Source organism: Lysinibacillus sp. KCTC 33748, from assembly GCF_002237755.1.
Lineage (GTDB): Bacteria > Bacillota > Bacilli > Bacillales_A > Planococcaceae > Lysinibacillus.
The window spans coordinates 173,015-230,685 of the sequence record NZ_MWSJ01000005.1 but is presented as its reverse complement, the minus strand read 5'-3'; the positions used below and the strand labels follow the sequence as shown (position 1 = coordinate 230,685).

At 35.8% G+C, this 57,671-nt stretch carries 56 protein-coding genes, 4 pseudogenes and 1 riboswitch (1 of these 61 cut by a window edge); of the genes and pseudogenes, 17 read left to right on the top strand and 43 right to left on the bottom strand.

Going from position 1 to position 57,671, the window contains the following annotated elements:
• Positions 1-143: 143 nt before the first annotated feature.
• The 3 genes from B1B04_RS10225 to B1B04_RS10215 all read left to right on the top strand — a co-directional run bounded on the left by B1B04_RS10225 (position 144) and on the right by B1B04_RS10215 (position 2,225).
• On the top strand, positions 144-767 hold the full coding sequence (locus tag B1B04_RS10225) for a DUF421 domain-containing protein (RefSeq protein ID WP_079561359.1): 624 nt from the start codon (positions 144-146) through the stop codon (positions 765-767).
• Between the two features lie 147 nt (positions 768-914).
• Positions 915-1,829, top strand: coding sequence for a class I SAM-dependent methyltransferase (locus B1B04_RS10220; protein WP_079561358.1), 915 nt, complete (start codon positions 915-917; stop codon positions 1,827-1,829).
• 24 nt (positions 1,830-1,853) lie between these two features.
• Positions 1,854-2,225, top strand: coding sequence for a cupin domain-containing protein (locus B1B04_RS10215; RefSeq protein ID WP_079561357.1), 372 nt, complete (start codon positions 1,854-1,856; stop codon positions 2,223-2,225).
• A 161-nt stretch (positions 2,226-2,386) separates the two neighbouring features.
• Here the strand turns inward: B1B04_RS10215 and B1B04_RS10210 are convergent, their stop codons facing one another.
• On the bottom strand, positions 2,387-2,764 hold the full coding sequence (locus tag B1B04_RS10210) for a VOC family protein (RefSeq protein WP_079561356.1): 378 nt from the start codon (positions 2,762-2,764) through the stop codon (positions 2,387-2,389).
• Positions 2,757-3,270 (bottom strand): annotated as a pseudogene (locus tag B1B04_RS26700) (VOC family protein). Before B1B04_RS26700 ends, B1B04_RS10210 begins: the two are co-directional and overlap by 8 nt.
• Before the next feature lie 412 nt (positions 3,271-3,682).
• Between B1B04_RS26700 and B1B04_RS10200 the strand changes: the two are divergent.
• Positions 3,683-4,882: an alpha/beta hydrolase fold domain-containing protein gene (locus B1B04_RS10200; protein WP_079561354.1), complete on the top strand. Its 1,200-nt coding sequence runs from the start codon at positions 3,683-3,685 to the stop codon at positions 4,880-4,882.
• Positions 4,883-5,088: 206 nt separating this feature from the next.
• Here the strand turns inward: B1B04_RS10200 and B1B04_RS10195 are convergent, their stop codons facing one another.
• From B1B04_RS10195 to B1B04_RS10180, 4 genes are all read right to left on the bottom strand, one after another.
• Positions 5,089-5,799, bottom strand: coding sequence for an ABC transporter permease (locus B1B04_RS10195; protein WP_079561353.1), 711 nt, complete (start codon positions 5,797-5,799; stop codon positions 5,089-5,091).
• Between the two features lie 11 nt (positions 5,800-5,810).
• Positions 5,811-6,506: an ABC transporter ATP-binding protein gene (locus B1B04_RS10190; protein WP_240518266.1), complete on the bottom strand. Its 696-nt coding sequence runs from the start codon at positions 6,504-6,506 to the stop codon at positions 5,811-5,813.
• 64 nt (positions 6,507-6,570) lie between these two features.
• Positions 6,571-7,119, bottom strand: a complete 549-nt coding sequence (locus B1B04_RS10185; RefSeq protein ID WP_079561352.1) for a PadR family transcriptional regulator — start codon at positions 7,117-7,119, stop codon at positions 6,571-6,573.
• Positions 7,120-7,373: 254 nt separating this feature from the next.
• Positions 7,374-8,273 carry a LysR family transcriptional regulator gene (locus B1B04_RS10180; protein ID WP_079561351.1) on the bottom strand — a complete coding sequence of 300 codons (900 nt, stop codon included), beginning with the start codon at positions 8,271-8,273 and terminating at the stop codon, positions 7,374-7,376.
• Positions 8,274-8,552: 279 nt separating this feature from the next.
• Here B1B04_RS10180 and B1B04_RS10175 point away from each other — a divergent pair, with 279 nt between their 5' ends.
• From B1B04_RS10175 to B1B04_RS10170, 3 genes are read left to right on the top strand one after another with little or no spacing between them, the layout of a single operon-like run.
• On the top strand, positions 8,553-9,869 hold the full coding sequence (locus B1B04_RS10175) for an aspartate aminotransferase family protein (protein WP_079561350.1): 1,317 nt from the start codon (positions 8,553-8,555) through the stop codon (positions 9,867-9,869).
• Positions 9,869-10,261 carry a sodium:solute symporter family transporter gene (locus B1B04_RS26565; RefSeq protein WP_346426989.1) on the top strand — a complete coding sequence of 131 codons (393 nt, stop codon included), beginning with the start codon at positions 9,869-9,871 and terminating at the stop codon, positions 10,259-10,261. Before B1B04_RS10175 ends, B1B04_RS26565 begins: the two co-directional genes overlap by 1 nt.
• Positions 10,243-11,145: a sodium:solute symporter family transporter gene (locus B1B04_RS10170; protein ID WP_346426988.1), complete on the top strand. Its 903-nt coding sequence runs from the start codon at positions 10,243-10,245 to the stop codon at positions 11,143-11,145. Before B1B04_RS26565 ends, B1B04_RS10170 begins: the two co-directional genes overlap by 19 nt.
• A gap of 183 nt (positions 11,146-11,328) precedes the next feature.
• Here B1B04_RS10170 and B1B04_RS10165 read toward each other — a convergent pair whose 3' ends face one another.
• Positions 11,329-12,174: an MBL fold metallo-hydrolase gene (locus B1B04_RS10165; protein WP_079561349.1), complete on the bottom strand. Its 846-nt coding sequence runs from the start codon at positions 12,172-12,174 to the stop codon at positions 11,329-11,331.
• 403 nt (positions 12,175-12,577) lie between these two features.
• On the opposite strand from B1B04_RS10165, the gene B1B04_RS10160 reads away from it, so the two are divergent.
• The gene (locus tag B1B04_RS10160; RefSeq protein WP_240518265.1) at positions 12,578-13,333 is read left to right on the top strand and encodes a DUF1266 domain-containing protein; all 756 of its coding nucleotides are present in this window, start codon (positions 12,578-12,580) and stop codon (positions 13,331-13,333) included.
• Positions 13,334-13,456: 123 nt separating this feature from the next.
• On the opposite strand, the gene B1B04_RS10155 is transcribed toward B1B04_RS10160, so the two are convergent.
• Complete coding sequence (locus tag B1B04_RS10155) at positions 13,457-14,215, bottom strand: class I SAM-dependent methyltransferase (RefSeq protein ID WP_079561348.1); 759 nt, start codon at positions 14,213-14,215, stop codon at positions 13,457-13,459.
• A 245-nt stretch (positions 14,216-14,460) separates the two neighbouring features.
• On the opposite strand from B1B04_RS10155, the gene B1B04_RS10150 reads away from it, so the two are divergent.
• Positions 14,461-15,033 (top strand): GNAT family N-acetyltransferase, encoded by a 573-nt coding sequence (locus B1B04_RS10150; protein WP_079561347.1) that lies wholly within the window; start codon positions 14,461-14,463, stop codon positions 15,031-15,033.
• A 102-nt stretch (positions 15,034-15,135) separates the two neighbouring features.
• Positions 15,136-15,576, top strand: coding sequence for a ribosomal maturation YjgA family protein (locus tag B1B04_RS10145; protein ID WP_079561346.1), 441 nt, complete (start codon positions 15,136-15,138; stop codon positions 15,574-15,576).
• A gap of 106 nt (positions 15,577-15,682) precedes the next feature.
• Here B1B04_RS10145 and B1B04_RS10140 read toward each other — a convergent pair whose 3' ends face one another.
• Complete coding sequence (locus B1B04_RS10140; RefSeq protein WP_079561345.1) at positions 15,683-16,528, bottom strand: alpha/beta fold hydrolase; 846 nt, start codon at positions 16,526-16,528, stop codon at positions 15,683-15,685.
• A gap of 317 nt (positions 16,529-16,845) precedes the next feature.
• Between B1B04_RS10140 and B1B04_RS10135 the strand changes: the two genes are divergently transcribed.
• Entirely contained in the window at positions 16,846-17,331 is a 486-nt protein-coding gene (locus tag B1B04_RS10135; protein ID WP_079561344.1) for a tetratricopeptide repeat protein, read from the top strand.
• Between the two features lie 54 nt (positions 17,332-17,385).
• Here B1B04_RS10135 and B1B04_RS10130 read toward each other — a convergent pair whose 3' ends face one another.
• From B1B04_RS10130 to B1B04_RS10100, 7 genes and pseudogenes are all read right to left on the bottom strand, one after another.
• Positions 17,386-17,607 (bottom strand): DUF3955 domain-containing protein, encoded by a 222-nt coding sequence (locus B1B04_RS10130; RefSeq protein ID WP_079561343.1) that lies wholly within the window; start codon positions 17,605-17,607, stop codon positions 17,386-17,388.
• Between the two features lie 55 nt (positions 17,608-17,662).
• A pseudogene (locus tag B1B04_RS10125) lies at positions 17,663-17,837 on the bottom strand (helix-turn-helix domain-containing protein).
• Positions 17,825-18,198, bottom strand: a pseudogene (locus B1B04_RS26695) (DUF2975 domain-containing protein). Before B1B04_RS26695 ends, B1B04_RS10125 begins: the two co-directional pseudogenes overlap by 13 nt.
• A gap of 365 nt (positions 18,199-18,563) precedes the next feature.
• Entirely contained in the window at positions 18,564-19,607 is a 1,044-nt protein-coding gene (locus B1B04_RS10115) for a phosphotransferase family protein (RefSeq protein ID WP_079561342.1), read from the bottom strand.
• A gap of 12 nt (positions 19,608-19,619) precedes the next feature.
• A complete protein-coding gene (locus B1B04_RS10110; protein WP_079561341.1) occupies positions 19,620-20,396 on the bottom strand; it encodes an SDR family oxidoreductase in 777 nt (258 codons plus the stop codon).
• Complete coding sequence (locus tag B1B04_RS10105) at positions 20,393-21,628, bottom strand: acyl-CoA dehydrogenase family protein (RefSeq protein WP_079561340.1); 1,236 nt, start codon at positions 21,626-21,628, stop codon at positions 20,393-20,395. Before B1B04_RS10105 ends, B1B04_RS10110 begins: the two co-directional genes overlap by 4 nt.
• Positions 21,629-21,954: 326 nt before the next feature.
• A complete protein-coding gene (locus B1B04_RS10100) occupies positions 21,955-22,842 on the bottom strand; it encodes a LysR family transcriptional regulator (protein ID WP_079561339.1) in 888 nt (295 codons plus the stop codon).
• Positions 22,843-22,982: 140 nt separating this feature from the next.
• On the opposite strand from B1B04_RS10100, the gene hutG reads away from it, so the two are divergent.
• The gene (hutG, locus tag B1B04_RS10095) at positions 22,983-23,945 is read left to right on the top strand and encodes a formimidoylglutamase (RefSeq protein ID WP_079561338.1); all 963 of its coding nucleotides are present in this window, start codon (positions 22,983-22,985) and stop codon (positions 23,943-23,945) included.
• On the top strand, positions 23,945-25,129 hold the full coding sequence (gene gltS, locus B1B04_RS10090) for a sodium/glutamate symporter (protein WP_079561337.1): 1,185 nt from the start codon (positions 23,945-23,947) through the stop codon (positions 25,127-25,129). Before hutG ends, gltS begins: the two co-directional genes overlap by 1 nt.
• Before the next feature lie 63 nt (positions 25,130-25,192).
• Here gltS and B1B04_RS10085 read toward each other — a convergent pair whose 3' ends face one another.
• From B1B04_RS10085 to B1B04_RS10055, 7 genes are all read right to left on the bottom strand, one after another.
• Positions 25,193-26,458: a polysaccharide deacetylase family protein gene (locus tag B1B04_RS10085; RefSeq protein WP_079561336.1), complete on the bottom strand. Its 1,266-nt coding sequence runs from the start codon at positions 26,456-26,458 to the stop codon at positions 25,193-25,195.
• 430 nt (positions 26,459-26,888) lie between these two features.
• Positions 26,889-27,725, bottom strand: a complete 837-nt coding sequence (locus B1B04_RS10080; protein ID WP_079561335.1) for a D-alanyl-D-alanine carboxypeptidase family protein — start codon at positions 27,723-27,725, stop codon at positions 26,889-26,891.
• A gap of 194 nt (positions 27,726-27,919) precedes the next feature.
• Positions 27,920-28,588, bottom strand: coding sequence for a histidine phosphatase family protein (locus B1B04_RS10075; RefSeq protein WP_240518264.1), 669 nt, complete (start codon positions 28,586-28,588; stop codon positions 27,920-27,922).
• On the bottom strand, positions 28,585-30,843 hold the full coding sequence (locus tag B1B04_RS10070; RefSeq protein WP_240518263.1) for a poly(ethylene terephthalate) hydrolase family protein: 2,259 nt from the start codon (positions 30,841-30,843) through the stop codon (positions 28,585-28,587). Before B1B04_RS10070 ends, B1B04_RS10075 begins: the two co-directional genes overlap by 4 nt.
• A 227-nt stretch (positions 30,844-31,070) precedes the next feature.
• Positions 31,071-31,490, bottom strand: a complete 420-nt coding sequence (locus B1B04_RS10065) for a DUF3995 domain-containing protein (protein WP_079561334.1) — start codon at positions 31,488-31,490, stop codon at positions 31,071-31,073.
• A gap of 178 nt (positions 31,491-31,668) precedes the next feature.
• A complete protein-coding gene (locus tag B1B04_RS10060; protein WP_079561333.1) occupies positions 31,669-32,202 on the bottom strand; it encodes a TetR/AcrR family transcriptional regulator in 534 nt (177 codons plus the stop codon).
• A gap of 301 nt (positions 32,203-32,503) precedes the next feature.
• Complete coding sequence (locus tag B1B04_RS10055; RefSeq protein ID WP_079561332.1) at positions 32,504-34,192, bottom strand: AAA family ATPase; 1,689 nt, start codon at positions 34,190-34,192, stop codon at positions 32,504-32,506.
• A 93-nt stretch (positions 34,193-34,285) separates the two neighbouring features.
• Between B1B04_RS10055 and B1B04_RS10050 the strand changes: the two genes are divergently transcribed.
• Positions 34,286-34,714, top strand: coding sequence for a DUF5301 domain-containing protein (locus tag B1B04_RS10050; protein WP_079561331.1), 429 nt, complete (start codon positions 34,286-34,288; stop codon positions 34,712-34,714).
• 86 nt (positions 34,715-34,800) lie between these two features.
• On the opposite strand, the gene B1B04_RS10045 is transcribed toward B1B04_RS10050, so the two are convergent.
• The 4 genes from B1B04_RS10045 to B1B04_RS10030 form a co-directional block, all read right to left on the bottom strand.
• Complete coding sequence (locus tag B1B04_RS10045; RefSeq protein ID WP_240518262.1) at positions 34,801-35,775, bottom strand: helix-turn-helix transcriptional regulator; 975 nt, start codon at positions 35,773-35,775, stop codon at positions 34,801-34,803.
• 245 nt (positions 35,776-36,020) lie between these two features.
• The gene (locus B1B04_RS10040; RefSeq protein ID WP_079561330.1) at positions 36,021-36,338 is read right to left on the bottom strand and encodes a YbjQ family protein; all 318 of its coding nucleotides are present in this window, start codon (positions 36,336-36,338) and stop codon (positions 36,021-36,023) included.
• A 12-nt stretch (positions 36,339-36,350) separates the two neighbouring features.
• Positions 36,351-36,830, bottom strand: coding sequence for a nucleoside 2-deoxyribosyltransferase (locus tag B1B04_RS10035; protein WP_079561329.1), 480 nt, complete (start codon positions 36,828-36,830; stop codon positions 36,351-36,353).
• 10 nt (positions 36,831-36,840) lie between these two features.
• Positions 36,841-37,275, bottom strand: a complete 435-nt coding sequence (locus B1B04_RS10030; RefSeq protein ID WP_079561328.1) for a GNAT family N-acetyltransferase — start codon at positions 37,273-37,275, stop codon at positions 36,841-36,843.
• A gap of 286 nt (positions 37,276-37,561) precedes the next feature.
• On the opposite strand from B1B04_RS10030, the gene B1B04_RS10025 reads away from it, so the two are divergent.
• Positions 37,562-38,713, top strand: a complete 1,152-nt coding sequence (locus tag B1B04_RS10025) for an immunity 26/phosphotriesterase HocA family protein (protein WP_079561327.1) — start codon at positions 37,562-37,564, stop codon at positions 38,711-38,713.
• Between the two features lie 50 nt (positions 38,714-38,763).
• On the opposite strand, the gene B1B04_RS10020 is transcribed toward B1B04_RS10025, so the two are convergent.
• From B1B04_RS10020 to B1B04_RS09990, 7 genes are all read right to left on the bottom strand, one after another.
• Positions 38,764-39,237, bottom strand: coding sequence for a hypothetical protein (locus B1B04_RS10020; RefSeq protein WP_079561326.1), 474 nt, complete (start codon positions 39,235-39,237; stop codon positions 38,764-38,766).
• A gap of 232 nt (positions 39,238-39,469) precedes the next feature.
• Positions 39,470-39,940 (bottom strand): DUF4259 domain-containing protein, encoded by a 471-nt coding sequence (locus B1B04_RS10015; RefSeq protein ID WP_079561325.1) that lies wholly within the window; start codon positions 39,938-39,940, stop codon positions 39,470-39,472.
• Between the two features lie 167 nt (positions 39,941-40,107).
• The gene (locus B1B04_RS10010) at positions 40,108-41,169 is read right to left on the bottom strand and encodes a suppressor of fused domain protein (RefSeq protein WP_079561324.1); all 1,062 of its coding nucleotides are present in this window, start codon (positions 41,167-41,169) and stop codon (positions 40,108-40,110) included.
• A 419-nt stretch (positions 41,170-41,588) separates the two neighbouring features.
• Positions 41,589-42,137: a hypothetical protein gene (locus B1B04_RS10005; RefSeq protein ID WP_079561373.1), complete on the bottom strand. Its 549-nt coding sequence runs from the start codon at positions 42,135-42,137 to the stop codon at positions 41,589-41,591.
• Positions 42,138-42,567: 430 nt separating this feature from the next.
• Positions 42,568-43,332 carry a MerR family transcriptional regulator gene (locus B1B04_RS10000; RefSeq protein ID WP_079561323.1) on the bottom strand — a complete coding sequence of 255 codons (765 nt, stop codon included), beginning with the start codon at positions 43,330-43,332 and terminating at the stop codon, positions 42,568-42,570.
• Between the two features lie 14 nt (positions 43,333-43,346).
• Positions 43,347-43,685 (bottom strand): magnetosome magnetite crystal formation protein family, encoded by a 339-nt coding sequence (locus B1B04_RS09995; RefSeq protein WP_079561322.1) that lies wholly within the window; start codon positions 43,683-43,685, stop codon positions 43,347-43,349.
• A 271-nt stretch (positions 43,686-43,956) separates the two neighbouring features.
• A complete protein-coding gene (locus tag B1B04_RS09990; RefSeq protein ID WP_079561321.1) occupies positions 43,957-44,385 on the bottom strand; it encodes a GNAT family N-acetyltransferase in 429 nt (142 codons plus the stop codon).
• Positions 44,386-44,534: 149 nt separating this feature from the next.
• Between B1B04_RS09990 and B1B04_RS09985 the strand changes: the two genes are divergently transcribed.
• The gene (locus B1B04_RS09985) at positions 44,535-45,011 is read left to right on the top strand and encodes a GNAT family N-acetyltransferase (RefSeq protein ID WP_079561320.1); all 477 of its coding nucleotides are present in this window, start codon (positions 44,535-44,537) and stop codon (positions 45,009-45,011) included.
• An 836-nt stretch (positions 45,012-45,847) separates the two neighbouring features.
• Here B1B04_RS09985 and B1B04_RS09980 read toward each other — a convergent pair.
• From B1B04_RS09980 to B1B04_RS09970, 3 genes are all read right to left on the bottom strand, one after another.
• Positions 45,848-47,191 (bottom strand): APC family permease, encoded by a 1,344-nt coding sequence (locus B1B04_RS09980; RefSeq protein ID WP_079561319.1) that lies wholly within the window; start codon positions 47,189-47,191, stop codon positions 45,848-45,850.
• Between the two features lie 13 nt (positions 47,192-47,204).
• Complete coding sequence (locus B1B04_RS09975) at positions 47,205-47,921, bottom strand: cysteine hydrolase family protein (protein ID WP_079561318.1); 717 nt, start codon at positions 47,919-47,921, stop codon at positions 47,205-47,207.
• Positions 47,922-48,074: 153 nt separating this feature from the next.
• Positions 48,075-48,259: riboswitch (Lysine riboswitch) on the bottom strand.
• A gap of 775 nt (positions 48,260-49,034) precedes the next feature.
• Positions 49,035-49,331, bottom strand: a complete 297-nt coding sequence (locus tag B1B04_RS09970; protein ID WP_079561317.1) for a hypothetical protein — start codon at positions 49,329-49,331, stop codon at positions 49,035-49,037.
• 473 nt (positions 49,332-49,804) lie between these two features.
• On the opposite strand from B1B04_RS09970, the gene B1B04_RS25645 reads away from it, so the two are divergent.
• Positions 49,805-49,960 carry a hypothetical protein gene (locus B1B04_RS25645; protein ID WP_170938954.1) on the top strand — a complete coding sequence of 52 codons (156 nt, stop codon included), beginning with the start codon at positions 49,805-49,807 and terminating at the stop codon, positions 49,958-49,960.
• A 225-nt stretch (positions 49,961-50,185) separates the two neighbouring features.
• On the opposite strand, the gene B1B04_RS09960 is transcribed toward B1B04_RS25645, so the two are convergent.
• The 6 genes and pseudogenes from B1B04_RS09960 to B1B04_RS09935 all read right to left on the bottom strand — a co-directional run.
• Positions 50,186-50,449, bottom strand: coding sequence for a hypothetical protein (locus B1B04_RS09960; protein ID WP_079561316.1), 264 nt, complete (start codon positions 50,447-50,449; stop codon positions 50,186-50,188).
• Positions 50,450-51,144: 695 nt separating this feature from the next.
• Complete coding sequence (locus tag B1B04_RS09955) at positions 51,145-54,840, bottom strand: S8 family serine peptidase (protein WP_079561315.1); 3,696 nt, start codon at positions 54,838-54,840, stop codon at positions 51,145-51,147.
• A 534-nt stretch (positions 54,841-55,374) separates the two neighbouring features.
• Positions 55,375-55,755, bottom strand: a pseudogene (locus tag B1B04_RS26560) (VOC family protein); the annotation flags it as partial.
• A gap of 165 nt (positions 55,756-55,920) precedes the next feature.
• Entirely contained in the window at positions 55,921-56,271 is a 351-nt protein-coding gene (locus tag B1B04_RS09945; RefSeq protein ID WP_079561314.1) for a YhjD family protein, read from the bottom strand.
• Positions 56,264-56,596, bottom strand: coding sequence for a YolD-like family protein (locus tag B1B04_RS09940; RefSeq protein ID WP_079561313.1), 333 nt, complete (start codon positions 56,594-56,596; stop codon positions 56,264-56,266). Before B1B04_RS09940 ends, B1B04_RS09945 begins: the two co-directional genes overlap by 8 nt.
• A 13-nt stretch (positions 56,597-56,609) precedes the next feature.
• Positions 56,610-57,671, bottom strand: partial view of a Y-family DNA polymerase gene (locus B1B04_RS09935; protein WP_079561312.1) — the 3' portion only. It continues 198 nt past the right edge of the window; only the last 1,062 of its 1,260 coding nucleotides appear in the window; its start codon lies off the right edge, out of view; its stop codon occupies positions 56,610-56,612.

The following is a 57,671-nucleotide window of genomic DNA, read 5'->3' as shown; positions in this document are numbered from 1 at the left end:
TTGATTTTCGATAAGACTGGACGCCCTTAGAAAAGCATGCTGTCGGACCGGAAATCAACCCTACATTATGATGAAGAGCTAATATAGTGTATCTTATAAAAATTCATTGGGTATTCTAGGAATTAGATAAGGAGTGGGGGAATTTGTACACAGGGTATTTACAAGTAGTTGTTCAAACGGTTATTACCTTTTTTGTTCTTCTGACACTTACGAGGTTTTTAGGTAAAAAACAATTAAGTCACTTAACCTTCTTTAACTACGTAACTGGTATTACAATCGGTTCCATTGCAGCCAATATGGTACTATTAAAAACAATTGTATTCATAAAATTTTTAATTAGCTTAATTGTTTGGTGTGCGCTTACAACTTTAATTAGTTACATCGCTCTAAAATCAGGTAAAGCAAGAACATTACTTGACGGTCAACCGACAATTGTTATTAAAAAAGGAAAAATAGATAGAAAAGCTTTAGCTAACACTAAAATTAATCTTGTTTTAGAACCAAATGGCATGCTTAGTATTCTGAGAAAGCCTGAATTTCAAAGCACTCAAAAGACTGATTTAAGTATCTATCCTTCAGCTCCGTCTTTTATCCCAATTGAAATCATCACAGATGGGAAGCTATTGCCACGAAATTTACTGGAAGTTGGAAAAAGTAGAGAATGGCTAGATAACGAATTAAAAAAGGCAAATGTTAAAACAATCCAAGAAGTTTTATATGCAGAAATTCAACCAGACGGCAACATATTTATCCAAAAAATTGAATAAGATGATTTTCTTATTCAGTTGCTTCCAAGCACCTAAAACTTGACAAAAAAATTTTTTTATGCAATAATTTACTTTTATTATATTTATTTGTACAATAGGATTCTCCTGGCCAGGGGAATCCTATTTTTTTTGAAGGAGTGTATTTGCATGAACAAAGGTGAATCCAGTTTAACTTCATTAATCTCAGCTTTTAGTAGAGCTTATCATAGTCAATTCGATACCCCTAAAATTTTTGATGACTATCTAGCAAAAGAGTTAATCACACAAAAAGAGTTCCTTGACATTCAAACAAATATGATTCAAGGCATCCAGTTTTTTAACAAAGAAATCGCAGAAAAACTAAATGGACAAACTGAAGAGTTATTAAAATGGATAGTGCAAACTCACCTCTCCCCTACGCCCTTGGCACGTGCAGCATATTGCGAAAAAGTTGTGCACAATGAAGTCATGTTAGGTTTACAGCAATATGTCATACTCGGAGCAGGATTAGACACATTTAGCTTAAGACACCCTGAATTTGAAAACATTTTAGAAATCTTTGAAATTGATCATCCTGCAACACAGGAGTTTAAAAAGAAAAGATTGACTGAAGTTGAAATAACGCTGCCAAGTAATGTACATTACATTTCCATGGATTTCACCAAAAAGTTTTCCTATCAACATCTAACGGATAACGGCTTCGACAATAAAAAAACGTTCTTTAGTCTACTAGGTGTTTCCTATTATTTAACGAAAGAGGAAACGTCAAGCTTACTTAAACATTTGTTTGCCAATGTACCGTCTGGAAGTTCCATCGTATTAGATTATGCAGATGAAAAATTATTTACTGAAAAAGGAATTTCAAATCGAGTAGATAATATGGTGAAAATGGCTGCAGCTAGTGGTGAACCAATGAAATCATGTTTTACTTATAAAGAAATGGAAAAAATGTTAGAAAACTTAGGCTTGCTAATTTATGAGCATTTATCTCCAAATACAATTAATGAACTTTATTTTGACAATCGAGAAGATTATTTAACAGCCTTTGAAACAATTCACTACATTCATGCTGTGAAAAGGTAAATTGAAGTTTGGAGGAGTCATCAAATGAAAATTTATCAATTGTCTAAAGAAAACGGCAAAAATATAACACAATTTAAGTCAAATTTTATTATGTCTCGAATTATCAACACTGAAGCATCAGCTAGTATCGGATGTATGTATTTAGAAGAAAACGGTGTAATTGGCTATCATCAAGCAGTAGTTCCCCAGCTTCTTTTAATTATAGAGGGAGAAGGATTTGTAAAAAATGAACAAGAGCAATATTTTCAAGTCCAGCCTGGTGACGCAATTTTTTGGGAGAAGGACGAATGGCATGAAACAAAATCGGATAAAGGATTAACTGGCATCGTGATAGAATCTGAACACTTAAATCCCGCAGCTTTCATGCCTCTAAAGTTGGTTGTCGATATTTTCTGAATATTTCTCAGGCAATTAACTATGCAAGAATAACATCTTATCATATTTTAGTAATGTAAGATGGTTTAGTCTTACACCTCCCAAGCTTTGTTACTAAGGGTCACTTATTATAGGTGACCCTCTTTAAATTTACTATTCAATTAATAGTGTTTCTCTATAGTTTATTGACAAACTCCCAGTGGATTTCCGTCTGGATCATAAAAGGTAAAAAATTTCGTCTCACCTTCTCCATCTATTTCATTAACTTTAACATTCTTTTCAATTAATGATTGGTATGTTTCTTCAATGTCTTGTGTAATAAAATTAAAGAACTTCCCTACCCCAAAATAATTTTCTGGGAAATTTAGTGGTAAATGATTTTTTACTTTTACTAAACAAACAACAGTTTGAGATTCTGCATCAATTTTCATTACTGCAGCACCTTCCTCTAAGTATAAAAGAGAAAATCCTAGTTTCTCCTCGTACCATTTTGCAGATAGTTCGGGGTTCTTAATTGGAATAAATATTGCTTCTACTCCTTTTAATATAGGTTTACTCATACTTTCCCCCCTTATAATTTTCTTTAAAAATACGGCTCAGCTCACTCCACACATCAAACTTATTTCCGTCTACATCATAAAAAACAAAATTTCTTCCCGCATGGCCCCTATTTTCAATTCCTTCAACTTTAATTCCTTTATCGATCAATTCTGTCTCGGCATAATTGCGTCCGGAATCGGCTTTGTGCTTGCACAAAAAACTCCTTTCCAATTCCGTGATATCCGCCGGAGGTTTTAACTTCTTTCAGCAGGTGTTTGAACACCTGCTGAAAGAAGTTAAAACGTTTACGAATAGTCTCTAATGCACTTAATCGTCAATAAAATTTGAGCTTTGATTGTTCATGGATTTCACAAGAAAAAAACGTTGATTGGCAAAATTATCAATTGCCTTATCACTATTCTGGTAACAGCGTTCTGCCCCCAGTTACTTACATACCATTCACATCACCGTTCTACATTGCTACTGGAATATATGAAGTTCCTATTCTAATTAACTTTTCACCCATCTACTCGCCCTCTTGAATCTATCCGGTAAATTATCCCACATTCTACCTTTATATCCTTTTACGCCTGTGCTACAATTTCATCCTTACAAAATGCTAAGTTTGATTTGAAGTTGTGTTTGTCTACAGTCTAAAACGACCAGACCCAATTTCGAGTTCTGGTCATTATGAAATGCTAAGTGTCAAAGTTAGGCAACCCAATAAAAACAGTAAAGATTCTCCCCATACACTAACTCGAATGAGTATTCCCTCTTCTGTAGATTAACTCTTTACAAATATAAAATTGATTCTCTATATATATTATATAGAAAGAGGATTGTATAAGGCACTTTAATATCCAAGTGTATTTGATTCATAGAAAGATGTGTGCTGTCGAAGATAAAATTTATTCTTTAGTATGGAGGAATTTTGAAATATGGAACAAAAACAATTAACCTTATGGCGCCCTAAAGGTTTTTTGCAGTGGCTATTAACAGGCATTTCAGTAGTACTAACACTTCTTACTGCCATGATTACGTATGCCATTTTTCATACAACTAATATTCTTAGTGTAATTGGTTTCCTTGGAACGCTTGCATTGTACTCTCCATGGTTTTTATTAATCTTAACCTTTTTTATCATAGTGCTATTAATACTTGCTTTATGGAAGAAAGCTAAAATCGCTCAATTCATGTTGATTCCGCTATTGATAATAAATGTATTTCTAAATGTGGAGCCAATTATGGAAATGAAGAACTATGCTAAAAAAGAAAATGTTCAAGTTTCACTTTACTCTCACTTTTTTTACAAAACAGAAATATCATCAAAGTTTACAAAAGATATCGTATACGGAAAAACTACAGATGGCGTTGAGTTAAAGCTTGATATGTGGCCAGCTAATGAAAAATTGAAAAACACACGTACTCCAGCTGTTATAAAGGTACATGGAGGCGGATGGGTTGAGGGTAGTAAAGCGAGTGCCCCTTATTTGAATCAATGGTTAAGTGAATTAGGATTTACTGTTTTTGATATAGACTATCGCATGCCACCCCAAGCAGGATGGAAAGATGAGGTAGCTGATGTGAAATCAGCAATAGGATGGGTAGTAGAATATGCGGATACTTACAAAATTGATCCTAAAAAAATAAACTTAATGGGTGATTCAGCAGGTGGAAATCTAGCTATGCTCGCTGCTTATAGTATAGGAGACACAACTTTACTACCGTCCACCAATGTACCATCAGTACCTATTAATACTGTGATAAATTTTTATGGACCGTCAGATATGACAAAATTTTATGAGAATAACCCGAGTCCGGGCTATGTGCAAAATGTTATGAAAGAGTATATAAGGGGCACACCTTCACAATTTCCTGATCGTTATCAAAAGCTTTCTCCTATCAATTATATTGGAGAACACACACCACCTACCATTATGTTTTTAGGCACGAGCGACAGTCTTGTCCCAACAGAACAAGCTAAAATATTGGGCAAGGAACTTTCAATGAATCATGTTCCTCATGAGATCTATTATCTTCCGAAAGCTGAACATGTTTATGATGGAGTACTAGGTAGTTTGAATACCCAAATTACGTTCGAGAAGCTCAAGACATTCCTTCAGAAATATAACAAATAACATGCTACAGAAAAAATTGTAGATAAAGTTGACATTTAAAAGAGCACCCCTGTTAAGCAAAAAACGTAATGAAGTAACCTGCCTGTAGTGGACTCCACCACCGAGTTGTTGTGCATGCTGGAGCAAATAACAAAATGACCAGACTCCATCTCGAGTTCTGGTCATTACTTTTTTTACGTTTTTTAACTATAATTTCCTTTGAACAATTATTGGTCACTATACTTGAATGTTTTTAATGAAATAATAAGTGTCAATGCTAGGCATCCTATTAAAAGGAATAAAGATGCTCCCCATGTACTAAAGTTATTTATAAATGCAGCTTTAATCCCATTTAAAAACCATTCGAATGGATTTATCAGACTAATATATTGTATAAAGTTTGGCGCCTTTTCCATTGTAAAAAATGCATTGCTACAAAGTAACATTGGTATCATCAGTACATTGGCAGTCATACTTAAATGTCCCTCGTTCTTCACGAGACTTGATAAAAAAAAGCTTAAAAAAACAAAACTTAATGAGGCTATTAAAATAATCGGTGTCATATATAAGAATGTATTAAAAGATATATCTAGACGATTGATAACGATAGAAAATAAAAGCACGATATAAGATAAAATAATGGCAACTATTGCCCACGAACTCGAAATACTAATGATATATTTCCATAAAGGCATAGGTGTAGCGTGAAGTAAATTATAGACACCTCTTTTTCTTTGCGATAACGCTATAAAAGCAGTGGTCATAAACGAATAAAAAAATACACTCACAGCAATGATTCCTTCTACATAATTTCCTGCATAGCTCGGTACAAATAACCTTAGCGCAATAATCGCAGCAAATGGCATTAATATTGACCAAAATAGTAAATACATATCTTTAATACTCGATTTCAAATTTAATACGAAAACAGCCTTCATTTTCTCACTCCTCACATTGTCAATTCAAAAAATAATTCTTCTAAATTTTGAGTTTGGTAGTGCTCCATTAAACTATCAGGTGAACCATTTGCAATTATTTTTCCATGATGCATCATCAACACTCTGTCAGCCACATTCATTACCTCCAACATATCGTGGGAAGAAAATAAGACGGAAACCCCGCTATCTTTTAAACGTTTAATGATATGTTGAATTTCTCGTTGTCCTCTTGGATCTAATCCTGCAGAAGGTTCATCCAAAATCACAAGTTTAGGATTATGCAAAGTTGTCACGATAATTGCCAGGCGCTTTTGCTGTCCTAATGACAGTTTAATAGCAGGCATTTTTTTCACCTGCAATAAATCAAAAGCTGCAAGTTTTTCATCTATCAGCATTTTTGTTAGCGAAACTCCATAAAATGCAGCAAATAATTTCAGATTATCCTCTACAGAATAGCCTTCGAAAAAAGGTGTTGTTTGAAGCTGCGTACCTATTTCCTTTTTGTATTCAGATGTCCAGTATTTAATTGCTCCACTGTCCTGAGGAATAATGCCAAGAAGCATACCGATAGTTGTTGTTTTACCAGCACCATTTGTGCCCACTAAAGCTACTATCTCCCCCTCATTAATATCAACATCTATATGATCAACGACACATCTAGTTTTATAACTTTTCATTAATTGACTAGCGCTAATTAATTTTTTCACTTTTTCTCTCCTTTACTTATTGTTGTATATTCAACGTTGATCATGTAGGTATTTTTTAACTCCCTCATTCGAGGGAGTTATTTTTTTTCATAATATCAATAGCTTGATGTACAAATTTTGTCTGCACTTTCACAATTTCTAGCATATTATCAAATGCTAGTTGTGTTAATGCTGGCAGTTCTCCTTGCATAGCAATCAATTTCGCCTCATAGCCAGCATTGATAGCCTGCTCTTCTTGCTCTAAAATTTTTTTCTGCTTTTCTAATGCTTCCACAGCTTTAGCTTTTGGCAGTTTAAATGCAAAGGATACACCAGAATACAAAGTTGTAGGGTAAACTACAGAGGATTTTTCCAGAGCCTCGATAATTAATTCTTGCTCATGCTCCCTGCCCTTTTCGGTAATTTGGTAAATTGCTTTTTGTCTATGACCTGTGGATTCAATGCTAGCCACCTCTATGTAGCCATCTTTTTCAAGCTTCTTTAAAGCATTATAGATAGAGCCGATTAGCACACCACCCCATCGTTCAGCGTCATTTAATTCAAGCATTACTTTAATATCATAGCCAGTCATTGGTTTTAGCCCCAACATTGCAAGAACTAATAGCCTTGTCATAATAATCACCTTTTTATATTCAACGTTGAATAAGTTGAATATACCGTTTTTTGATTTTTTTGTCAATTATCTTTATAATTCTTTTTTAATGTCGGAAAAATCTAAATTCGCTATAATAAATTATTTTATGATAGAATATATCATATTGCGCCATCAAAGGGGCATGTACCAATTCAAGCTGTAGCAAATTTATTTGCTACAGCTCTTTTTTTAAAAAAATTTATTTCCTATTTTCTAATTCCCTTTTTTGCAAATTAACCTAATGATTGTTTAAGGTTATCGTTAACTGGCCAGGCGTTTTGTAAAAATTCATGAAACGTTAGTATATTCGGTTCATCTGAGCGAACTTTTAAATTTATAGCTGATGTAATTATTGATTCTGAAACATGTTGGAGGATCTTGATCGAACCGTCCTGTATTTCATTTTCAATAGCATTTTGACCTAAAATCGCATAGCCTGTTCCGTTCAACACGGCACGCTTAATCATCTCATCACTTCCCCCAACCATAATAGTGGACTGAGGTTGAAAATCTGCTTTTTTGAAGTATTGTTCTATAATATTGCTGAAACTACAATGATAGTCATAGGAGATAAAAGTAGCTTCTCTTATAATTTCATGAAAACTTCTTTCTTTGCAAATTTCAGACGAAGCAACTAAAAAAGCCTTTTCCTCTTCTAAAAAAGTTTTACTGATATCGATATCATTACACTCATTCGCAATAATGGCGATATCTGCCACATGGTCTCGCACACTTTTGATAGCATGTACACTGTTTAGTGGTAGAAGGCTTATTTTCACAGTCGGGTATATTTCCAAATAAGCGTTTACAATCGGCGAAAGATGTTGCGTACAATAATATTCTGAGGCAGCAATCGTTAGAATGCCAGACGGTCCATGTAGTTCTTCCATGTCTTTTTCTAACTTATCTATAAAGATAAATAAGCTATCGACATGGTCTTTTAACTTTTTTCCAGCAGCTGTTAGCAACGTCTTTTTACCAACTCTTGTTAATAGAGTGTGATTCAGTTCTTTTTCTAAAGACTGTATTTGTAACGTAATAGTTGGCTGTGTATATCCTAATCTTTTGGCAGCCTTTGTGATATTTAATTCTTCTGCGACTACTTGAAAGGTTTTTAAATTCCTTAGTTCCATCTATATCACCGTCTACTTTCCCCTTATTCCCACAAAATGAATTTTCTCCAAAGATGTATTTCCATTATAAAGTAATAATTCTCCTACTTCCATTTAAGAAAATGAGATGTATTTAACTCCAATTATTTCCACTTTAGCTATTTACAATTTTAGGAATCCCATTTCAAATAATATTTATCAACAATCTTTTAACTATTAATATTTCTTATAGTAGGCATTTGACGTATTTTCTGAATTAAGAGAAAATTCTTTCAACACCAACGAAATGGGGATGAGTTTATGATTGATTGGAAAAACATAAATGAAGAAGGCTTATTAGCGCCCACAATGGCGAAGGATTTTCCAAATTTACAGGTAGTTAAATCGGAGGGATTATTTTATATAGGGGTCGACGGTAAAAAGTATCTAGACTTTACTTCTGGTATAGCTACAGAAAATACAGGGCACAGACATCCCAAGGTCATTACTGCGATTAAAAATCAAGTTGATTATTTAGTTCATGGTCCTATTGGTATTATAAATTACGATTCAATTATTCTATTAGCTAAGAAATTGAGAAAGATTCTCCCACAGTCATTAGATTGTTTTTTCTTCGGAAATAGTGGAGCAGAGGCAATTGAAGGTGCCGTAAAATTAGCAAGACATGTAACTAGGAGACCTTACGTTGTTTCTTTCCTTGGAGGATTCCATGGAAGAACGATGGGAGCCTTAAGCCTCACTACATCAAAAAGTAAATACAGAAAGAGTTTACCAGTCGGAGCGAACATGACATATCAATTACCATATGCTCAATTAACGGAAACACCAGCAGGTTTAAACCATGATGAATATTGGTCAGAACGCGTTGAAAAAGATTTTGAACGTTTATTTAATCATCAAGTGTCTCCAGATGAAGTGGCAGCTGTTATTTTAGAGCCTGTTCTAGGAGAAGGCGGTTATATTATCCCTCCAAAAGCATGGTTACAAAAAATAAAAGCAATCTGTGACCGCTACGGAATATTATTAATCTTTGATGAAGTTCAAACTGGTTTTGGTCGAACTGGTGACTGGTTTGCAGCAAATCGATTTGATGTGATCCCTGATATTATGGCGATTGCAAAGGGAATTGCCAGCGGACTACCCCTTAGCGCAACAGTAGCTTCAAGGGAATTAATGGAACAATGGACAATTGGAAGTCATAGTACTACATTCGGTGGAAATCCTATCGCATGTGCGGCCGCATGCGCTACAATTGACGTTCTTGAAGATGAAGGTTTAGTAGAAAATGCAAGAATATTAGGTGACTATGCATTAAATAAATTAATACTCTTAAAAGAAAAACATCACACGATTGGTGAAGTTCGTGGAATTGGTTTGATGTTAGGAATTGAAATTATTCATCCAGAAACCCAAGAACCCAATGGTAAGGGGTTAATGAATATCCTAGAGAAATGTCTGCATAAAGGGGTTATTTACTATTTAAGCGGTAATAAAGGAGAAGTAATTCGAATGATGCCCCCATTAAATATTGATAAAGAACATTTAGACTTAGGAATTTCCTTGCTAGACGAAGCAATTACTGAATACGAATTAGAATTAAGTTCGGGGGTGTATTAATGAATATATTGGATACTTTCGTTCTTGTTCTTTATTTTGGTGCCTTAATAATTGTAGGAATAATCGGAATTAAAAAAGCGAAATCAGAAAAAGATTTTGTCCTCGCAGGAAGTCGTCTAGGGTATTACAGCCACGTTGGTTGTTTAGCAGCTGTTATTATTGGTGGTGCAGCTACGATGGGTTCAACGACATTAGGTTATGATTATGGGGTTTCTGGTCTTTGGTTTGTTTCGATGATGGGCTTTGGTATAGCTGCCTTGGGTCTTTTCGTCGTTAATAAAATTGGTGGGTATGAGGTTTTTACTATTAGTCAGTTACTAGGAAAGCGCTTTGGTGAAGGAACTCAGCTTATTAGTGCGATTGTTACAGGGGTATGTGGAGTATTACCTTAACCGATATTATACAATTTATTGTCATGACTATCGGTGTATTTTTCATTATGTTCCCGTTTAGCGTAAACAGTGTCGGAGGATTAACAGTTCTATTTAGTAGTGTGCCAGAAGCGCATCTAAGCCTTACAAATATCGGCTGGGACCGAATCTTCCAATACTTTTTATTGTACTTCTTTGGTTTAATGGTTTCTCAAGACATCTGGCAGCGTGTATTTACAGCGAGAAGTCAAAAGGTAGCGAAAAGCAGTGCTATTTCAGCTGGTGTATACAGTGTTTTATATGGTCTAGTACTAAGTATAGTGGGTATGTGTGCACTTGTCCTACTTCCAAATCTAGGGGAAACTCAATCTGCTTTTACTAGTCTTGCATTAGAAATTCTTCCACCAGGCTTGTTGGGACTTGTTCTTGCTGGTGTTTGTTCTGCACTTATGTCAAATGCTTCAGGAGCTATTTTTGCCTCTGCGACACTTATCACCAACGATATTATTAAGGTGTACGTAAAAAAAGATATGACTGATAGAGATATCATCAATACATCGCGAATGGTCATCCTTGGCTTAGGTGTCTTAGCCATCATTTTCTCTGTATGGATTCAAAACATACTAGTGGCATTAGACATGGCCTACGCAATTTTATCAGGTGCTATCTTCGTACCTCTTATCGTCGGCCTTTATTGGAAACGTGTAACAAGTAAAGCTGCTTTCTACTCTATAATTGCTAGTTCACTAGTTGTCTTTATTTCATTTATAATTTTTGGCATTACTTCTACACTACCAATTATTTATGGTTTAATTACTGGACTCGTCGTTATTGTAGGTTTCACGCTTATTATTCCCGAAAATAACATTGAGATGAACAAAAAAAATACAACAATTTACAAGTGAACATTTATAGAAAATACCAATTTCACACAAACTCAATGTAAGCTGCACTCCAAAAGTTAAACACATCTAACAATTGGAGATGCAGTTTTTTTATGAATATCAAAAAGTATTTTCATAAAGAATTTCTTCGGCATCATGACATCCCTAGTTTTTCTTCCATCATGCAAAGTGACCTTTACTATGTTAATTCAGAAATTTGCTGTGATTAGGTAAAGCAATCTGCTCGAATTCACTAGCTAACTTATGCAAATTTCTCGTAAGCTCTTCCCCCTTCATTGGTAATCCATGTCCTGCAATAGCTACTGAAGGTTTTAGAGCCTCTAATTTTTTTACAGAATCCCAAGCTGCTTGCCAATCCGTCGTAAAGTATCGCGGCGGCCCGCTAATTTCCTTTTTTTGTAGCAACACTTTGTAGAGCGACTCTTGTTTAACCGTAACAAATGCATCTCCAACAATTAATGCTCGATCCTCTTCACGAAATAATGATATATGTCCTGGCGTATGACCCGGCGTATGAATCCAACGAAAACCATCCATAAATGGAATACTACCATCCGAAGGAAGTGCCTCAACTCTGTTTCCTAAGTTAATCGCTTCATTCGGAAAAATGGATGAAACTTTTGCTAGTAGGCCACCATTTACACTAGGATCAGGTTTAGGGTAATTTTTTATATCTGTTAAATAAGGTAATTCTAAAGAATGTGCATAAACCGGCATACCCCAGTGTTCAATTAAATCAATTATCGCCCCAACATGATCAAAATGACCGTGCGTCAAAATTAGCGCTTTAGGTCGGCTATTTGATCCAAATCTCTCCTCGGCTATCGAAATAATTTCCTTTGCACTTTTTGGCATGCCTGCATCAATTAATACGAACTCTCTCTTATGAGGTTCACCGAAGAGTACAATATTAACAATTTGAATCGTATGTTGGTATAAATCAGGCAAAACTTCTACACCATCACCACTCCAAATTGATGTCGCAGGAATATATTTAAAGTCGCTACCATAGTGCATATTTTCATGCATGGAAATCCCTACTTCCTCATTGAATTGTAGACAATCATATTTTTCCTTTATACAGTAAAGATATAGCAAGAAAAAAATGGGTTTTATATTTTCCTAAAGCATTAATTTCTTTCAGCGACTGTTTGAGTACTCGCTGAAAAGTAGCTTAAATCCGCATCCATTTCACCTAGTAAAAAACGTTAAGAGCTACCTTCTGCTTCATGTCCCTATCTTTAGTGCCTTTCAATCACTCGTGCCATATTCTTTACACCTACAAATATCATCCTCACTTTCACCTATAAGTAATAAAATAGTTTCATTGTATATCTCTACCTATAAATGTATAATTTTACTGTATTTTGTTCGAAGTAAATGATTCTTGTTTAAACTTCGCCAAATAAAAACACGGAAAGGAATGTGTAGTTTGAAGATTGTAGGAATTATTGTAGCTGTTGTGGTTTTACTTATTGTTGGTTTAATTATTGCGAGCAAACGAATTGTGAAAAACGCAAAAAAATCACAGTTAGAAATGGAGGCGGCTAACCCTTTACCGAAAGAGAAACAGCATTTGCTTGCCTACGGTGCCAATATAGCTCTTTACCGGTCTGAGTCTCCTCGGATACTGCCAGTGAAGGTAGATCACGAGACATTGAAAGAAGGTCTTTCTTCATACTGGGACGTTAGTAATCCAGAGGAGGCTGTAGAAACCTTAGAATGGCTTCTTATGGAAGGACATCGTGCAAGGTATGACGAGCTCTTTATGGCGTTGAAAGCTGGCCAGACTTTTACAGAGGAAGAAGTGGGCAAATCACAGAAATGCTATGAATCTGCGCAAGAAGTAATGATGAAGCAGCTTTCCTTTGCAAAATCAGACTATGACCGTGTGGACACTATTGCCGCATGGGATTTTGACCGAGCTGTAAATATTGCAAGATGGAGCTACATAGTTGGTTATTTAACCGAAGAACAGGCATGGGGCTATATTGCGAGAGCAGCTGATACCGGCAGCCATTTCTTCCAATCATGGAATGACTATTTTATTTCATTTGCATTTGGTCGTGCCATTGCTTACGAGGGTGACATTTACGACATCATTTGGAGTGGAAAAGAATTGCTAAAAGAAGATGGCTCGATTTGGAATGAATTTAGTATTAATCGATCAGCGGTACAAAAAGTCTAAAACTTAACATTGGACAAGGTCCAAGAGTGTATTCTATTTAGAGTACAAAGAAATAAATGATGATTAAAACAAAAACCTGCTAGATATTTAGCTACTTTCTTAGCTAAAATCTAGCAGGTTTACTTATTTACGAACAGCTTCAAATGTAATTAATGAATGCTCTTTTGAAGGCTTTTTATTATAAATATATTCAGCTGAACAAGTAATATCAGAAAAACCTAAGCTTGTTAAAATGTGCTGGAATTCTTCTATTCCGTACCATCGCAACGGAAATCTTTGTAATTCTGAATCTATTAATTTACCATTTCTCCATTTTTCATATTTCAAAACGGTTAGCGTATATTGATCAATCCAGTTCATTTCAACGGCTTTTCTTTCTAATGCAATTCCTTCCTCTTTCGAAATTTCATAGTAAGATGAAGAAGTTTCCCCTGTTCGCCAGTCTGTAGGTAAAAGCAAGTCTACAATTAAGCGTCCTCCAGGTATCAAATGATTATACATACATTTTAATGCATCCATTGCATCTTTTGAATTCTCTATTAAGCATAAAGAACCTGTAGGCATAACAATCGCTTCAAATTTCGAGTCTATTGAAAAGTTGCTCAAGTTACCTTCATATAGATTTGGCATGAATCCTCTTTCTTCACAACGTTTTCTGCATAAATCTAACATTTCAGGTGAGTAATCAATTCCCTCAACTTTATATCCCTTTTCAAGTAAAGGAATTAAGAAGCGTCCAGAACCAACCCCCGCTTCAAGCACTTTTCCCTTAGTTCCCTTTAGTCGTTCAAGATAATATTCAATATCCCCACCAATAGAGTATCCTACTGGTTTTGTCAAATCATAAAGTTCTGTACATAATGGACCGTAATAACTATACAAAGTAATTCCTCCGATTTTTTTGCAGAAGAACTATTATACTTAGTTCTTCCACACCTTATTTATGTTTGATGAAAAAATAGAGCTGACTTTCATAATTAATCACTCACTTTCTTAAAGAATATAGTAAAATTATACATAATTACTTTATTTTTTACAAATATTTTCTTAATGCCCGAAAAATTAATAATAGTAAGAAGAACCTTACTGCTGTTCTTGTGCTCATTAAAAAATAAGGAGAGAATGCTATGAATAAAGAAAAAGTGTTTACAGAGTTCCCATTATTAAACTCCGAAAAGCTAGTACTAAAAAAAATTGAAAATGCACATTTACAGGAACTATTTGCAATTTATGATAATGAAAAAGTATTTGAATACTGCGGGATAATCCCTAAACATAATATCCAAACAGTGAATAAAATGATTGGGCATTTTGATAGAGATTACAAGAAGGAAAGCATAGTTAAATGGGGCATTTTTCAAAAATCTCATAGCGATCAATTAGTAGGTATTATAGAAGCAATGGAATTTAATCAAAAAGTGAATATGGTGACGATTGGTTACTATTTAGCAGAGGACTATTGGGGTAAAGGCCTTGCATCTGATGCGGTTAACATACTTGTCAAATTTTTATTTGAGGAAGTTAATATAAATCGAATACAGGCCGAAGTAATGCCGTTAAATGAAGCATCTAAAAAGATTCTCCTAAAAAAGGGTTTTCTAAAAGAAGGACTTTTGAGACAAGCTAAAGTATGGTCTGGTAAAGGTGTTGTAGATTTAGAAGTATACAGTTTGCTTAAAGAAGATTACATGGTGAACTAAATAATTAGGTACTCTTTCGTCAAAGGTGCTTATACAGATAATTCTTTCGGACATCATTTATGAGATAATGGATTAATATTAACAACCGAAAGAGTGGTTCTATTGACTAATGGGCATAAACCTATCAACTTGCAATACCGTAAAATACGAGTAACTTATTTGATAGCTATTGTTATCACCATTTCACTCGGCTTAGCTTCAAGAAATTGGAGTACCCTACTCCCGTCATTTGTAGCGCAGAACGCAGGAGACATACTATGGGCTATGATGGTCTATTTCGGATTTCGATTGTTGCTAGTGGGTAAAAGCGTCCTCACAGCTATTTGGCTCAGTCTTTTGTTTAGCTTCGGCATTGAATTTAGCCAGTTATATCAGGAAGACTGGATTAATCAGATTCGTGGGACTACGCTCGGGGCTTTGATACTTGGCAAAGGCTTTCTTGTAGAGGATTTGGTTCGATATACAGCGGGGATCATAATCGCTACTGTTTTGGATACAGCGGCAATTAAATTAAGGCTTCGAAGTTACATGGAAAATCGCTAGAGAATTATATTAAGTCTTTAGCGATTTTATATTTAGGGTTAAATTAATAAACCATATTTTAAATGATCAATCTTTATTACAAACCTATATGAGGAATGGTCATCATCTATTCATTAATCCAATTGATTAATTCTTTATCAAAAATATCCGGTTCTTCAAACATTGGGTTATGGCCGCTTTTTTCAAAAATGAGCTTCTTCACGTTTTCAAATGAATCATTAATTACATCCCAAAGTGAAACAGGAGCGACTAAATAATCATACTTTCCTAACCCTACCAAAATAGGTTTATCTAAATGAGCCATAGATTGGATTAGATTTCGTTCAGCAAAAGCTACACCCCAAAGATAATCAATAACATCCATATTTGTATAGACGCCTTCCCACATATAAGCAGCATCGAACGTGTAGTCATAAAAGCTATGCGCTCCCATACGAATACACATATGCACAAATCTTCTCTCTGGATCATTGTGAATATCATTCTCTAACAAAGCAATATCATGCTCAAATTGTTTTGTTCGTTCAACATTAGCCGTCTCATTAAAAAATGAAAAACTTTGCTGCTGTCTCTCCTGACTGTTTGTCGGTGCTGAATTTAATAAAATGACCTTCAGAACATTTTGAGGATATTTTTCGGCATACGCAATCGCCATAAATGCATGTCCAGAATGTCCTAAAATGATAAAATCCTCAAGCTTTAATAATTGTCTTGCTGCTTCGATATCCTCGACAATTTTATCCAAAGTATAATCTTCTTTCTTTAAAGCACGTGGTGGCTTCACAAACCCTCTATGATCCAAAAAGATAAATCGAAATTGTTTATATAAATTTTCCGAGAACAAGCGTGGATAATATACACTGCTACCCACTACCAATATTGGCTTACCTTGTCCCTTCACACAATATTTCAATTCAAAACCTTCATTTAAAATGCTTTGATAACTATTCATTATAATCGTCCTCTTTTCTTTTTATATCGAAGAGCCATATTTTAATGCTCTTCTTTTTATCACTCCCTTTCTATTTTACGTTCCCGTGTTTTCTCCATAGAACGCTCCAGCATCCTACCTCACCTCTCATTATTATTTTATATGTAATTTAAAAAGCCTTTTATCGAACAATACTATTTCTATTTTTCTCTACCAAAATGCCTGATAATATCGAAAAGTAAAATTTTTAAAAATGTGAATCAAGTATACAATAAAAATTTAGTAGTTTAAAATTATTAAATATTAGAAAAATATAGAAAGTTAGAGGATACAAGGACATGGATAAACAGTTACAACACATCATAACCTTGCGGGAAAATGGTCGATTGGAAGAAGCAAATCAATTAATGGTAGCACTAGTTAAAGAAGAGCCTGAAAATGGATATTACCAATTTCAATGTGCATGGACATATGATTCATTAGGAAAAGAAAATGACGCTGTTCCCCACTATGAAAAAGCGATTCAACTAGGGCTCGAATCAGAAATTTTACTAGATGCTTATGTAGGATTAGGAAGTACTTATCGTACGTTAGGGCAATATGAACAGGCAAAACGTATTTTTGAACAAGCCATAAGTGAGTTTCCCGAAGCCGAACATGTAAAGGTATTTTATGCAATGACTCTCTATAATCTTAGGGAACATTCAAAGGCTATGGAAACTTTGTTAAATACAGTAGTTGACACTACTAATGATGAAGGTATAAAAGACTATCGTAAAGCCATAAAGTTTTACAGTGATAAACTTGATCAAACGTGGGAATAACAAAATACACGCAGAAAAGACCAGGCTCCTATTTGGTAACCTGATCTTTTCATATTACTTCACAATATTTGTCTTTTTATCGGTAGAAATAATTGCAACAAATACTAATGAAATTATACCGCTAAAGAAAAATAAATAACTTAAAGGAATTAAAAAGAAGTTTCTTTCTATGAGTGTTCCATCTGGCAGTATTTCATCCCCGATAATTCCCTTCGTAAATAAACATAAAATTCCTATTAAAATCGGTAAAGTTGCAAGTATATATTTTTTCATCATTCTTCTCCTATTATTCATTATCCTCATTTTTTCTATATTCCAAAATGTCACCTGGTTAGCAGTCTAAAACTTCGCATATTTTTTCTAATGTAGGAAATTTAACGGCTTTTGCCTTCCCATTTTTCAAGTTAGAAACATTCGCCATTGTATTGCCTAGTTTTTCTGATAATTCTGTAACACACCATTTTTCTTTTGGCCAGCATGACATCGAGATTTACTATGATAACCATCGTTTACACACCTCAATCGTTAGATCATTATCCTGCTTTATCTCACTTGCTTTTCTTACTAAATAAGAAAGCATTGAAGTAAAGACTGAGATGACGATTGCAAAGAATAAAATCTAGGACATTCGCGTGATAGCTACCAACCGAAAAAATATAAAGTAACGCAGCTACATATAAGACACCTTAGATCATGGCTAACACACTTAGTATTTTTAATTAATCTGCGTTCGAGTCCGTAATATCTTGATTAGAGCCAATAAAAATGGAATCCACGTTATCCAAATGCAATAAATGGATTATATAGTGCTTGTAGTTCTTCTTTGTCTAGTAAATCTTCCTTGCCTGTTTGTGGCCCTATATAAATACCGAACAATAATACAATTATCAATTTTAACCATCTTGATAATTATCTTTGTTCATAACTTGCTAATGACATATTATCTTGTCATTCATTCCAAGTCAATAATTATTTATCGTAAAACAATAAATAATTATTGTAACTGCATATACCTTCCCCTTTTTAGCCAAAATGCTTGCTAGATTAATGAAATATGATAAAATAAGAACATATATTCGCACTCCCTTAATTTTTTTCACGGGAATATTTTATTATAAAAATAAATTGGGTGCGAGAATACATCTTAATAATATAAAAACTAATGTCGGATAATCTGTTGTTTTGACAATAATAAAACGGCTGCTCGGACAAGCAACCGTTATTTTTTATAGTTATAGTGCTTTGGAAGCCTGATGAATTAGAGCAGCTACCATTTTATCCATTTGTGCAAAACGATCGTCTTTTGTTTGACCGTTGACGTATCGATAATAGATTTGCTGACAAATTACAGCTAATTTAAAGTAGGCAAATGTAATATAATAATCGATGGCCGAAACATCACGTCCGCTTTTCTCAGCATAGCGGTTTATGAATTCCTTACGCGTATAAAACCCTGTTAAAGTCGTTATTGGTGGTTCTCCAAATGCGTATAGCAGCATTTTTGGATCATCTGCATGCATCCAATAGCTCATAGCTACCCCTAAATCTGCTAATGGGTCCCCTACAGTTGTCATCTCCAAATCAAAAAGACCCATCATTTCAGAATAATCGCTGGAAAACATAGCGTTATTAAGCTTGTAATCATAATGAATAATAGTTGCTTCACCATTAGAAGGTACATGGTCCTCTAACCACTTAGTCAACGCTGCTACTTCAGCATGTTCTGCCGTTTTCGCTTTGTCATAGCGCTCAATCCACCCATGTACTTGTCGTTCCATAAATCCTTCTGGCTTCACCATATCTTTTAATTGCGTTTCCTTATATGGTATTGCATGAAGAGCTACAAGTGAATCAACCATCTTTTCCGAAACGAGACGTCCTAATTCCTCCGTATTATCAGTGCCAGATGGAAAATGAGTATCTAGTACGATACCCTTTTTGCGTTCCATTAGAAAGAAATCACTGCCGATTATATCTCGGTCGTCCACGTACACATACGGTTTAGGTACTGCAGATAAAAATGGATGTAATGCCGATATAATCGTAAACTCACGTTTCATATCATGCGCTTTTTTGGCGACTGGTCCATGTGGAGGCCGTCGCAGAACCACTTCAAATTCGCCTACTTTTAGGCAATAAGTCAAATTTGAATGTCCTGCACTAAACTGTGAAATTTCTAGTTTCCCCTCTGGTAATTCCGGAAATTGACTCTTTAAAAATGAGTGTAATTTCACTTCATCTATACGTTCACTTGCCCTTACTTGTATCGTATCCATTATACCCCTCCCTTAAATGATTGAGCTCATACCGCCATCCACAACTATGACATCCCCCGTAATATAATCTGAGGCAGCCGCGGCTAAAAATAATGCAACGCCTTTTAGGTCATTTTCAGTTCCTAATCGTTTTAAAGGCGTCACGCCCATTAAATAATCTTGTCCGCGCTCAATTAAAACCTTTGACATTTTTGTTGGGAAAAATCCTGGGGCAATCGCATTCACATTAACGCCATATGGTCCCCATTTTACGGCTAAATCTTTTGTTAGCGTAATGACCGCGCCTTTACTTGCGTTATAACCAATTGTATCCATGAATTCAGGTAGTGTACCGCCAAGCCCTGCAACCGAAGCGATATTGATGATTTTTCCACTCTTTTGTTCTAGCATTATTTTGCCAACAGCTTGGCTCATTAAAAATGTACCATTGACGTTAACATCGAAGACTTTTTGCCAAGCTTTATATGGCATTTCAACGGCAGGAGTACCCCAAGACGCCCCACTGTTATTAACTAAAATATCAATTTGGCCGAATGTTTCAAGCGTTTTTGTCACTACATTCGCTATATCTTCTGGCTTTGTTACATCACAGTCAAGCGCTAATGTTTGTACACCTAAATCAGCTAATTCTGCCGCAACCTCTTCGCATGCCTCAACCTTTCTTGAGCAAAGTACAACGTTGGCACCTGCTTCTGCAAAGCCTTGTGCGATTTGAGCTCCAAGACCACGACCTCCGCCAGTTACGATGGCCGTTTTCCCTTTTAAGCTAAATAAATCTAGTACCGTCATTTCACCAGCTCCTCTTGTTTTTTGGCATGCTTCTTAAGCTCCAGCTTAGCAACTGTGTTACGATGCACTTCATCCGGTCCATCTGCTAATCGTAATGTACGAGAATTTGCCCATTGTGCAGCAAGCGTCGTATCAGGTCCTACTCCAGCAGCACCGAATGCTTGAATCGCTCGGTCAATCACTCTTAATGCCATATTTGGCGCCACTACTTTAATCATAGCAATTTCTGCTTTCGCTTCTTTATTCCCTACTGTGTCCATCATATACGCCGCCTTTAACGTTAAGAGCCTTGCCTGCTCAATATCAATACGGGACTCCGCAATACGCTCGCGCATCACACCTTGGTCTGCGAGCGCTCGATGGAAAGCGTGTCGCTCACTTACACGCACACACATTTCTTCTAATGCACGTTCAGCGGCTCCAATCAGGCGCATACAGTGATGGATACGACCTGGCCCTAAACGACCTTGCGCAATCGCAAAGCCTTTGCCTTCTCCCCACAATATATTTTCAACAGGTACTCGAACATTCGTAAACGTCACCTCACCATGTCCTTCAGGTGCGTGATCATAGCCAAATGCAGTAAGCATACGCTCAATTTTCACTCCAGGAGTATCCATCGGCACTAAGATCATCGACTGTTGCTCATGAATAGGTGCTGTAGTATCTTTATGTTTCCCCATAAAAATGGCGATTTTACAGCGTGGATCCCCAGCTCCTGTTGTCCACCACTTATGTCCATTTAAAATATAATAATCGCCATCACGTTCAATGCTTGCCTCGATATTTGTTGCATCACTAGAGGCAACTGCTGGCTCAGTCATTGCAAAGCAGGAACGTATTTCTCCACGTAATAGCGGCTCTAGCCATTGCTTTTTCTGCTGTTCTGAGCCGTAACGCACAAGTACCTCCATATTTCCCGTATCTGGTGCATTACAATTAAACACTTCTGGCGCAAGTAAAGAGCGTCCCATTATTTCACATAATGGTGCATATTCTAAATTCGTCAAACCTGCTCCATATTCGCTATCTGGCAAAAATAAATTCCATAAGCCCGCTTCTTTTGCCTTTTGCTTTAACTCCTCCATAATTGGTGGAATCGCTCCCCAACGATCCTCCATTGCCTCTACTTGTGCAGCATACACTGCCTCGTTCGGATAAATGTATTGCTCCATAAAATTTGTCAGCTTCTCTTGCAGTTCTACTACTTTTTTGCTATAAGAAAAGTTCATAAAAAAGCCCCCTTTGTTTGAACTCAAAATGACAAATGAATGAATATTCATTTTTATTCTTACATTAAATGTTACCGCTATATTTATTGTAAATCAATGTCTATTAATAAAAAATTTGAATTATAGAGAAAATTCATACTTAAGACAATATTTCAAGCGAATAAGTCATCACATTACGATAATAAAACACAAGCCAAAAACTATTTTACCATAATATGTATATTCAAATCGTAATAGCTTCTTTTAATATCAGTACGTGAAGATAAAAAAGAGTAACTTCTCATTCAAAGAAGTTACTCTTCTTAATTACATTAGTCTTTCACATTTTAAAGCGTTTTGCCTACTGCCATAATATCTGTAAGCAATTGACGAATAGCTAAAGGTAGATGGCGATTTTTTAAATACACTACATACACATTTCGTCGCAAATTAGGACAATCAATTTCTTTTTGTACAATCGTGTTAGCGGTAGGACCTTTTAAATAATTTTCAGGTAGAATGGTAATCCCTAAATTTTCACGAACAAGAGACACAGCTGTCTCAAAACGTTCAATCTCAAATTGTATATTAATGTTTTTGTCAGCCCTTGCGAATGCATCTAAAATGTCTTGTCTCGTTTGAAAGCCCTCTGTACTAATAATAAATGGCTCCTCACTTAAATCGGCGATCGTCAACCTTTCCTTCTCTGCTAATGGGTGATTTAATGGTAAAACGGCTACAAGTCGCTCTTCATATAAGCATTTAACTTCGAGATCCTCATCATCCATGATTTGATTTGTAATAATTAAATGTGTTTTATAGCTTTTAAGCGATTTTTCAACACGCTTACTCCCTAAAATATCTACTAGATGAATCATCATTTCTGGGTACTCTTTTTTATACTCTGTAATAACTTTTGGGAGCCAATGCTTAATCGATTCCATTATGCCAATCGTTATTTCGCTCGTACCACGTACAATGACCTCATCCATTTCAATTTTTAAAACTTCCATGTTTTTCAATATAACTTTTGCTCGTTCATATAAAAGCTCACCTGCCTCTGTTAATTGAAGATTTCTCGTATTCCTTTCAAGCAACGGTGAACCAATTTCTTGCTCTAATTTTTTAATAGCATTACTTAGAGAAGGCTGAGAAATATGCAGTTTTTCAGCAGCCTTCGAGAAATTCATTTGCCCCGCAACTGCTATAAAATATTGCAATTGTTTAATATCCACAACAACATCCCTTCCCATTTATAGTTTAAAGCTATAGATTAATAATAATTATATATTAGATATTATAATTATGCGAATATATAATTTATTCATAACAATATTTTCACTACAATAATATTGGAAACGGAGTTGATACTGATATGTATACAATGACAGATCAAAAACAATGGAAAGGTCGTATAGATTCAACTACTAATACGAGTAGTTTTCGTTTACATCAAAAAGTAAAAAGAATTCCTATTAATGATGTCAATGCTTCAGATAATCACCATGCCGGAATTGTTGGCTTTATTTGTGAGGAAGGTGTACGTCGTAATCAAGGACGTATAGGCGCAGCAAGTGCACCTAATGCTCTGCGTGAGGCATTATCTAGCCTACCTTGGACATTTGATGATGAACAGCAAATTATAGATGTCGGTAACGTTATTTGTCTAAATCATGCATTAGAAGAAGCACAGCGTGAGCTCGGTGAAATTGTCAAAACATTGCTAAACAAAAAATTACAATGTGTCGTGCTTGGCGGAGGACACGAAACACTATACGGACATTACTTAGGCGTTCGCTCAGCTTTACCTAAAGATGCAGAAATAGGGATCGTCAATATCGACGCTCATTTCGATTTACGACCATATGATGAACAGCCATCGTCCGGCACAATGTTCCGTCAGATTTTAGAGCAGGATCCACATGCCGATTACTTTGTTCTAGGCATACAACGTTACGGTAATACAAAAGAGCTATTTGATAAAGCCAATGAGTTGAATGTAAATTATGTGTTAGAAGATAACCTGACGCCAGAAAATATGGCGCAAACCTTAAATGATCTTCAGCAATTTATGGATAGTCATGATTATATTCTTTTAACGTTATGTATGGATGTGCTAAACGCTGCATTTGCACCAGGAGTTAGTGCTCCATCACCGTTTGGACTAGATCCAAAAACTGTTCGCACAATACTTCAAACAGTAACTTCGCACCCAAATACACATTCTTTTGATATTTGTGAGGTAAACCCTTCACTGGATGAGAACGGACACACAGTTAAATTAGGTGCTTATTTTGTTTATGAAGCACTAAATCACTTACTTAGGAGACATGGTTAATGATCGAATTCAATCAAATTACAACAGTATTTCTAGCAGTTGCCCTATTCGCATTGGGCAGCTGGCTTATCAATAAAATCGGGTTTTTAAAAAGGTTTTGTATACCGGCGCCAGTTGTTGGTGGCTTACTGTTCGCCGCATTAGCAACTATTCTAAAGACAACTGACGTCATAGAAATTTCGCTTGATACGTCGTTACAAAGCTTATTTATGATTACTTTCTTCACAACAATTGGTTTAGGGGCAAGCTTTAAACTTGTGAAGCTTGGTGGAAAATTATTAGTTATTTATTGGTTAGCTTGTGGTTTCTTAGCTTTAATGCAAAATGTTATTGGTGTGTCACTTGCATCACTAATGGGGATTCATCCATTAATCGGGATGATGGCTGGCGCTGTTTCTATGGAAGGCGGTCATGGTGCCGCTGCAGCATTTGGACAAACATTAGAAGACTTAGGTATTTCTTCAGCCATGACAATCGGTGCGGCAGCAGCTACATGTGGTTTAGTTGCTGGTGGCTTAATCGGTGGTCCTATTGTAAAGTACTTAGTTGGTAAATACAATTTAACGCCAGATGAACAAGAAACTGAAGAAGTTGATTTTGAAAATAAAAATGAACAAATTACATCTGATTCATTCTTTACACAAGTATTATTCATCACGTTCTGTATGGCAGTAGGTACATATGTTGGAACATTATTCTCAGAAGCTACTGGCTTCGTACTACCTGGCTATGTTGGTGCAATGTTTGTAGCTGTATTAGTGCGCAATATTATGGATAAAATAAACCCTGAAGCGATTAACATGAAAAGCATTTCTTTAATTGGCGATGTAACATTAGGGATCTTCCTTTCTATGGCACTAATGAGTATTAAATTATGGGAAATCGCTGATTTAGCACTTCCATTATTCATTATTGTTTTCGCGCAAGTATTCTTCATTGTCGTATTTAGTATCTTTGTATTATTTAAGATTCTTGGTAAAAACTACGATGCTGCAGTTATGGTTGCCGGTTTTGCAGGACACGGCTTAGGGGCAACGCCAAATGCGATGGCTAATATGTCAGCAGTTGTCCAACGCTTCGGTCCATCGAAAAAAGCATTTCTTGTCGTACCAATTGTAGGAGCGTTTTTAATCGACGTATTCGGTATTCCAATTATTATCACGACTATTAATCTATTTAAATAATCAATAAGGCCGTGCAATTGTCTTTATTAGACAGTTGCACGGCCTTATTTTATTGCCTATAGTTTATTGTAATATTTCACTAACAGTTACAAATTCATAGCCTTGCTTTTGCAAGTAAAGAATTACACTTTCCAAACCATTTGCTGTCGTTTGATGAATATCATGCATTAAAACAATGCTGCCATCTTTCACTGATGCTTTCACAGACGCTAATATTTTATCAGCATTGTGATGCTTCCAATCTAATGTATCGATTGACCATAGAATAGAAGGCATTGTAATGACAGAACGAACTTTATCATTCACTGCGCCATATGGTGGACGGAAAACCGTTGGATATTGACCGATGGATGCATAAATAGCATTGCTAGTTCGATCAACCTCTTGTTTAACATTTGCTGGCGATAAGCCTGTTAACTTTGGATGGTTCCATGTATGATTGCCTAATTCATGACCAGCCTCATAAACGTTCTTTACGATTGCTGAGTTTTTAGAGGCGTTTGGCCCAACCATAAAAAATGTTGCTTTTGCATTATATTTCTTTAAAGTCGCTAAAATTTGTGGGGTAACTTTTGCATCTGGCCCATCATCGAATGTTAAAGCCACACGCTTCTTTTCCCCTTTCGCTACTGGTACACCTTTATTATATATTTTATTACCAGGTATTTGGATATTCGCCAGCTCAGAAGCTTTCACATAGCCCTTTTGTTCACCAGCTTCTACATAGGCCCAGCCAACTAGCGTTGTGTACTGTTGAACGACTGTTTTATTAGCAATCGTGCCAAGAATCTCGCCATTTGGGCTAGCAGTTAAACGAAGCATAGCACCATTAGCAGCATTTACTCGTTTTGTTGTCGCAACTGGTTTCTTTAAAGAATTTGTTGCAACATAGCCTGTTTGATGACCATATTGAACAAATGACCAACCTCCAGGTGCTGATCCATATACAAAGATAATACTGTTTTCATTAAGCAGTCCCGTTTTTTGTGCATTTGGACTTGGATATGTAAATAAAGATGTTCCGCCTTTTTGCGTCACTAAATAAATTTCAGGTGTCGTGCTTACTAATGCTGCCGTCTCAACATATCCCTCTAGCTGTTGCACTTTAATTTGAGTCCATTTCTTACTTACAGGTGTAGCTGTTACATAACTACCTTTCGTTATTTGACCAATTTCGGTACTTTCTACGGAAGGATCTTCATAAATTGCTGTGTCTTTAGCTACTGATTGAATAACAGATGTACCCCCAGCATTTGCAGCTTCATTATCTACAAACACAAAACTAATTAAAAATGTCAAAATAATTGCAAAGGGTAAAATTTTTTTCATTGTTCTACACCGCCCTTTTCATCACAGATGTCTTTTCTCATGTGCTTTTTCTATTAAAGTATAGAATTCGACTCTAATTATAGATTAATAGATTGTGCCAGGAAATAGTAGGAATCAACTACTTTTTGTGAATAAAAATGGAACACGCCATAACGTAGGATTGATTTCTGTTTCGGCTGGGCTTTTTCCTAGAGTCGCCCAACCTCCACTCTAATCAAGTAATAAATACGGCATATTGTTGAATTGTTTGCTTATTCTTTTCTAAAAAACTTTCAATGATTACAATACACCTCCCCTTATAAATCAAACTGATCGAATGTATTCCCGAAAAAAGGCTCCCAAGACGCCTTTTTTCAAGTGTTTATGCGTGCTCCCTATAAAAGAAGACGGTTGAAACAATTAAAAAGTTGTTATTTTTTCATATTTTTCCCTACAGCGAATCGTACGCTGTCAGAGCATCTTCAATATGGAATGGTGGTGTCCAGGCCTGCCCATCTGCATTCGTCGTCACGAATATATATCGTTTTCCATCTTTTTCGATTATTGACGCTAAGCAAAGACCCGCTTCAGGTGTATATCCCGTTTTCCCTCCCAATATCGCACCTTCTCCGCCTGGTATTTTCGTCAAAAGTGAGCTTGTTATCGTTAATTCATTAGGCACATGAGTACTATAGCTTTTTGAAGTCAAAATTTGATAAAAGATAGGATTTTCAATAGCATAACGAAACAGCTTGCTAATATCTCGTACACTGGAGACATGAGCAGGATCATGTAATCCGCTGGCATTCACAAAGTGAGTATCATTCAGCCCTAATTCATGTGCTTTATTATTCATTAATGTCACAAATGATTCTTCACTTCCTGCAATCGCATCCGCAAGTGTTCCTGTAGCATCCGCCCCAGAAGCAAGCAATGTACCATATAATAAATCCTCTATCGTCACAAAATCTCCTGCCTTAAAGCCAGCCATGGACGCATTTTGAGCAGTAAATTTAGAAATTGTTTGTGGTTCAACGATTGTTTGCTTCTGCAGATCAGTAGTCATTTCAATGGCAACAATCGCTGTCATAATTTTCGTTAATGATGCAGGATAGATAATGGCATCTGCACTTTTTTCGAATAATATATCTCCTTTTTCATTCAGCAACAACGCATTTTTACTATGCAACGAAGGTAGCTCAATTTCGGTTTGTTCCGTTAAGTTATTTGTATAATAAAAAAAGAATGCAACCGCACATATAAAACAAAACACGACAAATTTCTTCATAAAAAAACGCCCCCCACTCATTATAATAGGAGGCTTTTATGAATATTCCTGTAGGAAATTTATGAAGAAATTCTTAAGGTTCTTTAATTAATTTCGTCTTGGCGTAATTGCGTCAGGAGACTTTACCGTCATTCATCTTCACCTTCAAAGGTAGGAGTCTTCTGTACCTGTCGCTACACTTTCGTGAAAAAACATTATAAATGAAGATAAACATCATCAAAATCCGAACATATTCTTGTGATTGTTTTATTCGTTAATTTAAAAAATATATTTTGAGACACTTCTAGCTTCAGTGCATCTTCCTTTTTTAAATCAGCATAAATCCCTCGTAAAATACGACCTGTTAGACCATGTGAAATAGCAATCACATTTGGTACATGTTGCATGCCTTTTAACCAAGCACTTAGTCTGCACACTACCGAGTCATACGCTTCTCCATTAGGCGCATTAAAATACCAGTTATACACATCTGTATTTTGAAAAAGATTTGGCCAAGAACTTTCAATTTCTTTCGTCGTTAACCCAGCCCATTGTCCCACAGCAACCTCAGTTAATCGTTCATCTTTTTCAACATTTTTCACATCATATCCTATTGTTTCACAAATGATTTCAGTACTTTGCATGGCTCTTCCTAATGGACTCGACACAATTTTCCATTCATTAGGATTTCCAATTAAACTTTTCAGTATTTGTGCGTTTTGTTGTACTTGTTGTACACCCACTTCTGTTAATGGAGAATCGAGCTCTCCTTGGTATCGTCCTTGTGTATTAATTCCGTTTCCCCATGACGAAGTAAGTAAATCGTTTGGTTCTTCAATATTGTCCCCCCATACTTTCTCCCTAGTTATTACTAATATTTTCATATATTTTCATTTCTAATCCCAATATTATTCATTAGTATTGTCCCTTGTTCGGTTAAATTAAATTGGAAATGGATCTTATTTAGCTTCAATGGATCAAACTGTGGATTTACTTCTTTAAAATCGTTCAATGAAAATCCATAATATTGAAACACTGGTTCCGTCGTATTACCTACATTGGAAAAAGGTTTTTTCAGTAACTTTCCTTTTATGGCAGGTGTCAATTTGGCTATATAGCTAAGAGGCAGGCTCGCCCGTTTACCATTGCTGTCTTCTACAGTGACTGTAAAATCAATTAGTTCCTCCTGATTGTTCTCTCTTTCTTCTTCTCTATTATCTGCAAGTGAAAATACGATAGAACTGTTCGGCCCTATCTCTAATCCATTCTCAGGAAGGCTTAATGTATAAAAAGCTGAAGAAAATTTGTCTTTTGAATCCCAACCTAAACGAACGGCACTATAATCTGCTCCGTCATTTTTCATTTTGACTTTTTCCTCTTTCCATTCCTTCAAGTTCTTGCCGAACAGTTTGCCGCCTGGGACAGTGGTCGTGTTTAGATCAATATCTTCATTGAACGTAGCAATTAAAGAAGTTTGCGAATCGTAGTAATTATTGATATACAGCGTGTCAGGAAGCCATTCTTTAGCATAACCTAAATCTTTAAAAATCTCCTTGTATCGTTTCTTTTCTTTCAACGTACTATCTAAAAAAGCAGAAATCAATACTTTCGTGACGGTTTCTTGCTGTTCGCGAGGCATAATTTGTTTTAGGTTAAAGAGTTGGTTAGCCGTGCCGGCTACATCGCCTCGTCCCCACCCTTCATTAAATTGCCCATGATTGGCTCCATAAATATAGACCGACGCATTCATATTATCATCTTTATTCGTATAAGAAATCCGATATTGCTGATTAGAGCTATCAAAGCTATTTACGTCCATATCATGCGCCCCTTGTAGTGCCAAATAGTTTACGTTTTTTAACGGAAGTGGTTTCCCTGCAGGCATATATTGACCGTCTACCCCAGCAATAGAAATAAGCGAGCGGATTGAGAAATTATAATCAAATTGAATATTTCCGTTACTAGGTGGGTGTTGCATTTCGTTAAAAGCAGCTGCAATCGCGATAGCTTCTCCGCCTCTGGAATGCCCAATCAGTGCAATGTGTTCCATATCCACTTTTTTATAAAATGGATTACTTTCAGTATTGTTCCATTCTTCCCACACCTTTAAATGCTCTAGCAATATTAATCCTCTCGCTGGATTCTCATTCTTTAGCGGACTGACCAAAAACATATCATCATAGGGAGATACATTAAGAAAGTTTTCATCTACGGATACAACTATATAGCCCCTACTCGCAAGAAGGTTACCTAAATATTCGTAACCTGTATCAGAATAGTCAGTCATCACATGGTTTCCATGAACAATCATTACTAACGGAAAGTCTCCTTTTCCTTCTGGATACCACACATGACCATTTAACGGCATTTCATCAGGTCCAAAACCAAGTGTTTTCGTGCGAACGGAAGACCACTTTTCTATAAAATCGGAAGCGTCTATTGTTTTAGTTGCCAAAGAATTTTTTTGGTTAAAGACTTCCCGATAAGTATTCGGATTGCCGTATGTGAGCTTTCTAATTGGATAGTTGCCCGGTTTCGCTGGATTTTTAAGCAAAGTATTGTCATACCGTTTCGATGTTTTCAGCTGCTTTAATACAACTACTGGGGTGTTCGCATCCCCGGGATGAATCAACCAATAACTCCATGCTCCAATCCCAATAGTCAATATAAATAAACATGTGAGGACGCTAACTTTTTGATATTTTTTTGCATTTTTATAGCTACCCTTTAACCATTTGTATAATAATGCACCCCACAAAGAAACAACAACCGCTACTAATAGAATAAATAGGATAGTTACTTCCAAAGAAGAAGAGAAAAAGCAGAACAACAGAAATATTAGCGAACTAAAGAGTATCCATATAAATCGACTAGGAATTTTTTTCACTCCATTAAATAGAAGAGTGATAAAACCACTTATTAGCACTACGGATAAAATAAATATGAGCATTCCAATAGTGAAATCTAAAAAACTACGCTGATCTAATAAAAACTTACCTTGAATCAAAATCATTAGAAATGCCATCGTACTTAAAGCGGTAGCGGCACCTTTCCAACCTAATGACAATGGCTCAATACGCTTTTGATTTGTGTATAGCTTTCTAACAAAATATTTGAGTTTCCTTTTTATTACGTCCAATTTTTTAATCCTCCTACCTACAATTTATTCCATAAATATTCTATTGCAGGTTAAAGGATGACTCTTTCACATTTAGGAATCTCAAATTGAACACTTTGAAAATTTATCGAAACAAAATCGCTCTTTATCGAAACTATTTGAGCTTTTATCGAAACAAAACCTCATTTTACCGAAACTTTTTGGGCTTTTATCGAAAAACAAGCTCTCTGCCATATAAAACTTATATTTTAAAACAACAGAATAATATAGACTATTCCAAAGAATAAACATAATGGACTGTAAAACCAAGTATCGTATCTAGCAAACTGAGAGTGTTTTATTTTTTTAAAAAATCCAACATACTTAAAATCACCAAGTGCCCTAATAATGAAAACGAAAGTACAAACAATACTTCCGAGTTTAGATAAAACATTTGATTGGAACCGCTGCAAATAACCTCCTTGAACAACAATAATGACACTAGCCAGTATAATTAGAATAGCTACGAATAATGTTCCCCATTTTTTAGGAGTAAAAGCAGGCTTTTGCTCACCCTCTTTTACAGGGATAGCAGCGGTAGAACCCCAACGACCTCCAAAAGCCCAATAAATATGCAACAAACTAATAAACCACAGAAGACCTATAGCTACTATTAAAAGTAATTTCATTTTTTCGCCTCCAATGTTTCAATTCAAAACATACACAAGCGTATGTTTATAGTAAAAATTTTGTCCCTTCAGGTTTCATAATCCTATTAGGGACATTTATTATCGAATAATCAGTTATGCCTCGGCATGATGTTTTTTGCCCACAGGACGGGGCGTTTTTAGACTGAATCCCTCTATTTCATCGGTTGTTTGGATACCCGCTGAAAGAAGTTAAAAGCTCAACCATTTTTTCAATTTCAAAATTAGGATTTTCTTCAAACCTTGTCATCCATCCTACATACGTCAAATAAGCAAGCCTCGCTCGATTCATTGATTCAGTTTCTTTTAAGCCTATTTTTTGATACAATTTCGCAACACACGAAATTCTTTGTTCTTCAATATTCACTAAGCGTTCTGCAACAACAGGATCATATTTTGCCCAAGTATAAATGCCAATCTCCATCTTTTTATCTCGATTAAAACTAATTTGTAACAGCTGTTCTAATGAGGCATCCGGGTGCTCCATACTTTGAACAATAAGCTTTGTTGCATGTACTTCCCAATAGTCAAGCATAGAATCCAACAGCTCTTGATGGTCACGAAAATAGTGATAAAAGCTCCCTTTACTTATTTTTAGCAATCGAGCAAGTGCTTCGATGCGAACTTTATGTATTCCTTCATCAGCTAATTGTTGTAACCCTGCTTTTATCCAATCTTCCCTCGTTAATTGCATGTTATCTCTCCAATAAGATACGGTTGCGTATGTTTTTTTAGTTAGATTACTATTACTTTCATTTTTTGTCAATTATTCATTCTTTTTATGTACTTTAATATTATTGTTGATCGTAATATTTATATTCATCACCCTTGGTAAAATACAAGCGCATATTAATATAAAAGCAAAAAGTTTTTTCATCTTACTCTCCTTTTTTCAAATTTATACTTAGCTGAGGCCAAATTTTATTAATCTTTGGCCTCAATGACATCTTTTCATCATGCTTCTGTATAATTGCGTCCGGAATCCGCTGAAAGAGTTAAAATGTATTATCAAATAAATTTTCTGCTATACCAAGCAAAATATCTTTCTCTGTAAATTCCATTAATGCTTCTCTTGTAATGTCTTTCTGTTGAATAAGACGGTTTGACTGAATAGTCACGAGCTTTTCAAATAAGTTTCGTATATAACGACCGTTCGAAAAGTTTGGAATGAATTCGACTGGAATTTGATGCAATTGCTCCTTCATATGGTGTGCAAATACGTCCTCATACTGGTAATCATTATTTTTACATAGCATGGCAAAAATATCATAAAGCTCATCTGTGCTAAAATTATCAAACTGCACAAAATGATTGAAACGCGATTTAAACCCAGGATTAGCAAGCAAAAATTCTTCCATGAGCTCTGTATAACCAGCAACGATAATAACTAAATCATCGCGTAAATCCTCCATCGCCTTTAAAAGGCTATCTATCGCTTCTTTCCCAAATGCGTCCTGTCTATCATTGATTAGTGAATAGGCTTCATCTATAAAGAGTACGCCACCCTTTGCTTTATTCACAACTTCCTGTACCTTCAAAGCTGTCTGACCAACATACCCTGCTACTAAGCCTGCACGATCCGTTTCCACAAAATGACCGCTAGAGAGTACACCAAGATGCTTATATATTTGGCCTATAATACGCGCCACTGTTGTTTTTCCTGTACCTGGATTTCCGGAGAACACTAGATGATAGGTGATTGGGAAGCTTGTTAAACCATGGTCGACACGTAAGCTTTGAATTTTTATGAAATTGATTAAATTATGTAACTCCTTCTTGGCATTAGGAAGTCCTACAAGTCCATCAAGCTGCTTCTGTAATTTTTCAATCTCTCGTTCTATTTCTGGTGTTATTCGTAAACGTTCATCGTTAATGAATTCACCACTATAAATATTTTTTCCTTCTTTATTAAAATAATCTCCTCGGCCATGCTTTGCTCCATTTACAAGTTCCCCAATATAAGAAGCCTGCCCATTAGCATAATAAAGAATACCCTGTCCTGTCATCGCATCCTCTTTAAATTGCCCCTCCGATTCAAGTACACCTTGTCTGGAATAGTTCTTACCTTTTCCATGCTTCATATTCTCAAAGAAATAGCCATCGTACAGAAGGGATGTTATGCCCTTTGCAAGCTCCTCAGCACTTGGCGATTCTGGTCCATAATACAGCTTTCCTGCCCCTTGCATATGATTCCATATGAAATCACCTTCATATTGTAAAAAACCACTTGGATAATATTGCTTTCCCTTGCCTTTCTTCATGCCATGAACAAAATCACCCTCATATTGTGGCTGATTTAAATGTGGATTCTGTTCACGAAGGTCTTTAAATGGGGCAATACCATCTTCCTCATAATATAAAACCCCGTAACCTTCCATCAAATCATTACGAAAATGCCCCTCGTAATATACGTGACCGCCCTTATATAAAATACCATTACCTTGCTTTTTATTTTGAATAAATTCGCCCTGGTATATTATTTGGCCTTTTAAATACATGATGCCGTTACCTTGCTTCATATGATTGACGAATTCTCCCTCGAATAAAAGCTCGCCTTTTTGGTCAAATAGCGTACCCTTCCCATCATAAATGTCATGACCAAAGTCATTTTTCTTCACACCGCCACGATACATTAATGTACCATCTGGATACAATATCTCTTTTTCTTCATGATTATGCGTCATTTGGTTGCCATCCTTTATCCATTCAGTATATGCTCAATTATAGCGTGGGAAAGAATACATATGTACAAATTTTCAGAATTTAAGGAGTTTAACATGAAAAAACGATACAAAATATTATTCGGCATCCTATTACCTCTTCTCATCTTATATGCTTCAACCATATTTTTAACTCGCGATTCAACATTTGATAAGGAGGTTATTGAACTATTTGATATCGAACAAATTAATGAAATTGAATTGATCCGTTCCTCTGATAATAAAACAATCACTATTACAGATGTAGCTACAATCAATCAAATAATGCAGCAATTTGAAAATCAGCCGCTTCGAAAAGTCTATTTTTCCAATTCAGATTATGACGAGGCTTATTGGCTAACATTACGTATTAATGATAAAAGAGAAATAGGCCTTCGATTAGATGACTCAAAGCATTTATTCGTTTATTTGTATGAGGAAAACTATATGAAAGATTACAAGCTTTTAGATCATTTTAATATGGCCTTTTTTGAGGATCTTTTTTAAATATATTGACTCTTAAACGATAAAAATCCGCTTCGATTAGATTCTACGCGGATTTTTATCGTTTATTTGTGGATAGCTTTTATTTATTATATATAGCGATAGTTTTCCTGCATCGATTGAATCGTTTCAATGATCTCTTCTCTAAGCTCAATTGGCTCTAGCACTTCAATGTTTGCCCCTTGGCTCAATAGCCACATTTTAATACCATGTCCAAAAACTTCTGCTTCAAATAAATATTGCTCATCTTTTTTAGATACTATGTTTGCTGTTGGTAAGCGATCTAAAACCGCTTGCGGGGATGTTCCCTTAAAGATAAATTTCATACGCAACAGCTCGCCAGCATGCATAAACTGAATACGCTTACGGAACTCTCCTTCTTGAAAGCGTTCGGTATAGGGTATTTGAAATTTTTGTTCGAGTTCTTGTAAATGTTGTATACGGTCGACTCTATAGACAATGGGCAAATCCTTTTCGTACTTATTATCGTAAGCAATTAAATAAAAGTAGTATTCTGAGAAAATAACGGCGAGTGGTTTTAAAATCTTTTCTGTCGGAATTGCTTCGCCTTCACGTAAATAATCAATTTTAATGATTTTCTTTTTTTGAATCGCCTCTGACAGATCCCAAATTAAACGCAATAGAGACTTTTTATGATGTAAATCTACATACAAATGCTTTTCATTTAAAATAATATTGCGAATAAACTCCTGCTTATCAGCTGCAACAATCGAAATAAGCTTATCTATAATATCGCTCATTTCTGATTTTAACAGCGCTCTTGATTCGATCAGAATTTTAACAATCGCTAAAACTTGCTCCTTCGATAAATTACTTTCCCCTGTATTTGTCAACCTGTACACATTTTCTGTCCGAACATATTGTAAATGGCTATCCAATTTAGCTTTTTCCAAATACGCTCGAATTTCATTCAAATCCCGTTGTATTGTTTTTTCACCAACATTATGTGTAAATGCTTCTTGTTTTTTGTTAATTCCTTGACCATCTATTAGTCTGTCAAACATCGAAATGACACGATAGCCTTTGTTTTGTTGTGAATCCACCGTATATCCCACTCTTTCTTCATAGTTACAACTCTATTATACAAAATTAGATGGACACTATTAGTCCTTTTAACTATAAATTTTCTACAATATTGGTATAATTGATATATATTAATTAACAACAAAAACCATTAAACAGACTAAACATACTATACTTTTGTTAGAATTAACTTTATTTTTACCAATGAATTCCGAAGCAGCAAATAAAAAAGAGCTCCAACCTTGTTGATTGAAGCCCTTAGCAGTTATTCCTTTACTTTTACTGCTGTTCCGTATGCTAATACCTCTGATGTACCATCCATCACAGATGATGTGGAAAATCTTACGCCAACAATGGCATTTGCCCCTAGTCGTCTTGCTTCTTCCTCCATAGCGTGCGTGGCAATTTCTCGGGATCGAACGAGCATTTCTGCATACTCCTTCATTTCTCCTCCGACAATATTGCGAAGTCCAGCTATCATATCACGACCAACATTTCTTGATTGTACTGAATTACCTTTTACTAAACCTATCGTTTCTACAATCTCTTTTCCCGCCACAATATCTGTTGTTGATAATAGCATACAGGTCTCCTTCTATTTTTTATATTTTTGAACAGCTTGAACAGCTTCAACGATGGAAGTAGTAATTACTCCTGTGCGCTTAATCAAACCAATAACAAATAAATTACGATAAACAAACTGATTTTCAATTCCGTCCCGTACAAGTGCCTCTATTTTCATCATATTGTCCCGACCTTGTTGACGAACATCTGTAAAGACACCTACGATTGGACGATCCAGCATCGCAAATGCACCTATTTCTGCTGCTACACCTGAATCAATCTCAACACCATCTAAAACAGCTACTAATACATCGCTATTTTGCAACATTTCTAAATCTGCTTGTGCAATCGCCAAACTATCCGCATAGGCCGTTTTATCGTTTATCGCATCATTCTCCTGTGGTACATATAATTCGATACCGGGTACTGCCTCTCTAATTGCCGCAGCGAGCTGTTCGTTAACTAAACGATCTCCTAAAGAAAATAATCCATTTGCTAAGTATGCCTTCATGTTAAAACTCCTATTCCAATATTTTTTCAAACACTATTTTATGTCGATCTTTTTTATCCACAAAAGTTGAGACAATATCAAATCCGTGTTTAAGATTTGTGATGAGCATCGCCTTTCGCTCATTCCTACCATATGTACGAACTTTTTTAAAGTCCAGTGCCTGCAGATGTTCATGTTGCTGTTTCATTAATTGACTGGCAATCCCTTGACCAAGTTTCTTTTCATGGACACCACCTAACCAGCTATAAAAAACACCATCTGGATATGTGTAACCTAGTTTAAAACCTATGATATTCTCATTTTTTACTGCTAATAAACAAATGAGCCCCTCTTTACTTTCAAGTTTTTCTAATGGTAAATTGGCTCCATCAAATACATGTGCATGAATTTCCTGCAATCGCTTCAACCAATCATAGGGAACGCCTTCAATTGTAACAATCTGCATCTTTATCATCCTTATCTCAACTGTCATTAATTATAGCAGAAAAAGGTTTTACGATAATGTTGAACATTGCATTATCGTTAGTTTTCAGGACAAGATTCAAAGTTGAAGAAAACTCATGGCGACCTTTATACAAGGGTTACCTTCTTCCCCAGTGCAATCAATTTAAATAATTAATATTAACTATTTCATGGATATTTTTATACAAAATATTTTCGTAGCTAAAAGCATTCAGTATACTTGACATAATCCATTAATCAATTTTATCACATGAATAGGAGGCAAGCTCATGGCACATATCAACAGTTGGCTAACAAATACGCTCCGTCCTTATTTTGGACTACATCAAATAGAAGAGCATTGGGATACGATTGAAATACGAAGTGGCTATTTCATCTGCATGGATGGTGATATCATTCGAAAACGTATCTCGGTTAGTGAGCGGGTTTATCAGGAATCGGATGTGGAGATATCGACACGAAATCGTGAAGTCATTCTCCCTAAAACTGCACGCGGTAAAGAGAAGAAAATGAATTACACCCATATTTCCAGTGTTAAAGCGAATGGGGTTGTTTTCTCTGCTGGCGTGGGGACAGGGAATGAGCCATCTAGTTACATCGTCGCTCGCAATGCGAAAACCCTTTTCGAATTGCCACTAACAAACATGGAAAATTTAACAACTAAAGAGGAATTGATCGAGTGGCTACAACAGTATCCATCCAATTTACCACCAGATTATAATGAGAAATTGGAAAAACTCTCAAGAAAAAAAAGCTTGCGCTATAAAGCTGTTCCAGGAGATATTTTCCGAGTTGAAATTGATTTATTCACAGATGGCTATGTGCTTGTCGTCGGGGATTTACGCAAAATGCAAAAAGATGGTTTGTTTTCGGAAGAAAGCCTATGGAATAATGTAATGACGATGCCGCTTTTCATTCGACCTTATCTATTCAAAACAAGGAATCGCTTACCAAGTATAGAGCATATTACATCTGCTCCATTAGCTGAACAAACATTGATTGTCATGGACGATCATTTTATGCGAGGTGGCTACGAAAAAATTGGACACAAAACGCTAACCGAAACAGATATTCTGTTGCCACTTGGTTACGGTATAACCATTGATTATGGAAAAGAAAAACGCTACCGCCTTTCCTGGGGAACAGGAACAATTAGTAAGTCAGAAAAAGAAACTTCTTTTAAAGCAGCAAGTCGTTTTTCTAATTATGGCGTATATGCAGGCATCAACGTCGAATGGTTTGATACTACCAGAGAACAAGCAATGTTACATTCACTGGAGCATCCGTTATATGCTAAAGACCGCAAGCAGGCATTTGCGGAATTTGGCTTACCAGAGGATATTACATATGATGAATTCAACCGTCAAACAGGTGGGCTTACTAGGTTAGAGTATTTGGATTACTTATCTTCGCGTAAATAAAGAAATAGGTATACCTATTTAGTGAGGTTTGAGATAACAGGACAGTTATCTCAAACTATGTACTTTTTGATTTGCTGTTTAAATAGCTTTTTATCATAAATTTTACGTGGATAGTTTTCTTCTTTCAGTATCTCGTAGAGAACAGACTGGCCTTCATTGTAAAATACTGTGACATCTTCGCATTCATCATAAAGTTGCCGTGATAATCGTTTTACTGATTCAATAGTTTCTTTTCCGCTAATTCTCCATCCGAAACTAATCATATCACTCTGATCTGTCGCGTCTCGATAAGTGTCAAATACAATACACGTACCTGGCTTTTGTTGACTAGAAAACACTAGTACATGACCGGTATGTACAGGCTGTTTATAGTAACGTTCGTAAACTTCCTCGATTGGTGCGCGAATACCAATAGCATCCATAATAACTTTAAAGTTCGGGTGAGGTATGTATTCATCTTTCCATTCATCAGGATAATATACCAATTCTGAAATAGATGCCATTATCCAAAATTCATATTTCAAATTAAATCTCTCCTTTTTACAATTAATAATACAAAATGAAATGGTGATTTATTATGTACAATAACAGAAGTATACGGGGGAAATAAAATCATTTCTGAAGACGAGTTAAATAAGCTATTGCGTAGCTCTGTTCCCTTGTAGTAAAAGTAAAAAGCTTGTCTTCTCTTGATAACTACCAGATTTCAAAAGAGAAAAAAGCTCTTTACATAAAGATGAAATGCCCATTCCAATATCACTTTAAAGAATGGACAATTTCTTTTTCAACTCTACTGAATAGAAACTCTAAATTAGATTTCCATTCAATCCAGCATTCTGATTCACGCCATATTTCAACGATTTCCCTAATACCATCAGCATCTGGAACTTCAGCTCTAATATCAGTTAAATATCTTAATATAAACTTCAATGATTCCTCATCCGCATTTATTGAGTGTATTTTTTCAAATTTGTCTTCTGCATCATTTAATTTCCCTGTATCAAGATACATTACATAAAGCTCTGCAAGCGCCATCGCACTTATATCGAAAAGGAAATCAATATCATCGAAGCTCTCTCCGAAAAACCCCTTTCGTTTCATCGCATTGATAACCTCAGATAGCTCTAAATGATTTGATTCTAAATTACTATGGATATAGTCCTCTAAAAAATCTACTACATCCAAGCCTTCATCGCTTTCTAATGGCTTATATCCCCATGCCCCCATATTAAGACTCCTTTCATATTTTAACTATAACAATCCCTACAAATTTCTTATCCTTTGCGTCGCTAATGACTATGAGAGAAGCTAGAAACATAGACAAAAATCTCCCACTACGAACCCAAAGCACATCATTTGGATTTCAGTTCGTTTTAGCGGGAGACTATATTTTATCATCCGATTGTTTCCACAACGTTTCCTTGCTGATCTTTAATATATGTTTTTGCAATTTGGATGGAAAGCCCCGGTATAGAGGATACTTCAACCTCTTGTTCTTGCGGCATCAAGCTTTGAGTGAGTTCTTTAACTGCCTTGTCATTTAAAGTAATGGTAACATCCGTTTCCTCCACGTTATACCCACATTTTTCACCCGGCTCAAATACAACACGGAATTCTTGACTAACTAAGGTCAGACTTCTCTCTTTTAAAATCCGTCCGCGTAATAGCTTGCCGATTATTCCCGCTTGCTTTGCCCCCAGTGTTAACTTATTAGATTGTTTGCTGAACAATCCCTTTTTGCCCTGCTCCCAAGCTAATTGGTCTACGAATAAAAAGCCGGTACTAGAACCCCCTTCCTCCATTCCTTTTGCTACCGCTTCTGCAATGGATGGAATCTGTAAAAGAGATGCACGAGATAAATCAGTAACATAGCTCGGAATATACTCAAGTCCTGCATTTAGCACGCCCATTGTATTCCACGTTTGCATCGCCTCAAGCTCATCACCTGCAATACCGACCATTTGAATAAACTCCACTTGTCCATTTGGTGTCTCAATAGCAGGCAACTCGGGATCTATCGTAAAGGCAAGTGCCGTTAAAAGCGTGTCCTCGCCTTCGCAGATTGGGCCATTAGCATCCAAGTAATCACCTGATCTGAAAACATTGCCACTATTAAACACATATCTTCCCATGTTTTGTAGCAAATTTAACGCCCACGCAGGTGGCTCCTCCTCATCTTCCTTTCGGGCAAGACGAAATGTTAACTCAAACCCATATCCGCTGTATTCAGCATTTTCAGATTCTTTCTCATATAACTCGGAAAATCCATAAGTGACAAAATGCCAGTGTGGAACCGGTGTCTCACTCTTATATGCACTAATTCCTTCAAGCGGATCTTCGCCCCCTAATAAATAGGGAATAACGGTTCCATAATGCTTCGGCTCTTGCTCCCCATAAATTTTTAATAACTCCTCATCAATCGCATCCCAGCCAGATGTATTTAATTCTTCACTCATCCATAACGCCCCCTTATGTATTTTTCAACTTCCTTTTAGTGGATGTTAGGACACCCGCTGAAAAGTAGCTTAAACTCTATTCATCTCCCAACTATTGAGACGGTAGATTTCTATAACTGACGTTTTACTTTTATTACTAAAATATAACCTTCAGCTTCCACTTTAAAGTATATAATATACTACAATGAGAATAATACCCAACTTGAAGACCTTTAATTTTATAACAGAATAGTTTTATGTTCATTGATTGACGAAGAATGCCTAGTAAATTATCGGGACTAAAGAATCATATCCAATGACAATCTATATCGACCTTGGCCTAGAGTGGCCATCAAATGAAGCCTCGACGATATCTAAATATGCCGAGGCGTTATCAATAGCGAAGGTAAAAAATAATTAGAGTGATTCGAGGTTTGTCCTTAACCGTATAACATTGCTGGTGAACGCACACTTTGTAAATAATCTGCAAGCTTCCCTGCATATACTTGTTCTAAATAAGGTAATTGTGAGATGCAATGGGGTGTCATTAATGCTGGGTTTTGATAAACACTCAGCCCACCTACCTTTAAAAGCATCGCCACAAATTGCGAACAAAAATAGGCGCGCTCTCTTCGAACCTCCCTTTGCATCATAACGCCAAAAAGCCCAATAAAATTATATTTATAACGATCGCGATTCCAATACATATAATGTACGATCTTCATCATCGCTAAGTATTGGTCATGGGATATTCTACAACGATAAATGACACAATCAGCTGTTTCAAATAGCCCTCTGACTGCATCTTCTCGTAAAAATCCCCCACTTAAAGGATTGTTTAATTGTCGGCGTCCAAAGCTATACATTTCAAAGAGCTCCTCATCAAAAGCAATGGATGCATGATTCATCTCTTTTCCAGTATACATACCTATAGCTTTTGATAATAATGTACCTGTTTTTGTTAATACTATGTAAATGGTGTGTACCATTTCCTCACCTACTTCAATATTCTTTCCTACTTCCAATACGTTTTAAATATTCAATCGGTTTCATTAATTTCCTTTTTTTATAAGTATATAATATGATACTATATTTTTTCTTAGTAAAAACTGAATATTTTCTTAATTTTTCACAAATGCTTTTAGAGTTTTTTAAACCACCTTTATTTATATGTTTTGAATCGTATTTTTATGTGTGTCACTGAGTACTTGGGTATATGTATGTACGAGAGGATATGATGTTAAATGTGATTGTAGAAGAGTGTGATGAAAGTTTGGGAGCTAATTGTTTATTAGATAACTGAAGAAAGAGTAAAGCAGATAACTAATTATGGTCTGCACCCCATTTGTTAGTCACAAGTAGGGTGCAATTCCCATGCTATCCATTTTTTCAATCTGCGTTTTCATGCTTGATTATCCTTTAATTCTTCACCGTTTCCTGACAATTATTTTTATATATACTTATTGCTTCTTTTAAAAATAGTTGCTCCTGTTCTGTAAAAGGATTTGGAAATTTGAATGTTTCTGTAAATGGTAGCTTTTCTTCAACTAAATCTAAATTCCCTTTCAAGGTTTCATTCATAAGCTGTATAAGTGTTCTAACAGTTTTTTGAGCTTCTTTTGAAGAAGGTATAGCGTCTGTAAACGTTAAATGTTTAATTTCTGATAAAACTTTAGTCCATTTTCTATCTAAATCGATTTCCTCAGATTTATTTATACTAAATAATTCATCAGTTATATCTTTTGAAAAGTGTTCTTTAAACCATGTTTCGGTGTTTTCAGCAAACATTAATTTTTGTAGCATAGCACAAAATATCTCGATATTGATAATTTCTTCACCTTTCACTGTTTCAATAAGATGGTTTAAATCGGATAATATATCTATGATTTCAAGTTTTTTAGCTTCAAATAACTGTTTTTGATTGTTTAAAGATTTTAAGATAATTTCACCTTTAATCTTGTTTTTTTGCAGCATATCTTTAATTTCCTTTAGCGATAAGCCTAGAAACTGTAATGACTTAATGTTTTGTAAAGTAGATAGGTCCTCTGTAGAATATAGTCTATGTCCACCCTCTGTATAATCACTTGGTTTCAGTAGGTCTATACTGTCATAATAGCGTAGTGTTCTAATACTAACACCTGACTTTTTCACAAGCTCACCTATCGTAAATATACCTTTCCCCACAAATTATTCTCTCCTTAATGATTGACTTTAAAGTAACGTATAACGGGATAAGAAAACTTTTTTCCATATAAAGTATAAATTGCAGCAACTAAAATTAGTATTGTTTCAAGAATAATAAGTGCAAAAGAAATCATTGAAACTGCGCTCCATTTTTTAGAAATAAATGTTAATAATAAAAAAACCGGGAAGAAAGTAAAGTGAAGGTTCATCCCTTCTTTTGCATGGTCAGCAAAATATTTATTATTATTCCTCGATACTAAGTATACCAATATTGGTAAAATAAAGGTTAATATTAGTGAGAGCAGATGCATTAAACTTGCCAATCCTCTATTTAATAAACGCTCTTTTTTCATTGTGCAGATTCCTCCAATAGCTTATTTGATTGTTACCTTTTGAATTGAGTAACTAAATTCATCATAAAAGGTGACGCTACTAGAGATTCAAGGACAATTTCATTAAATAATTCATATGTAATAAATAGCTGTTGTTATTTTAAGTTTTTCGTATTGTATGATATAATTCATTTACTGACTAACCTAAGCAAGACAATATTAAGCTGTAGCGATGCCGTACGCTACAGCTTTTTTTGTAATGAATATAGACTTACTAAAAACATTTTCCTCATCAAGGATTATTACTTTCCAAGTACTCCTCGGCTAGTTGCGGATTTTTGTAAATGGCCATACCAGTTTTCAACTTTTTAAAGCCAACCTTTTCGTAAAAAGGTTCATTTCCTGTTGTTGCAATTAACTGAATACAAGAAACATCCTCTAATTGCTGAATAATGTCCTCTAAAAGAGTTCTGGCAATCCCTCTTCCCTGATAATCTTTATGTACTACAACATCATAAATAGCAGCATTAAAGACACCGTCTGAAAGAGCTCTCGCAAACCCTATAATTTGATGATCTTTTACTGCGAAAACTTGATGTGTACTTGCATTAAAAACTTTCCTTATTATGTTTTCGTCATGTTTCATCCACCCTACCGATTGATAAACTTCTTTTAACATTATTAGCTCGTTTTCCTCTACTTTATATGTAAGTAAAACCATTGTTCATTCCCCCAATTTGTTTGTCATTCCCTTAAATATATATGTGTATTGCTTCCTATATTTCACCATCAAATTAAAGCGTTTATAAACCAAGTCTCTTGACGAACATTTGTTCTAGTATTAGAATAATAAAAAAAGGAGGCAATTTTATGCAAAAAACGAACACCCTCGAATTAGTACATTTCTCCGAAGAGTATGTGGATAGTTTGAATGACTTTGACCTTCCGGAAGAACAAAGTCAATTTACTGCCCTTCCAAAAGAGATTTCTATAGAAATGGTTGGTCAATATCCGATTGTTATTTTGAGTGACCATGTTCCTGTAGGATTTTTTGTCCTGCACGCAACTGATAGAGTGAAAGAGTACTCTACTAATCCAAAAGCTATGCTGCTTACTGCATTATCTATTGACCATAAACAGCAAGGAAATGGGTATGCAAAAAAAGGGATGCTTGCACTGCCTGAATTTATTAAAAGAAAATTTAAAGATTGTAATGAAGTCGTTTTAGTCGTTAATCATAAAAATACTCCGGCTCAAAATTTGTATTTAAAAGCTGGCTTTGTCGATAACGGTGAAAGAAGAATGGGACGTATTGGCGAGCAGTTTGTTATGAACCTATACCTTTAATAGATTTTCAAAAATCACTCTTCATGACATGGGTGATTTTTTTGTTCTCCCCTTACAACATACGGCCTTGTTGATCGTCTATCTGAATGCTGTGGAGTACCTAACAAAAGCTCAGAGAGATAATGCAGCAAACTGGCTTATGAATTGTGGAGTTGCTCCTCTAAACACAGCTCATCGAGGAAGGATGTGGGGGATTGTTAAGGGCGGTTTGTGGTAAATCGAAACACTTTATAGCAAGTCAACTAACTATGGTTAGTTGCCTTCCTTTAATATGAGTTGCGGTACACACTCTACATGTGTGGAGTGTATATGGCAACACATGGATGCTGGTGGGTTTAAGTAATTGGCTAGGTGCTACCATATTAGAGCCTAGCCTTTTTATTTATCTTCAAACAGTTTTTTACTTCAGCTAACGCCCTTGTCGAACCCAAATGTTTTTATTATATCTTTAGATAACCTTTTAGCTATCTCATCCGCCTCAAATCCTTTGATATACAGTACTAGCTATATTATTCTGAATATTTATAAGGAATTCCTCAAGTCCAGTTTTGATTTTATTACTTTTATGCATAACACACCTACATTTATATGTTAAAGTTTTAAATTGCCATGAATTGAGCTACCTCGGTACTATTTAGCTACATATGGAAACGACAAGCTAAAAATTCAAGTACTACACCTATACCCGTAAGTAAAGATATTTTATACTGCGAGTATTTTACTTTCGTATAAGATATTCCTGTATAAAAATAAATCAGGTACCTAACATCGATAAAAATTACCAATACTAAATAACTGACTTATCTTAGAAATTTACTCTAAGCTCTTTCGGTATTTTATAAATCCGTAAATGTTGGTGGTTTCTTTTTGAAGCCTTTCGTCGTAATGAAAGCATAGATAAAACCGATTGCAAGCCAGATAAAGCCTACCTTCAATGTCATCGGTGATAAATTAATAAATAAGTAGAAACAAATACCAAATCCTAGCCCTGGAATTAATAAGTATCGAATTATTTTCATTTCTTTTTTACGGAAGAAGTAATACACGATCACTGACAAATTGACAAACATAAATCCTGTCAGACCTCCAAAGTTCATTAATTCTGCTATAAAATTTGCTGATAAAAACAGCGCTCCTAAAACACTAATCACACACATCAATAAAATATTGTATACCGGTGTTTGATATTTTGGATGTAAATGTGTGAAAAACTTTTTCGAAAGTACCTCATCACGCCCCATACTAAACATTAAACGAGATGCACTTGCTTGTCCTGTTAAACCAGCTGTCACTGTTGATACAATAATCGCAACCGTATAAAGAGTTGCAAGAACTGCACCACCTGCTTTTTCCGCTACATCAAATAAAGCCGTATCAGCTGAACTAAAGTTTGTAACATCAGGCCATACAAGCTGAGCTACATATGCTTGCACAATAAAAATAAGTCCTCCGATTAAACAAGCTAAAATAGCTGCCTTCCAAATATCCTCTTTTGGATTGACTGCCTCTTCTGAAAGTGTTGTAATCGAATCGAACCCTAAAAACGAGAAGCAGGCCATTGTTGCACCAGAAATAATTGCAGACATAACGAATTTTTCATCGTTGAAAAACGGTGCAACAGTAAAGAGCGACGTATCACTTTCCGCACCGACAATTGTCTTTACACAAAAAATCACAAAAATAACGACTACAATTCCCATAAACATAACGAGGATTTGATTTGTTTTTGCTGCGAAGCCAATACCTAGAATATTGACAGTAGTTATAATACCTGCAATTAATAACACCCATACCCAATACGGAACAGATGGTATTAATGCATTCGCATATGAAGCACCTACCATGAATACAATGAGTGGCACTAAGACATAATCCATAAACATTGCCCAACCTGCAAAAAAACCTAAATGCGGATTGATAGCACGTTGGGTATATGTATAAGTCGACCCTCCATTTGGAAAAACAGCAGCCATTCGACCGTAACTATATGCAGAAAACATCATTGCAACCATCGCAATCAAGTAGGCTAATGGCAACATTCCACTTGTAGACTCTGCTGCAAAGCCATAAATATAAGCTGGCGCAATCGGTGTCATAAAAGCAATACCATAAATGACTAAATCTTTTAATGTTAAAACACGCTTTAACTGTGGTGTATGATCATTTGGTGTTTGACTCATAGTCCATTTCCTCTCACAGATTCATTGGTTCGCGTTTTGATAGTTCTTCCGTTACTAAATCAATTACTTCATCTGTACTCATCACTTGGCAATAAATTTGATTCATAATCATAATTTCAGCATCATGAAGCTGTTGCGTTGCAGCTGCACATGCATCTTCCACTAAAATAACTTCAAATCCTGCGTCAGCTAAACTTCGAACTGTTGAAGCAACACATTGATCTGTTACAACACCTGTACAAACTACTGTTTCAATACCCATATTACGCAGTAAAAATTCATAATTCGTACCACTTAATACGCTATCTGTCGTTTTATTTACAACAATTTCGTCATCAAGAGGCTTTAATTCATCCACCATCTCCGCTCCTGGGTCACCGATTGGCAATAAAATATTGTTCCACCCTGTCCGGCGTTGTACAGGAGAACGATCTCGTCCATCTTTATGATGGCAAGCAATGCGACCAAATGTTACTTCTAATTTATTAGTACGGAAAAAATCTAAAAGCTTTTTATTGTTCGGGATCGTTAAATTATCGATACGATCAAAAAAGTATTCCCACTGATCAAACATGCCCTTTTCTCTTGCAACCTGCGCGTCTAATCCGTCTCGACTAATAAACTGATGTTGCATGTCTACTATTAGTAATGCTGTTTTATAAGGGTTCACGTTTATTTTTTGACCGTCAGTCGGTAAAAATTCATAATATAATGTTGATGTATTATCCATAAAATCCCCTCCAAAATACCTCTAATTCCAAAATGTATAGACAAATAAAATATAGACTCTTTGTGTAAAAGAATCTGTCTAACACAAAAATGACCCACTCATTTCTAGAAACTTAAAATGAATCGACCATTTAAAATTCCCACTGTTTGTCTAAACAGAGATAGCACAACTTCATAAACACGTATGTTTACGAAGACAGTCCTGCAACTATTCGCTACAGCCCCAGTATATGATGGCGAGAACTCATCACATACTTCGGCGACACTTCCTTCTATCTAACTTCTTCATCTTCTCGGACTCCATTAGGTACTGTTAACTGCCGCGCCTCTACCTAATTATCAGAAAAGTGTGAATTATTTGATTATTTTAAATAATTATATTATTGCGTTTTTTATATGTCAACTTTAAAATCTACTATATTTTATAAGATTTATCGCGCACAACCACAAAAAAATGACAATCAAAACAGTTTAAATAATAACTATTTACAATAAATACCACAATACATCAACAATTGTATAAGCATTTAATTATTCACCTCTTGATTTTTCATTACCTATAAACCGTTCCCTTCTTAACGCTCACGATTCACAATATAATTCATAAATTACCCCAGCGATAATTTTGATTATTTTGCCGAGTTTGCACGGCATCCACCCCTTTAGGAATATTTTGGGCTACCATATTTAGCATTACCCAAATCATAGTGGATTCATGACCCCGGGGGCGACTAACGCCGTAAACAATTGTTCGAAGAGGGAGGTTTACCCCCCCACGCAATTTTTTAAAAAAATTTTTGTCCTATAGAAAAAAATCATCTAACACATAGTAAAAAACTTCTCAGAAAAACAAGCTTCTAATTAAGTAGTCTATTAATACACAAAAATGCCCTACTTATATTACCAGCTATAAGTAAGGCACCTCTAAAATTATATTCCGTTTTATTGAGCATATACATTTACTTCTACGCTACTAAAAATATCATGATATAAAACAGTAATAAAAGGTCGCAGCAGCAGCACAACCACCTTCGCTAATAGGCAATCCCTTTTTGATAAGCAACTCTATTAAGTTGAAGAATTATTTTCCATTATGTATCTAAGTTTGATTAACTCAAGTCTTTCTTTTTTCTTCTTTTCTTCTTTTTGATTCTTTTACATAATTAATATAGTTCCCTGTTCCTTCTATTGCTGAAACTGCAATGATGGCCCATTCTAGTGGATTAACATCTCTTAGCGATTCCTTTCCATAGAATAGTGTAACGCTAGCAATAAACCCATAGAGAATTGCTTTAGAAAAATACTCCCAAATAGGAGAATAATTTTCTATATTAATTTTTCCGTATATTTTGTCTATTAAGATTACCATTCCTAAAATTAAAACTACGGTCATAATCATTTCCGTCTTCATAGTCCACCTCCATAAAAAATTTTAACACATGCTTCATTATACAATCTCTTCGAAAATATCTTCAATCCTTTGCACAATAAAAGAATCCATTACTGGAAATTAGTTCTTTTATCATTTCTTTGGTAGATCTTAAGGCCGTCCCACTTTACAAGATAAAACTCAACCCGCTCGAATGGATAAGGAACATCAACTTCCATTTTCTTCTTACGAGTATATACACGATTAGTAGTCTTTTTCTGCTTGAGCAGATGGATCTGCAGTTCCATCAGAATCTAAGAATTAAACTTTCTAAGATGAGACAAGTAACCACTAACAAGTGATTTAACATTACCGGCTGCGTTCTCAGAAAGTGGAGGTGAAAATGTTACTATATCCATACCTTTTGTTTCATCACAAATATTTCACTAATTAATTGTAAGTTATGCGGATAAAAAATCATCATTCTCTCACACTAATGGTGGAGGTGAGATGACATGGGTAATAATAAACATAAAAATAATAAAACTCAAGACAACAAAAAACAGCAGAATCAAAATCAAAATGCTAACAGAGAACGTAAAAATGAAAACAGAGAAGAGTTCGCTGAAGAAGTAGATTTCAGTAGTATTCAAAATGAAAATAAACGTTAATAGTGATAAACAAAATCCCAATATTCACCTTAGAAATAGGTGTGTATTGGGGCTTTTCTTATTGTGTAAACATCACCTAGATCCATCTCTTTCGATTTCTTAAAGTACAAAAAAAACGGAAATAATTCCGGGCTGATTACCACTTACTTTTTTCCTTCATGACACACTGTCTCGCTTTCGCATTCGATCTTAAGAATAATCTAAGACAATGGTGGTTTTAACTTTTTATTTTGATAAGAATTCAGATACCACTAAAGCCGTAATACAATAAATATCTATTGGTATCAATAAGAGCAATCCTATTATCCAGTTTAATTTTATATATACATTAGGTGGTATTATTTTCGATGCTATTTTTGTATTTCCTACGAGTTCATTATTTTCCCGTACCCCTTGAGAAATATTCTCAACCTTCAGTTCTACTTTAGTTAAATTAGGATTATGAAAATCAACCTCTAAAAATGCGTATTGAGGATTTGAAATCGACAATTTTACACTCCTTTGTTTCATCCTAATTCCTTAATAAATTAATTAAAAGCTTAAACTGCATGTGGCTATTTTATTCACAAGGTAGTAACAATATTCACTATTAATTTACAAAGTTTTGCAACGAGACCAATCAATTGTCGATTATTGACGTAAAATTTTAAAGAGTCCCTATGTATCTGTTAGGATAACTTCATGTCGTGATCCTCACCTATGATGAATTCAGATGGTAGTATTGTAAAAGCATTCTCCTTATCACCATCTGATTCTGTTATACCTGTCGAAATTAATTTAAATAAAGCAGAATCATTAAAGGTTAAAGTAAGCGGAAATATACATGATCGTAATATTGTTACATTATTAAATCCTATATTTATTGCGAATTTTTAATCTTTTTAAACATTTACATACTTATTTTTAAAAAGAGAAATCTCATGAGGTTATTTAATTACTTATAGGAAGTAAAACAATCTCAACTGTATCGATCACGGTGCCAAATTCGTTGCTAGAGACCGGGAATCACTATATGCACTTGATTAAATGTATATTAACAGAGCTTACAGGTGAAGAGTTGCTTATTAACTTTGTTAATCAAAATAACAGGACTGATTTCAATTTACCTAAGACGAACTAACCAAGCAATACTAAAAAGAGAAATTGCGCTGTGCAATTTCTCTTTTTGCTTGAACTTAAATTAATTATAACTCTTCCTCGGTAACTTCATTATTATTTTTATTACCATTTCCGTTTCCGTTTCCATTACCGTTTCCGTTGTCATTCCCTGGCTTTACAACCAACACATCAAATGTTAGTGTGTGCTCACCATACGTTACCGTAATCGTCGTATTACCTTGACCTTTTCCTTTTACGGCCCCCTCTTTTACAGTAGCTATTTTATCATTCGTTACTTCGTAGGTTGCAAGCTTTGTAACATCTTTTTCTGTTGTTTTACCATCAAAAGTAGTTACTTCAGTAATCTTAACTGGAACTTCTTTACCTATTCTAGTTTCAACCTGAGCTTGATCAATTTCTAGTGTTACTATTGGTTGTTCTATAACAGGTGCTTTAACTGTAACAACATTTAAAGTAACCTCATTATCACCGTATGAAATAGTAATTGTAGTCGTGCCCTCACCTACTGCAGTTACTAATCCATTTACTATTGTTGCAACGTTTTCATCTCCAACAACATAAGTAGCTTTTGAAGTTACGTCTTCCTCTGTTGCAGCACCTTCTGCAGGCGTTGACGTTTCTGTTACCGTAAGTTGTGCAGTTTCTCCAGCTGTTAGGTCTAGCTTAGTTGGATTTACAGAAAGCTCTACTACTGGTTCTACTACTTCTTTTTCATATATCTTTGCTTCACCAACATTCCCGGCAGCGTCTTTAATTATTACTGATACAGCATTTGTTTCTGCTGTTACTGGGAATGTGAAGCTACCGTCTTGATTTAATTCAAAGGCAACTGGCGCTTGTACTTTGCCATTTACCGTCGAAACATAGGAAGCTTTTAATTTATCATTTAAATTGTATTCTAAATCGTATAAATATAACTCTTCATTGTAGTCGATATACTTATCTGTTACTTGTCCTGTAGCGACACCTTTAGCTACTGAACCAGTAATTTCTGGTTTAGTCGTTTTCACGATAATTGGTCCAACATAATCGGAAACTACTCCTGATGCTGCAAGACCGGTGAAGTCAATTGTATACAGACCATCTGGAATCTTTGTGGCTGGCGCTGTTCCCCATGGTTTGTACTGCCCACCAATATTCAGCGTATAAGAGCCTTTTCCTAGCGCAGTACCTGCATGTAGATAACCAATGTAGCCGTCTCCGTATTCTCCACCTTCAGGATTCATAATATCCCAAAGCTCGATATAGTTAGTTGTTACATCTCCAGTTAATGTGAATGAAAGTACAGCTGAGTCTTTCACTCCATCTCCGTTAAAGGATAGGTCTGTTTCTGTAATCTTAAAATCTTTAATTGCAGTTGCTGCCGCGCCGCCAAGGTCAGCTGCGAATGGCAATGAAATTTCTGTATCTCCACCGCTAATGTAAATATACCCTAGTATTTCAGAGCCGTTTGGCGCCGTAGCTTGTGAAGCAGTTAATGTAATATTTAAAACTTGCTCACCATTTAGATTAAATGTCGGCTGATCTACTGTAACAGTTGCATCACCAAATGTTTTTGTTACATCAATTGATACGTTATAATTGCCGCCGTTCCCTTTAATATCTTTTACTAAAACTTGTTTCGTTACAGAAATATCTCGGTCTTTAAGTGATTGTGGACCGAAAGTAACTGTACCTTTCAAGTTTTCTGTAACTACACCAGTTCCATCTAAAATTGCGCTATCAAGTGCATAAGCAAGAATTTCCGGATGAGCTGCTGCATAAGGATCTACACGCCCTGCACCTTGAGAAAACACATCGTATTTTGTTTTATCTATAACCTTTGCTGTATTAGAAAGCGCTACTTTTACATCGAACGCGTTCCAATCCGGATTTGCTTGTTTAACTAATGCAGCAATACCTGCAATATGCGGTGTTGCCATAGAAGTTCCTGTTTTACGACCATATGCTTCCCCATAATCTGCATTAGGGAAATCTTTTTTATACTTTGGAATCGTTGACATAATGTTTGTTCCAGGTGCACTTACATCCGGTTTAATATCAAAGTTTGGTGTAGATGGCCCACGTGAACTTGAATCGTTTACATCATCTCCCAGTGTCTTTGTGGAAGCAAATTTACTAAAGCTTACTTTTCCGGTTCCGCCTGCTAATGCAGCGCGAATTGCAGCGCCATCCGTTTGTGACATATCAAATGTTGGCAGAAACTCAAATGAATCACCCAGGAATGTACCTGAAATGTTCGGGGCATTCGTTCCACCAGCAAAGTTATGAATAATTGTTGCGACTGCTCCTTTTGCCTTTGCATTCGCAATTTTATCAACGAATGCGATACTGCCACGAGAAATCAATGCCACTTTACCTTTCACATCAATTCCTTCAAAGTCTTTTACTTCCCCGTTTCCAGGAACAGCAACTAAGTCAAATTCTCCTTGAAGCTGTGTTGCTAAATTTTTCCCGAAAGTCGTTCCCATTAATGGAAGTTGTTTTGTTAAGTTGTAGTTGCCAACTTTAACATTCACTTCCCCGTTATACATTGCTTCTGGATTTGTTGTGTTACCAACAGCAATTCCTAAACGAGCAGTTGCAGGCGTACCTATTGTTCCACGATTTGGACCTTCGTTTCCTGTTGCAACTACTCCAATTGTTCCAGCCATCATAGCATTATTAATAGCAAATGAACCAGCATCCGTTTCAGAGTTAGCTCCCCCGCCAAGTGAAAGGTTGATAACGTCCATTTTTTCTTTTACAGCCGTTTCAATTGCTTTAACAATACCAGATGTAGCTCCACTTCCATATGCCCCAAGAACACGGTAAGCATAAAGGTCTACTTTGGGAGCAATTCCTTTAATACCGAATTCGTTAGCTCCGATTGCTGCAATTGTTCCAGCAACATGTGTACCGTGAGAAGTATAGAACGCGCTTCCCTTTTCATTAAATTCAGGTGTCCCGGCTGGACGCTCCGAAGGCAATGTTTCCGATGCATCGTTATCTGCTCGTGGCTTCGTGTAAGTTGCTGAATTCGGAATGAAGTTTTTTCCACCTTTATAAACTCCAGCAAACTCAGGATGATCCACATCAATACCAGTATCTAATACCGCTACTTTTATTCCTTGTCCTTCAAGTCCTTCCTTCCAAAGCTGTTCGATACCAAGGAAAGAATTACTTGTATTCATTTGAGCTTCTAATTGATCTTCCTTAATAAGTTCCGACGATTTCATCGTATTATCTTCTGATGCGGAAACAATTGCATCAGGTTCGATTAATGTAATTCCTTCTACTGTAAGCAGTTTCGGGAGATCATTTGCTTTCACAGTTGCTGCAAAACCGTTTAAAACAGTATCAAATGAGTATCCTTGAGTCATCTGAACATTTTTAGCAGCTAACTCTTCTTTAACTTCTGCTTGTTGTTCTTTTACATTTGAACGGACTTCATTTGCTTGGGCTTTAGAGAATTCTTCGCCTTTGACTTCGCTCATTCCTTGCTCTAGTGCCACAGGCTTTTCAGATAAATGAACGATGACTGCAACTTTTTGATTGCCTGATACATTTTGTAAGCTTTCGTGAAGAGTTGGACCATCTTTGGACAAGCTTAGCTGTTCAGCAATAGCCGCCTTTAGTTGCATTATACTTTCACTTTGACCATCCTGCTTGAATGGCTTCGATTCTTCCGCACTAGCACTCGACAATGGAACCAATAGATAAAGCACCATAACGAAAGCTAGAATACTACTTAAGAACTTCGTAAACTTAAACTTTTTCAAATCTCATTTCCCCCTTTATTTTAATTGTCACACTTTTCAGTTTAGTGTGATATTTCCAATTTATCACAAATAAACTAATACGAATATCTGAATATTTAAGTATTTTCAAATATTGGTAATTAGCACCAGTTTATTAAAGGTAGATTGAATCTATCTTCCTAGTAATTTAATAAAAAAGGCGAACTCAAATGAGAAATGACCTATAATAATTCGTTGTTTTTCCAATTAATCCTACCAAGGAAGCAGTTGTAGGTATATTCGGTGGTGTAGTTTCTTATAGAAAATTAGGAGAGCAGTAAGAGGAGTGATTGGAGGGGAATCGGAATTTGCAGCTCTTTTTTTCTTATGTATAATAGACGGTTACTGGGAGCTTTCGTTAAATAAGTAATGACAATTCTGTTGTTTGAAAAACACATAACACCGTCCACATTTGCGGACGGTGTAAAATAAAGTCGTATAATTTTTGGTACAATAGCCGAATAAGAACTCGTAGTTGTGACAATAAAGTCGTTTAAAACCAACAAATGCGCCCTTTATTGTATAAGAATTTTCTTCAAATATTGTGAAGGCTTCACCATGCTTAGTGAGTCTGGATACCATTTCGTCAATGTCTTCAACGGCGAACATGACGCGTAGATAACCGAGGGCGTTTACAGGAGCAGTCCGGTGATCTGATATAGTAGGTGGGCTGAGAAATTGCGAAAGTTCAAGTCGACTGTGACCATCTGGAGTAGCCATCATAGCAATCTCTACACACTGAGAACCCAATCCGGTTACGCGACCAGCCCATTCCCCTTCGACAGTGGCTCGCCCTTCAAGGTTCAAGCCAATCTCTTCGAAAAAAGCGATTGCATCATCAAGGGATTCTACAACGATGCCGACATTGTCCATTCTTAGTAATTTGTTTTCAGCCATAGTCTTATCTCCTTATGTGTAAAAATTTATTATCTGATCTTCTATTAAAAAGTTACAAATCCCTTCCAAACAAAAAACACCTTGTCACAGTATATTTGATCAATCTTTTTTCGAAATGGAGTGTTTTTGCGTTTGCTGATAAATAAAGGTTGAAGGAAACAGTCTTTATTCTAAAGCTACACGTATATGATTAGCCAACAACTTTTCCACCTGTGATTTAAGAGCTTGATTAGCATAACGGAGTACTACATCATTACCTGCAGTGGCAACTTGCACGTCACTAAAGTATTCATCTACTGACTGCCAACCTACTACTCGTATACGTTGCTGTGCAAGTTCTCGTTTTAGGCTAAAATATTCTTGTCTTAGATCCTTTAGCAATGAATCCATCATTGGAAGAAATACCGTTTTCATTTTAAACTGCTCTAATTTACAATAGTCAACCTGCAATGATTTAACAGCTAGCTCTAACAAAAGATACTTATGAAGTAACTGTCTTTCATCGGCTTTAATCATAATAATCAGCATCCAGTTGGGCTGATTGAATACTTTGGATTGGAATACTTTTCGTGTTAAGTAGTGTTTCAAATATGAGTTCATTAGTATTCATCGATTTAATTATTCCAGTCCATTGTGTAATTTTGTAGTCCTTCCACACTTCTAATTTTATGTCCAATTGCTGATTAAAAGCTTGATCAATTGTTTTCTGTAGTTCTTCCAGCTCCCATTCAGTCAATTCTCTCGGCTGTTCTGTGCACTCTTGTTTGTACTCTCTAAGAAGCTCCAAATGCTCCGGCAACATCATCGATGCCCATTTAATATTACCTCTGTCTTGTATCATTAATAAATCACTCCTATGCCAAATGACCACCAACTAGGCGATCTCGATTAATAGCTGTACCAGCTTTTGTGAAAGAAACTGCTCTTAATATTGATGTTGCTCCAAACCGATTGCGTATGGCATCCATAGTAGGTCCTATAATTTGACGCTGTGGTTTGCGTTCGTCAAATAAATCTAATTGGATACTATGCTCTCTTTCGAGGTTCGTTATTCGGACAGATAATTGACGAGCTGGCTCCCCTGCAAAGTGTTCATCCAGTAATTCAAGACAAGTTTTATACATCACAAGAGTTTCACTTGTTGGCACTGCAATTGTTTTAGATCTATGGAACCCTTTGGTCATGGCGTTTCGACTATAAGAAAGACCAATACTAATTGTACGACCCACATAACCTGCATTCCGCGTTCGCTTCATTACGTCCTCACACATTTCAAGGAGCACTACAGAGATTTCTTTTCGTGTATGGTAATCCCTCATCAGCATTTGTCCCTTCCCAAAACTTAAAGCTCCGTTTGTTATTAACGGCTCCCCTAATTTGGATAGATCTATTCCCCATGCATGGTAATAGAGTTGATTGCCCATTACACCAAAGCGCTTTTCTAATTCTTTTAGATCTGTATTAGCCAAACCACCAACTGTTTGTATCCCCATAGCATTTAGATTTGCTTCCATTCGTTTTCCTATGCCCCACATTTCCGATAGAGGTCTTACCGGCCATAATTTCTTTGGAATATCCTCATAAGTCCATCTAGCAAAGCCTGTTTTCTTTGCTTCAAGGTCTAAAGCTAATTTGGCTATTAACATATTTGGTCCCATACCTACTGCACTAGGTATATTAAATTGGTCAAGAATAGCCTTTTGTATTTCCTTAGCCGTTTCTTCTGGTGAACCCCAAAGCGTTTCAGTACCGGTTAAATCAACAAAACTTTCGTCTACACTATACACATGTATAGCATCAACCGGGACGTAATTAGAGATTAATTTTGTAATCGTCATCGACATTTGAATAAAGAAACTCATTTTAGGCTCAAACAATCTAATGTCAGGATGTTGAGGTATTTCATAACGCCTACT

Coding starts and splice junctions, on each gene's coding strand:
- B1B04_RS10220 (WP_079561358.1), top strand. CDS start 915: ATGAACAAAGGTGAATCCAGTTTAACTTCATTAATCTCAGCTTTTAGT.
- B1B04_RS10215 (WP_079561357.1), top strand. CDS start 1,854: ATGAAAATTTATCAATTGTCTAAAGAAAACGGCAAAAATATAACACAA.
- B1B04_RS10210 (WP_079561356.1), bottom strand. CDS start 2,764: ATGAGTAAACCTATATTAAAAGGAGTAGAAGCAATATTTATTCCAATT.
- B1B04_RS10200 (WP_079561354.1), top strand. CDS start 3,683: ATGGAACAAAAACAATTAACCTTATGGCGCCCTAAAGGTTTTTTGCAG.
- B1B04_RS10195 (WP_079561353.1), bottom strand. CDS start 5,799: ATGAAGGCTGTTTTCGTATTAAATTTGAAATCGAGTATTAAAGATATG.
- B1B04_RS10185 (WP_079561352.1), bottom strand. CDS start 7,119: ATGACAAGGCTATTAGTTCTTGCAATGTTGGGGCTAAAACCAATGACT.
- B1B04_RS10180 (WP_079561351.1), bottom strand. CDS start 8,273: ATGGAACTAAGGAATTTAAAAACCTTTCAAGTAGTCGCAGAAGAATTA.
- B1B04_RS10175 (WP_079561350.1), top strand. CDS start 8,553: ATGATTGATTGGAAAAACATAAATGAAGAAGGCTTATTAGCGCCCACA.
- B1B04_RS26565 (WP_346426989.1), top strand. CDS start 9,869: ATGAATATATTGGATACTTTCGTTCTTGTTCTTTATTTTGGTGCCTTA.
- B1B04_RS10170 (WP_346426988.1), top strand. CDS start 10,243: ATGTGGAGTATTACCTTAACCGATATTATACAATTTATTGTCATGACT.
- B1B04_RS10165 (WP_079561349.1), bottom strand. CDS start 12,174: ATGCATGAAAATATGCACTATGGTAGCGACTTTAAATATATTCCTGCG.
- B1B04_RS10150 (WP_079561347.1), top strand. CDS start 14,461: ATGAATAAAGAAAAAGTGTTTACAGAGTTCCCATTATTAAACTCCGAA.
- B1B04_RS10140 (WP_079561345.1), bottom strand. CDS start 16,528: ATGAATAGTTATCAAAGCATTTTAAATGAAGGTTTTGAATTGAAATAT.
- B1B04_RS10135 (WP_079561344.1), top strand. CDS start 16,846: ATGGATAAACAGTTACAACACATCATAACCTTGCGGGAAAATGGTCGA.
- B1B04_RS10130 (WP_079561343.1), bottom strand. CDS start 17,607: ATGATGAAAAAATATATACTTGCAACTTTACCGATTTTAATAGGAATT.
- B1B04_RS10115 (WP_079561342.1), bottom strand. CDS start 19,607: ATGGATACGATACAAGTAAGGGCAAGTGAACGTATAGATGAAGTGAAA.
- B1B04_RS10110 (WP_079561341.1), bottom strand. CDS start 20,396: ATGACGGTACTAGATTTATTTAGCTTAAAAGGGAAAACGGCCATCGTA.
- B1B04_RS10105 (WP_079561340.1), bottom strand. CDS start 21,628: ATGAACTTTTCTTATAGCAAAAAAGTAGTAGAACTGCAAGAGAAGCTG.
- hutG (WP_079561338.1), top strand. CDS start 22,983: ATGTATACAATGACAGATCAAAAACAATGGAAAGGTCGTATAGATTCA.
- gltS (WP_079561337.1), top strand. CDS start 23,945: ATGATCGAATTCAATCAAATTACAACAGTATTTCTAGCAGTTGCCCTA.
- B1B04_RS10085 (WP_079561336.1), bottom strand. CDS start 26,458: ATGAAAAAAATTTTACCCTTTGCAATTATTTTGACATTTTTAATTAGT.
- B1B04_RS10080 (WP_079561335.1), bottom strand. CDS start 27,725: ATGAAGAAATTTGTCGTGTTTTGTTTTATATGTGCGGTTGCATTCTTT.
- B1B04_RS10075 (WP_240518264.1), bottom strand. CDS start 28,588: ATGAAAATATTAGTAATAACTAGGGAGAAAGTATGGGGGGACAATATT.
- B1B04_RS10065 (WP_079561334.1), bottom strand. CDS start 31,490: ATGAAATTACTTTTAATAGTAGCTATAGGTCTTCTGTGGTTTATTAGT.
- B1B04_RS10060 (WP_079561333.1), bottom strand. CDS start 32,202: ATGCAATTAACGAGGGAAGATTGGATAAAAGCAGGGTTACAACAATTA.
- B1B04_RS10055 (WP_079561332.1), bottom strand. CDS start 34,192: ATGACGCATAATCATGAAGAAAAAGAGATATTGTATCCAGATGGTACA.
- B1B04_RS10050 (WP_079561331.1), top strand. CDS start 34,286: ATGAAAAAACGATACAAAATATTATTCGGCATCCTATTACCTCTTCTC.
- B1B04_RS10040 (WP_079561330.1), bottom strand. CDS start 36,338: ATGCTATTATCAACAACAGATATTGTGGCGGGAAAAGAGATTGTAGAA.
- B1B04_RS10035 (WP_079561329.1), bottom strand. CDS start 36,830: ATGAAGGCATACTTAGCAAATGGATTATTTTCTTTAGGAGATCGTTTA.
- B1B04_RS10030 (WP_079561328.1), bottom strand. CDS start 37,275: ATGCAGATTGTTACAATTGAAGGCGTTCCCTATGATTGGTTGAAGCGA.
- B1B04_RS10025 (WP_079561327.1), top strand. CDS start 37,562: ATGGCACATATCAACAGTTGGCTAACAAATACGCTCCGTCCTTATTTT.
- B1B04_RS10015 (WP_079561325.1), bottom strand. CDS start 39,940: ATGGGGGCATGGGGATATAAGCCATTAGAAAGCGATGAAGGCTTGGAT.
- B1B04_RS10010 (WP_079561324.1), bottom strand. CDS start 41,169: ATGAGTGAAGAATTAAATACATCTGGCTGGGATGCGATTGATGAGGAG.
- B1B04_RS10005 (WP_079561373.1), bottom strand. CDS start 42,137: ATGGTACACACCATTTACATAGTATTAACAAAAACAGGTACATTATTA.
- B1B04_RS09995 (WP_079561322.1), bottom strand. CDS start 43,685: ATGAAAAAAGAGCGTTTATTAAATAGAGGATTGGCAAGTTTAATGCAT.
- B1B04_RS09990 (WP_079561321.1), bottom strand. CDS start 44,385: ATGGTTTTACTTACATATAAAGTAGAGGAAAACGAGCTAATAATGTTA.
- B1B04_RS09985 (WP_079561320.1), top strand. CDS start 44,535: ATGCAAAAAACGAACACCCTCGAATTAGTACATTTCTCCGAAGAGTAT.
- B1B04_RS09980 (WP_079561319.1), bottom strand. CDS start 47,191: ATGAGTCAAACACCAAATGATCATACACCACAGTTAAAGCGTGTTTTA.
- B1B04_RS09975 (WP_079561318.1), bottom strand. CDS start 47,921: ATGGATAATACATCAACATTATATTATGAATTTTTACCGACTGACGGT.
- B1B04_RS09970 (WP_079561317.1), bottom strand. CDS start 49,331: ATGAAGACGGAAATGATTATGACCGTAGTTTTAATTTTAGGAATGGTA.
- B1B04_RS25645 (WP_170938954.1), top strand. CDS start 49,805: ATGGGTAATAATAAACATAAAAATAATAAAACTCAAGACAACAAAAAA.
- B1B04_RS09945 (WP_079561314.1), bottom strand. CDS start 56,271: ATGATTAAAGCCGATGAAAGACAGTTACTTCATAAGTATCTTTTGTTA.
- B1B04_RS09940 (WP_079561313.1), bottom strand. CDS start 56,596: ATGATACAAGACAGAGGTAATATTAAATGGGCATCGATGATGTTGCCG.